Source organism: Gammaproteobacteria bacterium (genome assembly GCA_024235095.1).
Lineage (GTDB): Bacteria > Pseudomonadota > Gammaproteobacteria > Competibacterales > Competibacteraceae > UBA2383.
Window position 1 is genome coordinate 1 of the sequence record JACKNC010000002.1, and the last position, 57,671, is coordinate 57,671.

The window sequence follows — 57,671 nt, forward strand, 5'->3', positions numbered from 1 at the left end:
ATAGCGGGTTAATCCTGACGGCGGTCGCCGGTATTTTTCTCCTGCTGTTTCTAGTGATGAAGGTCAAGTTGCACGCCTTCGTCGCCTTGCTGCTGGCCAGCTTGCTGGTGGGCGTCACCGCCGGCATGCCACTGACCGGGGTCATCGAATCCATTCAAAAGGGCATGGGCGGCACGCTGGGTTTCGTCGCCGTCGTGGTCGGGCTGGGCGCGATGTTCGGCCAAATGCTGGAGGTGTCCGGTGGCGCCGAGCGGCTGGCGCAAACCCTGCTGCAACGCTTTGGCGAGGACAAGGCGCAATGGTCGCTGGGTCTGACCGGCTTTTTGGTCGCCATCCCGGTCTTTTTCGACGTCGGCTTCATCATTCTGGTGCCGCTGGTCTACGGGCTGGCGCGGAAAACCGGGCGCTCGCTGCTCTACTACGGTATCCCGCTGCTGGCCGGGTTGGCGGTGACTCACAGTTTCGTGCCGCCGACCCCCGGCCCCATCGCGGTGGCCAACCTGCTGGGCGCCGATTTGGGTTGGGTGATCCTGTTCGGCATCGTCGCCGGTTTGCCGGCCATGGCCATCGCCGGCCCCTGGTTCGGGCGCTGGATCGCCCAACGCATCCATGTCGGGGTGCCCGATTACATGCAACTGACCCCTAAAGATCCGGATCGGGAACTGCCGTCGTTCCTGACCGTGGCCGGCATCATCCTGGTGCCGCTGGCGCTGATCCTGGTCAATACCGTCACCAACGTGATGTTGCCGAAGGACGATCCGATCCGGCTGGTGCTCGGCTTCGCCGGCCATCCCTTCGTCGCCCTGCTGATCGCCACCCTGCTGGCCTTCACCCTGCTCGGCACCCGCCGCGGCTTGACCCGCGACGAGGTCCAGAACATCGCCACCAAGGCATTGGAACCGGCGGGCATCATCATCCTGGTCACCGGCGCCGGTGGCGTCTTCAAGCAGATCCTGATCGACTCCGGCGTCGGCAAGGTGCTGGGCGACATGATGGCCGGTTCGCCACTGCCGCCCATCGTGCTGGCGTTCGTGATCGCGTCCCTGGTGCGGGTGGCGCAGGGCTCGGCGACGGTGGCCATGATCACGGCGGCGGGCCTGATCACGCCCCTGGTCGCGACCTTGCACCTGCAAGGTCCGGTTCTGGGTCTGCTGGTGATCGCCATCGCCGCCGGCGCGACCATCCTGTCCCACGTCAACGACTCGGGCTTCTGGCTGGTCAACCGCTACTTCGGGCTGGACGTGAAGGACACGCTGCGGTCGTGGACGGTGATGGAGACCCTCATCGCCTTGGTCGGTTTCGCGGTGGTCTTCGCGATCGGCCTGTTCATCCACTGACGGACGGTTCCTGGAGGCGCTCATGACTCGTGAAACTACGGTGGTGATCGGCGTCGATATCGGCACCACCAGCACCAAAGCGGTAGCGTTCGACATCGGGGGGCGGGTGATCGCTCACCACGCCGTCGAGTATCCGCTGCTCACGCCGACCCCGGCGGCGGCGGAACAGGATCCGGAGGAAATTTACCGGGCCGTGTTGACCGCCATCCAGGCGGCCGTGCGCAAGGCCGGCGTTCCGCCCGGCGACGTGACGTGCGTGGCCTTCAGCGCCGCTATGCACAGCGTGATTGCGGTGGACGCGGACGGTCGGCCGCTCACGCGCAGTCTCACCTGGGCCGACAGCCGGGCGACCGACTGGGCCGAGCGCATCAAACACGATTGGGGTGGGTTGGCGATTTATCAACGCACCGGCACGCCGATCCATCCCATGTCACCGCTCGCCAAACTGGTCTGGCTGCGGCGCGAACAACCGGAGGTGTTCACCCGCGCCGCGCGCTTCATCGGCATCAAGGAGTATGTGTTCTTCCGACTGTTCAAACGCTACGTGGTGGATTATTCCATTGCCTCGGCCACCGGTTTGTTCAATCTGTCCCAACTGGACTGGGACGCCGAAGCCCTGAAAGTCGCTGGTATTACCCGCACGCAGCTTCCCGAACCCGTGCCGACCACCTTCCACCTGGCCGGACTGGAGCCGGAACTGGCGCGGGAACTCGGCCTGTTGCCCACCACCCCGTTCGTGGTGGGCGCCAACGATGGCGTGCTTTCCAATCTGGGGGTCAACGCCATGGGGCCGGGCGAGGTCGCCGTCACCATCGGCACCAGCGGCGCCATGCGCACCGTGGTGGACCGACCGGTGACCGATCCGTCCGGGCGCACCTTTTGCTATGCCCTCACCGACCGGCATTGGGTGATCGGCGGGCCGGTGAATAATGGCGGTATTGTGTTTCGCTGGGTGCGCGACGAACTGACAGCGTCCGTGGTGGAAACGGCCCGACGGCTGGGCATCGATCCCTACGAAGTGCTGACCCGGATCGCCGAGCGGGTCACGCCCGGCGCGGAGGGCTTGCTGTTTCATCCTTATCTGGCCGGCGAACGCGCGCCCCTGTGGAACGCCAACCTGCGCGGTTCCTTCTTCGGGCTGGCCATGCACCATCGCAAGGAGCATCTGATCCGCGCCGTGCTGGAAGGCGTGATTTTCAACTTGTACAGCATCTTGCCGGCGGTGGAAGCGCTGATCGGTCCCACGCAAACGATGAAGGCTACCGGTGGCTTTGCCCGGTCCGGTCTGTGGCGGCAAATGATGGCCGACATCTTCAATCGCGAGGTGGTGGTGCCGGAGAGCTTCGAAAGCTCCTGCCTGGGCGCGGCCGTGCTGGGACTCTACGCGCTGGGTCGTGTCGATTCCCTGAACGTCATTGCCGACATGGTGGGTGCGACCCATCGTCATGCACCGATCGCGGGCCACGTCGCGATTTACAGTCGGCTGCTGCCGATTTATCTCAGCATCCCGACCAAACTCGAAGCGGAGTACCAGGCCATCGCCGCTTTCCAGCGGGAACGATCCGTAACCGGAACGACGACGGGCGTCGCGTCGCCCCCTCTGACTCAGGAGCTCTGATCATGACCCTACATCCCATCGTGGCGGCGGTCACCGACCGCATTCGCCAACGTAGCACGGCGACGCGATCCGCGTATCTGACACGACTGGAACACGCTCGCGCCAACGGCCCGGTCCGCAAGCGCCTGTCCTGCACCAACCTGGCGCACACCTTTGCCGCCTCCGACGTGAACGACCAAGCCGTCTTGCGCGAGGCGCGCTGGCCGAACCTGGCCATTGTCTCCTCGTATAACGACATGCTATCCGCGCATCAACCGCTGGAGCGGTTTCCTGCCCTGATCAAGCAGGCGGCGCGGGAAGCCGGGGCGGTGGCGCAATTCGCCGGCGGCGTGCCGGCCATGTGCGACGGCGTGACCCAAGGTCAACCGGGAATGGAACTCTCGCTGTTCTCGCGTGACGTGATCGCCATGGCGACGGCGGTGGCGCTGTCACACAATGTGTTCGATGCCGTGCTCTGCCTCGGCGTGTGCGACAAGATCGTGCCGGGGTTGCTGATCGGCGCCTTGCATTTCGGCCATCTACCGGCGATCTTCGTACCCGGCGGGCCGATGCCCTCGGGCTTGCCCAACGCCGAGAAGGCGAAAATCCGCCAGCTTTACGCCCAGGGCCAGGTCGGGCGCGACGCGCTGCTGGAAGCGGAGTCGAAGGCATATCACGCACCGGGCACCTGCACGTTTTACGGCACCGCTAACTCGAACCAGATGCTGATGGAGGTGATGGGCCTGCACCTGCCCGGCGCCGCCTTCGTCCCTCCCAACACGCCGCTGCGCGACGCACTGACCCAAGCGGCGGCCCGGCGCGCGGCCCGGATTACGGCGCTGGGCGAGGAATACCTGCCGGTCGGGCGGGTGATTGACGAGCGGGCGATCGTCAACGGCATCGTCGGCCTGTTAGCGACCGGCGGCTCGACCAATCACACCCTGCACCTGGTCGCCATCGCGCGTGCCGCCGGGATTGTCATCAACTGGGACGACTTCAGCGACTTGTCGGCCGTAATCCCCCTGCTGGCTCAGATCTACCCGAACGGCCAAGCCGACGTGAATCACTTCCACGCCGGCGGCGGCATGGGGTTCCTGACCGGCGAGCTGCTCGATGCCAGACTGCTGCACGACAACGTGCTCACCGTCGTCGGCGAAGGTCTGGCGCGCTATCGTGAAGAACCGTACCTGGATCAAGGCGCGTTGAGTTGGCGTCCAGCGCCGAAGCAGAGCGGTGACGACAGCGTGCTGCGTCCCGCTGCCCAGCCATTCAGTCCCGACGGCGGACTCAAGCTATTGAGCGGCAATCTGGGCCGGGCGGTGATCAAAATTTCGGCGGTTAAGCCGGAACATCGCGTGGTGGAAGCCCCCGCTCTGGTCTTCGACCATCAGGAAGCCCTGATGGCCGCGTTCGACCGGGGCGAACTCCAGCGGGATTTTGTCGCCGTGGTGCGCTATCAAGGGCCGTGCGCCAATGGCATGCCGGAGCTGCACAAGCTGACCCCACCGCTGGGGGTGTTACAGGATCAAGGGTTTCGGGTGGCGCTGGTCACCGATGGCCGTATGTCAGGCGCGTCGGGCAAAGTCCCGGCGGCGATTCACGTCACGCCGGAATGCCTGGCGGGTGGGCCATTAGCCAAAGTACGCGACGGCGATGTCATTCGGCTCGACGGCGAGCGCGGCGTGCTCGAAGTGCGGGTCGCCGCATCGGAATGGGCCGAGCGCCAACCGGAACCGGTGGATTTGAGCGATGACCCGCACGGTCTGGGTCGCGAACTGTTCGCAGTGTTTCGCGCCAACGCGACGGGAGCCGAGCAGGGAGCGATCACGTTCGGAACGTTGGAAAACGCAACAGCGACTCCGATACCCGACGCCGCGCCCGTCCATGATCACGTTAGGTTTACCCAGGAGGAGGCACCATGAGTGAGTTAACTGTACTGGAGATCATGCGGATTGGGCCAGTCATTCCCGTCATCGTCATCGAAGATGGGGCCCACGCGGCGCCCCTGGCCCGGGCGCTGGTGGCCGGTGGGGTACGGGTGTTGGAAGTGACGTTGCGTACTCCCGTCGCACTGGCGGCGGTTCGAGCGATCGCTCATGAAGTGCCTGATGCTATCGTCGGTGTGGGCACCCTCACCCGTCCCGACGAGTTTGCCGAGGCGGTGGACGCCGGCGCCCGTTTCGGCGTGAGTCCTGGCCTGACCCCGGCGCTGATCGAAGCAGCGCGGGAGAGCGGCTTGCCGCTGTTACCCGGCGTGATGACCCCCTCGGACGTGATCGCCGCTCGACTGGCTGGTTTTCGCGAATTAAAACTGTTCCCGGCCCAGCAAGCCGGTGGCGTTGGCATGTTGAAAGCACTGGCCGGGCCGTTCCCGGATGTCACCTTTTGTCCTACCGGCGGGATTACGGCGGAAACCGCTCCGGAATTTCTGGTATTGCCCAATGTCGCTTGCGTCGGCGGATCCTGGCTGACGCCCCAGACCACGCTGGCGGCAGGCGATTGGAGCACGATTACGGCGTTGGCGAAACAATCCATCACCTTGCGATACGTTGAGTGCTGTAATGGACCGGATTGATCCCGTCGCGTTTCGGGCGACGGCGGTGTTACCGAGTTTGGCCGATGAGCAGGTCTGTATCGATGGCAAAACCCTCCGGGGCAGCCGTGAGGGGGCGAATCCGACCGTGCATCGGGTCAGTGCGTTTGCCGGACAAGCCCGCTGGGTGTTGGCCCAGCAAGCCGTCGCCGAGAAATCCAATGAGATCACTGCAATCCCCGACCTGCTCGGCTTGCTTGATCTACAGGGCGCTGTTGTCTCCACGGATGCGATGGGCTGTCAGAAAGCCATTGCACAAACCATTGTCGGCGCGGGCGCCGATTACATCCTGGCGTTGAAGGATAATCATCCAATACTGTGCCAGGATGTCCAACTCTGGCTCGACACCGAAGTGGCCCGAGGACGTCTGCCGCTCCAAGAAACCGTCGAGAAAGATCATGGTCGCGATGGTGTTTTGCAGCAGGGCGTTCATTTAGTTAAGAATCTCTATCCGTAGCATTGACTGCTAATCCATTATTACATCCATTCGTTGCGCACGGGTGGAACCCCGTTCCCGCAATTCTCCAGGCAACACCATCCGGCGCACCGGTTGTGACGGATGGGCGATTCGTTGAAGAAGCAACTCAGTTGCAACTTTTCCGATATCATAAACCGGTTGCGCAATCACAGTAATGCCCGGTCCTTGCAACTGAGTCCAGGGCGAGTCATCAAAACCCGCCAAAGCAATCTGTTCAGGAAATTGGAGTTGCACCTCCCGCAATGCTTTAATAATACCAAGTAAAATTAATCCATTACTACCAATTAGCGCATCGGGTAATATCTTCCCCTGTACCAGCTCGCTCACGATCGCATGGGTGACATTGACCGTTGCCCGCACCGGCGTAGGCACGACCTTGACCTGGATTTCCAGACCGTGAGTAGCCATCGCCGTTACATAGCCTTGATGTCGTTGCCGGCCCGTGGCGCTTGTGGCGTCATAGATAAACAGGATCCGCTGGTAGCCTTGGTCGATGAGATGCACCGTCAGACGATAGGCGGAATCCGTATTATCTAGCACCACGGCATCCGCGGCAGTCTCGCGTTCGCAACGGTCGACCAGCACCACGGGAAAGGGGTAATCACTCATCCGAAAATGAGCCAGGATCGAGAGCGATGGCGATAGAATAACGCCGCTGACCTTCTCATCCCGCATCAAATCAAGATAGAGCGCTTCCTTTTCGGGATCTTCATCGGCATTGCAGAGAATCACGCGCATTCGGTTCTGATAGGCCATATCCTCGACTGCGCGGCTGATTTCGGTGAAAAACGGGTTGCGGATATCCGAAACGATCAGGCCGATAGTATCATTCCGGTGCGAACGCAGCCGCTGCGCTGCCCGATTCGGCCGATAATCTAACGCTTGAACGGCCTTCATCACCCGCTGACGAGTTTTCTTACCGACTCCGGGACGTTCCGCCAATACTCGGGACACCGAGGCTATCGAAACCCCTGCTTCCTTGGCGACATCCTTGATGTTCGCCATCTATGTCTCTCCTCTTGCAATAAAAAATAAACTCAAAATTGATTCGGGACTGTTGAGAGAGTTCATTCTATCAGATACGGCGATCATTATATAAATTATTGTAATTTAATGTATAAATAATATTTTTGGAAGCTTCAGATACATGGAGCGACGAACCGATTGGAATCTATATCAACCAGCGTGTAAACGATTTCTATTAGCATATCATATCTATAAGTAATTAATTATAATTAGATAATAATTTTTTTAAAAAAACTATTGACAAAAAATGAGTAAACGTTTACAAATTTATTGTGAAAATTGATCTTTAATTTAATAATTCATATATAAGAAAACGATTTTCTTTTCATGCCAACCCGCGAGGACAACCCCTATGAACAAGACCGCACTTTTGACCGAGTACCGGTTCACCACCCGTGACGGTTTTTCTATCGTGACGTATCACTGCGCCAAGCATGGCGACGTCATTCCTTCCTTGCAGCAGCGACGTGTTCGTTCAGTAAATAATTAAAGGGAGCTCGTTCCATAAAAACTCCTGAAGAACGAACTAAATGTATAAAAAATTTACGTAGTAAGTTACAGGGAATGAAACCTGCCAAAACTGCACAAAATAAAAATAAAAAATTGAAGATTAAAGATTTTTCACAACCACCGCGAGGATGAAAACCATGAAAAAAACCACTCTCTCCCTGACCGTAGCCGCCGCCCTGTTCTCTGCCGCGGCCCAAGCCGCCACCACTGTCACCATCGGCACGGTGAACAACGGCGACATGATCATCATGCAACGCCTATCCAAGCAGTTCGAGGAGCAGCACCCGGACATCAAGCTGGACTGGGTGGTGCTGGAAGAAAACGTGCTGCGCCAGCGTCTGACCACCGACATCGCGACCAAGAGCGGTCAGTTCGACGTGGCGACCATCGGCGCCTACGAGGTGCCAATTTGGGCCAAGCAAGGCTGGTTAAAGCCGTTCGAGAATCTGCCGGCGGACTATGACGTGGACGACATCCTGAAGTCGGTGCGCGACGGCCTGTCCTACGAGGGCAAGCTCTACGCCCTGCCTTTCTATTCCGAGTCGTCGATGCTGTTCTACCGCACTGACTTGTTCAAGAAGGCGGGCATCGAAATGCCGGCGCAACCCACCTGGGATCAAGTCAAGGAATGGGCCGGGAAACTGACCGACAAGGATGCTGGGGTTTACGGCATCTGTTTGCGCGGCAAGCCTGGTTGGGGCGAAAACGTGGCCTTTCTATCTACCATGGTTCACAGCTACGGCGGCCAGTGGTTCGACATGAAGTGGCAACCCACCCTCGATTCGCCGGAGTGGAAGGCGGCGGTCACCGACTACGTCAACCTGTTAAACCAATACGGCCCGCCCGGTGCCGCGTCCAACGGCTTCAACGAAAATCTGTCGCTGTTCGCCAGCGGCAAGTGCGCCATGTGGATCGACGCCACAGTCGCGGCGGGCCTGCTTTTCAACCCGGACGAATCCCAGGTGGCCGACAAGGTGGGCTTTGCCCAAGCCCCCATCGGCAAGACGGAAAAAGGCTCCCACTGGATCTGGTCGTGGGCGCTGGCTATCCCGAATTCGTCCGATGCCCAGGACGCCGCCACCCAGTTCATCACCTGGGCCACCTCCAAGTCTTATGTGGAGCTAGTGGGTGAGCAGGTAGGCTGGACCAGCGTACCTCCAGGCACTCGCCAGTCCACTTATGAGAATCCCAAGTACATCGAGGCCGCGCCCTTTGCCAAGCCGGTGCTGCAGGCCATCGAGAGCGCCGATCCCACGCATCAGACTCTTAATCCCAGCCCCTACACCGGCATCCAGTACGTGGGTATTCCCGAGTTTCAGGCCATTGGCACTCAGGTCGGTCAGATGATTGCCGCCGCCCTGGCCGGCCAGATGCCCGTGGACCAGGCGCTGAAGGGCGCCCAGTCTTCGGTGTCCCGGACCATGCGTCAGGCTGGTTACGGCAAGTAAGCCTCTAATACCTCTCATCCCCTGTCCTCTCCGACGTTAGAGAGCGACAGGGAGGATGTTTCCGGCCTCCCTGGAGAGGCCAAGGTAAACCGCCACCTCAAGAGAGCTTTCCCATGACGACCCTGGCAAATACGCAAATGACTGCCAAGTCGGCCAAGAAAAGTCGGGAGATCGATACTCGCCCGCTGCTCTGGCCTTCAGTCATCGTCCTGTTCCTCTGGATGATCGTACCGCTGGCGATGACCCTGTATTTCTCGGGCATCCGCTATAACCTGCTCAATCCGATGCTAACGGGCTTCGCTGGCCTGGAGAATTACGCGTTCCTGTTCGAGGACCCGGCGCTGTGGACGTCCCTATGGAACACCCTGGTGCTGGTCGGCTCGGTGCTGATCATCACCGTGGTGTTCGGCACCCTGTTTGCGGTGCTCTACAACGCCGAGCTCTACGGCCGCGGCGTGGCCCGGCTGCTGGTGATCGCGCCGTTTTTCGTGATGCCTACAGTCAGCGCCCTGGTCTGGAAGAACATGCTGATGCATCCGGTCAATGGATTGTTCGCCTGGCTACAAAGCCTGGTGGGGATGGAGCCCACCGACTGGTTCACTAACTATCCCATGCTGTCGGTGATCGTGATCGTGTCCTGGCAATGGGTGCCCTTCGCGTTTCTGATCCTGCTCACCGCCATTCAATCCCTGGACCAGGAGCAGAAAGAAGCGGCGCGCATCGACGGCGCCGGACCGGTAGACATGTTCTTCTACATCGTCCTGCCCCACCTCAGTCGGGCCATCTCGGTGGTCATCATGATCGAAACGATCTTTTTGCTGACCATCTTCGCCGAGATCTACGTCACCACTTCCGGCGGCCCGGGTACGGCTACCACCAATCTGGCCTGGCTGATTTACTCGGTGGGTCTACTCCAGTTCGACGTGGGTTATGCCTCGGCCGGCGGCGTGATCGCGGTGATCCTGGCCAACATCGTGGCCATTTTCCTGGTGCGGACGGTGTCCCGCAATCTGCAACAAGGTTGAGGAGAATATTCCCATGCAAGCCACTCGTCAGAAAATGTGGACCACCGTGCTGGCCTGGTTCATCGCCCTGCTGGTCTTCTTTCCCATCTTCTGGATGGCCGTCACTGCCTTCAAGACCGAGGTGGACGCCATCGCCACGCCGCCGTCGCTATTCTTTACCCCCACCACGGAGAACTTCCAGGAGGTTTTCGATCGCAGCAACTACGGCCGCTACGTCTGGAACTCGATCGCCGTGTCCTTCGGCTCGACGATCCTGGCCCTGATCTTCGCCATTCCGGCGGCCTACGCCATGGCGTTCTTCCCGACCAAACGGACGCCGGGGACGTTGTTGTGGATGCTATCCACCAAGATGATGCCGCCGGTGGGCGTGCTGATCCCCATGTATCTGCTGTTCCGCGACATGGGTTTACTGGACACGGTCAGCGGACTGATGATGATTTATACCCTAATCAATCTACCCATCGTGATTTGGATGCTTTACACCTATTTCAAGGACGTGCCGAACGAAATCATGGAGGCTGGACGGGTAGACGGCGCCACGCCGATCCAGGAACTGTTCCTGCTACTCATCCCTCTAGCGGTGCCCGGCATCGCCAGCACCGGACTGCTCTCCATCATCCTGTCCTGGAATGAAGCCTTCTGGAGCCTGAATCTCACCAGTTCCAACGGCGCCCCCTTGACCGCGTTCATCGCCTCGTACTCCAGCCCCCAGGGTCTGTTCTGGGCCAAGCTGTCGGCGGCCTCGCTGATGGCCATCGCCCCCATCCTGGTCGTGGGCTGGATGAGCCAGAAGCAACTGGTCTCTGGGCTGACCTTCGGCGCTGTCAAGTAACTTCATTGCACCGTATTCGCGAGGACATTCACCATGGTTGACGTGGTATTGCAAAATGTTAAGAAGACTTTCGGCGATGTCGAAGTCATCAAGGGCGTGGACCTGCATATCGAAGACAAGGAGTTTGCCGTTTTCGTGGGTCCCTCGGGCTGTGGCAAGTCCACCCTGCTGCGCATGATCGCCGGCCTGGAAAGCATCACCGACGGGGATTTGATGATCGATGGGCAGCGGGTCAACGATTTCTCACCGGCGGAACGAGGCATCGCCATGGTCTTTCAGACCTACGCGCTGTATCCGCACATGACGGTGCGGGACAACATGGGCTTCAGTCTCAAGCTGGCCAAGCTCCCCAGGGAAGAGATCGAGCGCAAGGTCAACGAGGCGGCGCGGATTCTGAAACTGGAGCCTCTGCTGGACCGCAAGCCCAAGGCCCTGTCCGGCGGCCAGCGCCAGCGGGTGGCGATCGGCCGGGCCATCGTTCGCAACCCCAAGGTGTTTCTGTTCGACGAGCCCCTGTCCAACCTGGATGCGGCACTGCGGGTGCAGATGCGCATTGAGATCGCCCGCATGCACAGCGACTTCGACGCGACCATGATCTATGTGACCCATGATCAGGTGGAAGCCATGACGATGGCCAACAAGATCGTGGTTCTGCAAGGAGGGGTGATCGAGCAGGTGGGTTCCCCTCTGGAGTTGTATCACCACCCCCGCAACCGCTTTGTGGCCGGCTTCATCGGCTCCCCCACCATGAACTTCATCGACACCCAGGTGCAGAACGTCCAGGCCGAGTCGGTGACCGTGAGCTTGCCCGGAGGCGGTTCGGTGACGGCGCCCGTGAAGGACCGAGGGCTGAAAACCGGCGACAAGATGACCCTGGGCGTGCGCCCCGAGCATTTGCTGGAGAGCGGCGGCGATGGCCAGATTCACGGCAAGGTGCTGGTGGTGGAGCGCCTGGGAGGCGCTACTTACATCTACGTCAAGATCGAAGGCGACCAGACCCTCACCGCCGAGATCGACGGCAACAGCCCAGTTAAGGTGAACGATGCCGTCACTCTGGGACTCAGCGGGGCGACCTGTCATCTGTTCACCACCGACGGCCTGGCTCTGGAGCAGGCCGCGCGCCATCCCTTGGCTGCAATAGATCGAGGCCACTCGGTCACTCATTGACCGCCACGGCGTTGGGCAAAACGGTTTTCGTCGTTGCCCTCGCCCTTCTGTAGCCCTGGAGGTTGTTAAGCTATGACCGAAACCGTATCCATACCGTTGAACTCAGCCAACCTGAGGCAGCTTGCGCCCGCAGTGCGAACGCCGGGTTACGACCGTGCTGCAGTGGCCCAGAGCATCATTCACATCGGCGTCGGCGGCTTTTACCGCGCCCATCAAGCCGTGTATCTGGACGACCTGCTACACCAGCCCGGCAACGCCGGCTGGGGCTATTGCGGAGTCGGGTTGCTCCCTCACGACCGGGGCATGCGCGACGCCCTGCTGCCCCAGGATTGTCTTTACACGGTGGTGGAGCGCAGCGCCGCCGGCGACCAGGCCCGGGTGATCGGCTCGCTGCTGAATTATCTTTACGCCCCCGACGATCCCGAGGCGGTGCTGGAAAAAATGGCTTCCCCGGCTTGCCGGATCGTGGCCCTGACCATCACCGAGAGCGGTTATTACGTGAACGAGGGTACCGGAGAGTTCAATGCCGACCACCCGGACATCGTTCATGATCTGCAAAATCCCCACCGCCCCCGCTGCTCTTTCGGCTATCTGCTGGAGGCGCTGGATCGGCGGCGCCAGCGGGGTTTGGGGCCATTCACGATCATGTCCTGCGACAACCTGCAACACAATGGCGCCGTCGCCCGGAAAATGCTGCTGGCTTTCGCCGAGCGCCGGGAGCCGGAATTAGGTCGCTGGCTGGCCGAGCATGGCGCGTTTCCCAACAGCATGGTGGACCGCATCACCCCTGCCACCACCGATGCCCACCGGGCGCTGGTGCGGGAGCGCTTCGGCATCCAGGACGCCTGGCCGGTGGTCACCGAACCCTTCATGCAATGGGTGATCGAGGACCGCTTCCCCACCGGCCGCCCGGCCTGGGAGCGGGTCGGGGCACAGATGACCGGCGATGTCCTGCCCTACGAGAAGATGAAAATGCGGCTGCTCAACGCCAGCCATCAGGCCATGTGCTATATCGGCATGTTGTTGGGCTACTCGTTTGCCCACGAAGCCATGGACGATCCCCAGATCCGCAAGCTGGTGCAGACGATGATGGATGTGGAGGTCACGCCACTGCTGTCACCCTTGCCAGGGGTTAGTCTGGAGGACTACAAGCACACCTTGATCGAGCGCTTCTCCAATCCCACGATCTGCGACCAGTTACACCGAATCGGCACCGAGGGTTCGGCGCGGATTCCCAAGTTCGTGCTGCCTTCGATTCTGGAGGAACTGTCCCGGAACGGCCCGGTAAAATTGCTGAGCTTCACCGTGGCGGCCTGGTTCCGGTATCTGGCTGGCGGCAACGACGACCAGGGCCGGCCCTTGCCCACCGTGATTGACCCACTGACGGAACAGCTTCAGGAGCGTGCCCGGCGCGGTGGGCGAGAACCGGACGCGGTGCTGAGCCTGGCGGAGATTTTCGGCGAGACTCTGCCGCAGTCACCGGCCTTCGTGGACGAAGTGCGCCGGGCCTTGCACGGGTTTTACGACCAGGGCGCCCGCGCTACCCTGAGCGATTACGTCGGGTCCTAAAAGGCAACGGCAACGCCGAGGGGCATCAAGCAAGATGCTCCTCTCTTACCGGCTCCTTCACAGAGGTTTCTATCATGGTGCAAGCAATTTGTCTGGGCGAACTGCTCATTGATTTCGTTCCTACGGTCACCGGCACCGGTCTGACTGACGCGCCGGCGTTCATCAAGGCCCCCGGTGGCGCGCCGGGCAATGTTGCGGTTGGACTCGCCCGGCTCGGTGTGAAAAGCGCCTTCATGGGCAAGGTCGGCGACGATGCCTTCGGGCATTTCCTGGCCGACACCTTGGCCCAAGCGGGCGTCGAGGTCGGCCCGCTGTGTTTCTCCACCGAGGCGCGCACTGCGCTGGCTTTCGTCTCGCTACGGGCGGATGGGGAACGTGAATTCATGTTCTATCGCCACCCCAGCGCCGACATGCTGTTCACTCCCCGCGAAGTGGACATGGATGTGATCGGTCAGGCGAAACTCTTGCATTTCGGTTCGATCAGTCTGATCAGCGAACCCTCGCGCAGCGCCACGCTATATGCGGTCGATGCAGCCCGCGCCGTCGGAGGGCTGGTGTCCTACGATCCCAACCTGCGCCTGCCGCTGTGGCCAGACGCGGAGGCTGCGCGCCAGGGGATGTTGTTGGGCTTGCAGAAGGCGCACATCGTCAAGCTCAGCGATGACGAAAGCGAATTCCTGACCGGACTGAGCGATCTGAAAAAGGCTTGTCAGGCACTTTGGCACGATGACTTGAAATTAATGGTCGTGACCCGCGGGCGTGCAGGTTGCACCTATTTCACGCCGGGATTTTCCGGCGATGTCGCCAGTTTCACGGTCGAGGCGGTCGATGCGACGGGAGCAGGAGATGGCTTCGTTGCCGGTTTGTTACAAGGCGTGCTGGCCGATCCGACCATCGTCCGGGATGAAGCGCGTCTGCGTGAGCTGTGCCGCTTCGCCAACGCGGTCGGCGCGCTGGCGACAACTCAGCGCGGCGCAATCCCGGCTTTGCCGAATCGGGAACAGATGCAGGATTTTCTGCACAGCCATTAGGTGGCTCAATCGGTTTAAAGTGAAAGGAGCGAGACGAGATGGCAAGAGAATTGGAAGGTAAGGTTGCCGCTGTCACCGGCGGGGCGTCGGGCATTGGGCTGGCTAGCGCCGAGGCAATGCTCGCGGCCGGCGCGCGCGTGGTCCTGGTAGACCGCGACAAAGCGGCGCTAACGGCGCTCTGCGAAAAGCACGACAACGACGCAGTGATCCCGCTGCTCATCGACCTGCTCGACCCGAAGAGCTGCGCGATGCTGCTACCGCAGATCCTGGAGAAGGCCGGTCGGCTTGATATCCTGCACGCTAACGCCGGTCTCTATATTGGTGGAAACCTGGTTGACGCCAACACGGACGCGATCGACAGAATGCTGAACCTTAATGTCAACGTCGTGATGAAAAACGTCCACGATGTCCTGCCGCATATGATTGAGCGTGGCACAGGCGACATCGTGGTAACGAGTTCGTTGGCGGCCCACTTTCCCACACCGTGGGAGCCGATCTATGCGTCGTCCAAATGGGCGATCAATTGCTTCGTACAAACTGTGCGTCGCCAAGTCTTCAAGCATGGCGTCCGCGTCGGGTCGGTCTCGCCCGGTCCCGTTATTAGCGCGCTTCTTGCCGACTGGCCGGAGGAGAAATTGAAGGAGGCAAGGGAATCCGGCAGTCTGATCGAGGCAAGTGATGTAGCTGATGCAGTAATGTATATGCTGACGCGGCCACGCAGCGTGACCATTCGCGATATGATCATTCTACCCACCAATTTTGACCTCTAGCCCAGCGAGGCTCGCTGAGCCGTGCTTGAAAGGAATCAACGCAACAGAACCCAATGATGAACAACCCATCCCTGATCGATGAGATCGATCTGAACAACCTGTTCGATCACCTGCTACTTGGCCCCCTGGGCCGGATGGAACCTCTCGAACAGACCCTCTTTCGAATCCGGTTTGATTTGTACATGCCAGATGTTTTGAGGCCGCTGGCGAAGCTGTACGGCGGGCGCCCGGACTTTGCCGCGCATCTCGAAAACCTGCTTGGCATCGTGGCCCGGGCCTACGCTGGCCGGCCGGAGAAATTGCGCCGGCTCGACCTGCGGCGGGTCAACGAACCGGACTGGTTCCAACAGCCCGGTATGATCGGTTATGTCGGCTACGTGGACCGTTTTGCCGGCAACCTGGCGGGCGTCAAGGATAAGATTCCGTATCTGAAGGAACTTGGGGTCACTTACCTGCACCTGATGCCGCTGCTTAAACCGCGCCCCGGGGCCAATGACGGCGGTTATGCCGTCATGGATTACCGTCAGGTCAATCCCGCTTACGGCGCCATGGAGGATTTACGCGAACTGGCGACGGCGCTCCGCCATGAAGGCATCAGTTTGTGCATCGACCTGGTGTGCAACCACACCGCGAAGGAGCACGAGTGGGCGCGCAAGGCGGTCGCCGGTGATCCGCTTTATCAAGGCTATTACCATATGTTTCCCAACCGGGCGATGCCCGATCAGTATGAAATGACCCTGCCCGAGGTATTTCCGGATTTCGCGCCGGGCAACTTCACCTTCCAAGACCGTTGCCAACGCTGGGTATGGACGACGTTCAACGAGTACCAGTGGGACCTGAACTACACCAATCCGGCGGTTTTGGCCGAGATGCTGGATATCATGCTGTTTCTGGCCAACCAGGGAGTGGAGATCCTGCGCCTGGATGCCGTCGCCTTCATGTGGAAGCGTCTGGGAACCGACTGCCAGAATCAACCCGAGGCGCATGCGATTTTGCAGGCGTTCCGGGCGCTGACCCGGATCGCCGCCCCCGGCCTGCTGTTCAAGGCCGAAGCCATCGTCTCGCCCGATAAGTTGCTCCCCTACCTGGGGCTGGGCACAGCCACCAACAAGGAGTGCGAGATCGCCTACCACAATTCGTTCATGGTCCTGTTGTGGAGCAGCCTGGCCGAGCGCCGGGTAGTGTTGATGACGCACGCCTTGCAGAACATGCCGGATACGCCGGTCGGCTGCGCCTGGCTGGCCTACATCCGTTGCCACGACGACATCGGCTGGGCGGTGCGCGACGAGGACGCCGCGGCTGTTGGCCTGTCCGGTTTCCTGCATCGCGCCTTTCTCAGCGATTTTTACAGCGGCCGTTTTCCCGGCGCCTTCGCCCGGGGCATGACCTTCCAACATAATCCCAAGACCGGCGACCGGCGGATCAGCGGCACTCTGGCGTCCCTGGCCGGACTGGAAGCGGCGGCCGAGCAACAAAATTGGCGGGAAACCGATCTGGCGGTGCGCCGTATCCTGTTGCTGCATGCCATGATTCTTGCTTTCGATGGCATCCCCATGATCTACATGGGCGACGAACTGGGTTTGCTGAACGACCACGGCTATCTGGATGACCCGAACCTCGCGGACGACAATCGATGGACCCATCGCCCCTTCATGGATTGGTGTCAGGCTGAGCAGCGGCACGACTGGCAGACGCTCACCGCCCGGATTTTCCAGGCCACATGCAACCTGATTCAAGCCGCCAAGCGCACCCTGAATCTGCATGCCCAGGCCCGTTGTTACGCCGTCTGGACGCACAACGAGCAGGTTTTCGGGTTGATTCGCGCCAGCGCCTGGGGGCGGCTACTGGTGCTGGCCAATTTTACCGAACATGACCAGACGGTTCCCCGCTATCGAGTCCATGACATGGGATTTGCCGGAGAACTTGTCAACCGTCTGGAAGAGCAGTCGCTCGATAGCTGGTCCGATTTGAAGCTTGAACCCTACCAGGCACTCTGGTTGGAACAGGTTCCCGAGGACTGAGTCCCTCACCACCTATCAGTTCCTCATCACAGGCTCGTTGTAGCCTGGATTCCGTTTCGCTCCATCCAGGCTACGAGTTACGAGCTGCAAGCTGCGAACTATCGGATCTACTCCACAGATGAGGAACTGATAGGTAAGGCCGGAGGACTCTCATTCACGTTAGATCAAGGAAGTCCGGGTGTCCGGCCCGGACCTTGAGAGCGAACATTGGATGCATACACCACATACCGCGGCTACCAGCCACCGCGGAATTTGACGAGCCGCAATTGGTTTTCCAGCGCGCTCAGGTTGTTCACTGCCGTGCCTTGTCCCTGGAGCACATTATGCACAGCGTCCCAAAAGTAGGTCGTCACCGCCATGTAGTCTTCACCGGTCTGGGGGACGGGACGGGCCACCGCGTTCTCCACGATGGGTCGCAGCGTGGCGAAAAACGGAGTGGCCGCCAGAACCTCGGGGTCTTCATACAAACGCATGATGGTCGGCGGATAGGAACCCACGACGGCGCGCTGTTTCTGGACCGCTTCGCTGGTCAGATAGCGCACCAGATCGGCTGCTGCCGCCGGGTTCCTGGAATACTTGGAGACGGCGAGTTGCCAACCGCCCAAGGTGCTGGCGGACACGCCTTTAACCCCGCCCCGGGGCAGCGGCGCCACCTCGACCTTGCCGGCCACCGGGCTATCCTTGGCGTTGAGCAAGGCCCAGGCATAGGGCCAGTTGCGCATGAACACGGCGTTGCCGAGCTGGAACACTCGACGCGCGTCTTCCTCGTTGAAGGAAATCACGCGCGGCGGCGCGACCGTGTTGATCCAGCTTGCCGCCCGGGCGATCGCCATCACCGCCTGGGGATTGTCGATCGTGATGGCGCCATCCGCGCCGACCACCGTGCCGCCGCCATAGGCGGCGATCCACTCCAGGGCGTTGCAGGTCAAACCCTCGTAGGCCGCGCCCTGGAATACATAGCCCCACATCTCCGCCTGACCTGCCTTGCGCTCCTGGGTCTGGACATACAGCGCGACATCCATCAATTCCGACCAGTCTTGCGGCACGGACAGTCCATATTTTTCCAGCAGGTCCTTGCGGTAATACAGCAAACCCACGTCGGTGAACCAGGGCATGCCCACCAGGCGACCGTCGATCGTGTTGTTCGCCACGATCGCCGGAAAATGCCGCTGAATGTCTTCCTGGCTGATGTATTGTTTCAGATCGACGAAATGCTTGGCCAGCAGCCCTGGCCAGATGACGTCGATTTGGTATACGTCGGTGCGGCTGTCGCCCCGGCCCAGATCGATCAAATACTGAAAATAGCGTTCGTTGCTTTTTTCCGGGGGGGTGGTCACCGTGACGTGGTGGCCGGTTTCCTTGGCCCAGGCGCTGGTGGCCTGCTTGCAGAAGTCCTGCTCCTGACCGACCGCGCCGCAGGAAATGGTCAGGTTCACCGCCGAGGCGGAGAGCGAGACCGTCAGCAGCGCGCCCAAAAACAAAGCCGATAGGGTTGCGTGCATCATCATAGCGTGTCCGTGAATAGGGGTAATTGACTCGGGCGATCCACGGCCGGACCCAGCCCCGTTATTGAATGATGGGCTGAGTCTCGGCGGCGGTCCCGATCAGCCGTTTGAAAGCCCGTCCTTTCTCATTGAACAGGTGGCAGTGGTGAGTCGCCAGGCCGAGCGTGAGTCGGTCACCCATTTTGGCCAGGGCGTCGCCTTCCTGACGCACGATGACCGGATTTTCGATCCCCTGAACCTGAGTGTAGATGAATGAGGATTCGCCCAAATGCTCGATATAGGCGACCTCGGCCTGGACGGTGCTGTCGGCGCCGGTCCCGAGCGTCACATGCTCCGGGCGAATACCCAGCGTCACCGCATCACCGGGGTTGGCGGCCGTGGCATCGACCGCGGCGCGCACCGTCGAACCATCCGGCAGGTTCACGGTGGCGTTGGTGGGTTCGATCCGAGCCAGCCGGCAGTTCAGGAAATTCATCTTGGGCGAACCGATGAAGCCGGCGACGAACAGATTCACCGGATGGTGGTACAAGTCCAAGGGGGGACCAATCTGGGCGACGCTGCCGTCTTCCAGGGTCGCCTGGCCGGCGTTGAGCAGCACGATTTTGTCGGCCAGGGTCATGGCCTCCACCTGATCGTGCGTGACGTAGATCATGCTAGCGCCCAGGTCATGATGTAGCTTGGAAATCTCGATCCGGGTTTGCACCCGCAGCGCCGCGTCCAGATTGGACAGCGGCTCGTCGAACAGGAAGACGCCTGGTTTGCGCACGATGGCCCGGCCGATGGCCACCCGCTGGCGCTGACCACCGGACAGTTCCTTCGGTAAGCGGTCCAGTAGATGCTCCATTTGCAGGATCTTCGCCGCCCAGTGCACGCGGTTCTTGATTTCGTTGCTGTCCTGCTTGGCGAGTTTCAGGCCGAACGCCATGTTGTCGAAAATCGTCATGTGCGGGTACAGGGCGTAGGATTGAAACACCATGGCCACACCGCGCTGCGCGGGGGGCAAGCTGTTGACCTTCTTGCCACCGATCATGAGATCGCCGGAGGTGATATCCTCCAGCCCAGCGACCAGACGCAGCAGGGTGGACTTGCCGCAACCCGAAGGCCTGCGTATTTCACGGGATGACGGCAGGTCGTTTCACGGGATGACGGCAGGTCGTTTCACGGGATGACGGCAGGTCGTTTCACGGGATGACGGCAGGTCGTTTCACGGAAGGCGGCAGGCCATTACACGGAAGGCGGCGGGTTGTTTCGCCAATGAGCAGCGACGCAGGTTAACAACTTGTAGGCTGGTTCCTTTTTTTCCGAGGAGGAACTCATGCCGACTGAGAGGTTATCCATGCGCAAGATTCAAGAAGTGCTTCGTTTGCAGGCGGCGGGCCATAGCCAACCACAAATTGCCCGGAGTTGCGGGATCGGCCGTAGCACGGTCGGAGAGTATCTGCAACGCGCCCGACGAGCGGGCCTGGGTTGGCCCCTGCCCAAGGGCATGATGGCCGATGAATTGGAACGACGGTTGTTTCCGCCGCGCCCCGCCGCTGGGTCTGCGGATCGCGGAAAACCGGATTGGGCCACCGTCCACCAGGAATTACGCCGCCCCGGCGTCACCTTGTGGCTCTTGTGGGAAGAGTACAAAGCCACGCATCCCCAGGGCTATCAATACACCTGGTTCTGCCAGCAGTATCGGGCTTGGGTGGCGCATACCGATGTGGTGATGCGCCAGACCCATCGGGCCGGTGAGAAGGTGTTTGTGGACTACGCCGGTCCCACCGTGCCCATCGTGGACCGCATCACGGGTGAACTCCGCCAGGCCCAAGTGTTTGTTGCGGTGCTGGGCGCCAGCAATTACACCTATGTGGAGGCGACCTGGACCCAAGGACTGGATGACTGGCTCATGGCGCATGTCCGGGCCTTTGCATTTTTCGGCGGTGTCCCGGAAATTGTGGTTCCAGATAATTTGAAAACCGGCGTCCAGACGCCGCACCGCTATGAGCCCGACCTCAACCCCAGTTATCTGGAGTTAGCCGCCCATTATGGCGTCGCGGTGATCCCCGCGCGTGTCCGAAAACCGCGTGATAAAGCCAAAGCGGAAAGTGGCGTGCTCGTGGTGGAACGCTGGATTCTGGCCCGCTTGCGCCATCGGACTCTGTTCAGTCTCGACGAACTCAACACGGTCATCCGCGAACTGCGCGACGCCCTCAATCAGCGCGCCTTCAAAAAACTCCCCGGTTCCCGTCAGCATTGGTTTGCAACGCTGGAACAACCGGCGTTGCGTCCCTTACCGGCCGAACCCTACGTGTTCGCGCAATGGAAAAAAGCGCGCGTCAACATTGACTATCACATTGACATCGAGCGCCATTACTATTCGGTCCCCTACCTCCTGGTGCGCCAGGAAGTGGAGGTGCGCCTGACCGCCACCACGGTCGAGGTCTTCCATCAACGTCAGCGGGTGGCTTGTCATCGCCGCCATCCGCAGCCTGGTCGCCATACCACCGTAACCGCCCACATGCCCAAAGCCCATCGGGAGTACGCCGAATGGACGCCCGAACGGTTAGTGCGCTGGGCTCACCAGACCGGCCCCCACACGGCGACTCTAGTGGAACGTATCCTGGCCACGCGGCCCCATCCTCAGCAGGGCTACCGCTCGTGCTTGGGCATCTTGCGTCTGGGCAAAGCCTATGGCGCCGACCGCTTGGAGGCCGCCTGTCAGCGCGCGTTAGCCATTGGGGGACTGAGTTACAAGAGCATCGAGTCGATTCTCAAGCATGGCCTGGACCAGCAACGCCTCCCGGATGCGGGGACTTCGCCACCGCCCATCCCTTCGACCGCGACCCACGCGAACGTGCGCGGCGCACGCTATTACCAATAACCCAGGAGCCTCCGCCATGCTGAAACAACCCCTTCTCGATCAACTGCACACCTTGAAACTCAGCGGCATGCGTCAGGCCTTGCACGAGCAACTCCAGATGCCCGATAGCGATCAGCTCAGCTTTACGGATCGCTTGAGTCTCCTGGTTGATCGCGAACTGACCGAACGCGCGAATCGTCGCCTCCAGTACCGCTTACAGCAAGCCCGTTTGCCCCAGCAAGCCTGCCGGGAAGACCTGGATTACCAACATCCCCGGGGCCTGGATAAAACCCTCATCCAGCATCTGCTCGGTGAACGCTGGCTTGTGGAGCATCTCAACTGCCTGATTACCGGCCCCACCGGCGTGGGGAAAACATGGATTGCTTGTGCCTTGGCTCAGCATGCGTGTCGTCTGGGCTATACCGCGCGCTATGTCCGTTTGCCCCGCTTGCTCCCTGAACTGGCGTTGGCCCGCGCCGATGGCCGCTATCCCAAGCTGCTACGCGAGTACGCTAAAGCACACGTGTTGGTCATCGATGACTGGGGCTTAACACCGCTCACCAGCGAGGGCCGCCGTGATCTTCTGGAAATCCTCGATGACCGGCATCACCGTCAATCCACCCTCGTGACCAGCCAGTTGCCCGTGGCAAGCTGGCACGCCTATCTGGACGAACCCACTCTGGCTGATGCCCTCCTCGATCGGCTCGTCCATAACGCCTACACCCTCAACCTGACCGGAGAATCCTTACGAAAACGTAAAACCCCCTTGACGAACTCCATCACGGAACAGTAAACACTCATCCACTGCGTCGCTGCGCTCCGACCGAGTGAAATACGCTGCCGCCTTCGACTGAACTCGCCGGCCGTCATCCCGTGAAATGGATGGCCGGCATCAGTGAAATACGCAAAGGCCCGACGAAGACGGCAAACTCGCCTTCCTCGATGTCAAGATCGACGCGCTCGATGACCCGAACCTCCTTGAAGGACTTGTAAACATTGCGCATGCGAATATCTGCCATCGTGGATCACTCCTCAAACTGGTCAATCGTTATTGTTTGGGCGGACCGGCGAGCCGCGCCACCCATCGTTGGCGTTCGGACCAGCGCTAACCCTTGACGGCGCCCGCCGTCAGGCCGGACACGATGCGCCGCTGGAAGATCAGCACCAGGACCACCACCGGCAAGGTGACGATCACCGAAGCCGCCATGATGTTGCCCCAGGGCAGCTCGTACTGGCTGGCGCCGCTGATCAGGGCAATGGCGACCGGCACGGTGCGCTGCTCGTTGGTCAGGGTGAAGGTCAGGGCGAACAGGAACTCGTTCCAGGCGGCGATGAAGGCCAGCAATCCGGTGGTGACCAGCGCTGGCCACATCAGCGGTAGGAACACCTTGAAGATGATCTGCCAGGGATTAGCGCCGTCCATGATCGCCGCCTCCTCCAGTTCCCTGGGTAGATCGCGCATGAAGGTGGTCAGCACCCATACGGTGAACGGCAGGGTAAAGATCATGTAGGAGATCACCAGGCCCAGCAGATTGTTGTACAACCCAAAGCCTCGAATCAGTTCGAACATGCCGGACAGCACCGCCACCTGCGGGAACATCGACACGCCAAGCACGGTCAGCAGCAGCAGGCCCCGCCCGCGGAATTGCACCCGCCCCAGGGCGAACGCCGCCGTCACCCCGAAGAACAGCGACAGCACCACGACGGAAAAGGACACCAGCACCGAATTTAGCAGGTTGTATGCAAACGGCTGTTCGCGAAACACCGACACGTAGTTGTCCCAATTCCAGGTCACGGGAAAGTAATCCACGCTGAACAATTCGGAACCGGCTTTCAGCGAGGTGACGATGGCGTAGTAAAACGGAAATACCGCATACAGAATGATCGCCGCCACCAGTAGATAAAAACCGACCAGACCCAGGAACCGTTTCATCGCCTACCTCCCTTCAAAACGAACGCGGCCAAAGGTGATGTACAGTACGGTGCACAGGGCCACAGTCAGGAACAACAGCGTTGACGCCGCCGAGCCGTAGCCCACCGCCTGGAAGTCCACCAGTTGCTGGCGGGCGTAGACCGACATCGACATGGTGTCCTTGCTGTTGGAGGTCAGCACGTAGATCAGGTCGAAGATGCGCAACGCGTCCAGCAGGCGGAAGATCACCGCCACCATCAGCGCGGGCTTGATCAGCGGCAGGGTCACCTTGAAAAACACCCGGACCGGATGAATACCGTCGACCCGCGCCGCCTCGTAACAGTCGGTGGGCAGCATCTGCAAGGCGGCCAGGATCAGCAGCGCCATGAACGGGGTGGTTTTCCACACATCGACCAGGATCACCGCCGTCAGGGCCAGATCGGGGCTGGCTGTCCACGCCAAGGGGGCGGAAATCAGCCCCAGACCGAGCAGCATGTGATTGAGGATGCCGAACTGGTCGTGCATCATCCAGCCCCACATCTTGGCCGACACGATGGTCGGAATCGCCCAGGGGATCAGCACCGCCGCCCGGACCAGGCTCCGTCCCTTGAAGGAGGCGTTGAGCACCAGGGCGACGATCAGCCCCAGGATGGTTTCCAGAGTGACGGAGATCGCCGAGAACTTTAGGGTGTTCCAAACCGCGTTCCACCATTCGCCGTCGGCTAGTACGCCGTACCATTCGCCGTCGACGTAGGTGAGATAGTTTTCCAAACCGATGAAGCGGGCGCTGCCCAGATCGGACAGATTGGCGTTGGTAAAACTGAACCAGATGGTGCGGAACAGCGGCCAACCGGCCACCAGCGCCAGCAGAACCAGCATCGGCGCCAGAAATAGCCACGCCGCCCGCACGCGGCTGCGGGTGAGTTGGGACCGTTGCGGTTGGGTTAGGTTGCCGGCCATGTCCGCTGGGCAGTCGGCGATTTCGGCTTCTGCGGTAGCCATTATGACCCTCTCGTGAACCTATGAAGCGCCATCGGACAACGGCGGCAACAGTCACGCCGCGCCGCCGGGTTGTTATTGCGGTTTTGGACTCACCACCGGCCGCCGCGGCTCATCCGTTTGAGCGAGCTTTCCAGTTGCGCCAAGCTGGCGTCGGCCTTGGCCCGGCCGGACAACACCCCATGCACGGCGTTCCAGAAATCGTTGCTCACCTGGTTGTACTTGGCGCCGGTGACGGTGGACGGACGCGCCACGGCATTGACGAAGGTGTCGTACAACTCGCCCATGAACGGCGCGGCTTTCAGGATTTCTGGGTCCTTGTAGAGACTTTCGATGGTGGGATTGTAGGCGCCCTGGACGGCGCGGCGCTTCTGCTCTTCGGCGCTGGTCAAATACATGACCAGATCGGCGGCTAGTTTCTGGTTTTTCGAATACTTGGACACGGAAAGCTGCCACCCGCCGAGGGTGGCGGCGCTGCGCCCGTCCGCGCCGCCCTTGGGCAGCGCGCTCACGCCGACCTTATCCTTGATGGCGCTCTCCGACCCCTGCGCCAGCGACCAGGCATAGGGCCAGTTGCGCATGAACACGGCATTGCCGGACTGGAACACGCCGCGGGATTCTTCTTCGGTATAGTTCAGCACGCCTTCGGGCGAGATCGTCTTGACCCAGCCGGCGGCGCCGTTGATGGCGGCGACGGCCTTGGGGTTGTTGATCGTGATCTTGCCGCTTTCGTTGACGATGGCGCCGCCATTGTAGCTCGCCACCCATTCCAGGGCGTCGCAGGTCAGCCCCTCGTAGGCCCGCCCCTGCCAGACGAAACCCCACATTTTGTCGTTGCCCGCGGCTCGCTCGGCGTCCTGGATCTTCTGGGCGGTTTCGGTCAGTTCCTGCCAGGTCTGGGGCGGTTGCGCGTCATATTTGGCCAGCAAGTCCTTGCGGTAGTAGAGCAGACCGGCATCGGTGAACCAGGGCATGGCCACCAGTTTGCCGCCGACGGTGTTGTTCTTGATGATGGCGGGGAAATAGTCTTTCACGACGTCCTTGGCATAGGGGGTGAGATCGATGAAATGGTTGCCCAAAATGCCAGGCCAGACGACGTCGATCTGAAAGACATCTACATCGGAGGCGCCCGCCGCTAGCAGTTGCTGGTACAGCGCCAGGCGTTCCGTGGCCGAATTGGGCGTCGAAATAAGATTGACCTCGTTACCGGTTTTCTTCGCCCAGGCCTCGGCGCCGGTCTTGCAAAATTCCAGTTCCTGCCCGACCGCGCCGCAGGAGATTGAAAGGGTCGCGGCATGGACCTCATTGGCGCTGACCAGCGCCACGCCAAATGCTATGGAAACGAAGAGAGTGGCGGGTTTATAGGTTTTCATGGGTTGCTCCTCACAGTGGCTTATCAGGCTACAACAATGGAATTATCACTCAAGCATTTGTTTTAGCAAATTTTTTTGTCAATTAATATTATTAATTTGCAATAATTAGTTCATCACTTTCCATAATAAAATTATGGTTGCTATTTTAGATTTATCATCTGATCTTCGAAAAAAACGAACACCGTCCGCCGGAACTTAGCACAGGCGGTGGACACGCGCTTCGTAAGGCCGCAGGATAGCCGGCGGATGTCTTCCCCGGCATCCACCGGATAGTTAGCGACTAACAACTCATTCCCTTGGAAGTCGAGATCGCCAGAAGGAGCGAAGACGGGCCGTTCGGCACTGAAGTTCAGAACCACCAGCAGGCGGTCGTTCTTCCAGCTACGGGTGAAGGCGTAGACCAGTTTGTGGGTGTCCTGAGATTAGGTCATAGACGCCGTCGCCCAGAACATGTGATGCTGGGGACCGGCGCGGATAGCAGTGTCCAGACTGAGGTCGCCTTTGTCGAGCATTTAGGCGAATCTTTCTTTCTCTGGGATCGAGAACCCTGGTCACCGTGCGTTAGGAAGGCGACACGTTGGCCAGAATGGGCGATCACCTCACGCTGGGCCTGGCCACTCAGCACTGCCATTTGTTTAATGACCAGGGACGAGCGTTCAAACGGGACCAAAATCGACGAATGCTATTTCAAAGATCACATTAACACTACATCATATTGCTCACGGGTATACAGCACTTCCGCTTGAAACTTGATAGGTATATCAATAAATGCTTCCAGTTGCGCCACGCTGTGTGATTCCTGATCCAGCATCACATCCACCACATCCGGCGCGGCCAGCACCACGAACTGGCGCGGCGAGTATTGGCGGGCCTCGCGCAACAGTTCACGGAAAATTTCATAGCACACCGTCTCTGCCGTCTTAATGGAACCGCGTCCATCGCACAGCGGACATGGCTCACATAGAATCTGTCCCAGACTCTCGCGGGTGCGCTTGCGCGTCATTTCCACTAACCCCAGAGGCGAGACTTGGGAAATATGACTTTTGGCGCGATCCTTTTCCAGATGTTTTTCCAGCGCCTTCAGCACAGCCTGGCGGTGTTCTTCGCTAGCCATGTCAATGAAATCCAGAATAATAATCCCACCCAAGTTACGCAGCCGCAGCTGTCGAGCGATTGCCGCCGCGGCTTCCAAGTTGGTCTTGAAAATCGTCTCTTCCAGATTGCGATGTCCGACATAAGCGCCGGTATTTACGTCAATCGTGGTCATGGCCTCGGTTTGATCGACCACCAGATAACCACCTGACTTCAAGTGAACTTTTTTGCCAAGCGCTCGCTGAATTTCATCGTCGATGCCATACAATTCGAAAATCGGCCGTTCGCCGGGGTAATGTTCCAGGCGCGAGACCATTTCTGGAACGAATTTTTCAGCGAATTGCAACATGCGTTGACTGGTTTCGCGCGAATCGATCCGCACCTTTTCCACATTATCGCCGACAAAATCACGCAGCACCCGCAGCACCAGCGGTAGATCTTCATACAATGTCATGATACCGCTGGTTTCGCGGATCCGATCCTGAATGGAGCTCCACAAGCGTTGCAGGAATTGCATATCGGCGCGCAATGCCCAAGCCTCTATGCCTTCCGCCGCGGTGCGCACGATATAGCCGCCGCCAAACTCGGCGCGGAAGGCATTGACGACCTCCTTCAAACGTTGCCGTTCGCGTTCGCCGTCGATTTTGACGGATACGCCCGCCACGTCGGAATCAGCCAGGAATACCAGGAACCGGGATGGCAATGTGATGTGGGTAGTCAACCGCGCGCCCTTGGTGCCGATCGGGTCCTTGATCACCTGCACCACTAATTCCTGACCCTCGCGCACCAAGTCGGTAATCACCGGCATAGCCGCGCCTCCAGCAAGGTGAGGGGGAGTATCAGGAAGACAGGATTCAAACCGGCATTCGGGACGGATATCGGAGACGTGCAGAAATGCAGCCCGTTCCAGGCCGATATCCACAAACGCGGCTTCCATGCCTGGCAGCACCCGAGCGACCCGGCCCTTATAAATGTTACCGACCAAGCCGCGCCGGCCTGCTCGTTCGATTAAAATTTCCTGGAGGACGCCGTTCTCTACCACCGCAACCCGGGTTTCGCGAGGGGTGATGTTGATCAGAATTTCGTCGCCCGTGCCGCCTTCGGCGCGTGTGGTCATACCGCGGGTTCCATTTAAAATTTAAAGTTGGATGGTTTCAGAAAATCAGGTCGAATTCGCGCAGCAATTCCGCGGTTTCAAACAGTGGCAGGCCCATCACTCCAGAGTAACTGCCGCGCAGTTCCGCAATGAACATTGCCGCGCGACCCTGGATGCCATAGCCGCCAGCTTTATCGCAAGGTTCGCCGGTTTCCCAGTAGGCCACGCATTCGGCGTGGGTCAATTCGCGAAAACGGACCCGGCTCTCCTGGATTTTGACCGCGATTCGCGTTGGGGTTGCCAGGGCCACCGCGCTCAAAACCCGATGTTCGCAACCGGACAGGCGCGCCAGCATGGCCAAGCCCTCCTCCCGGTCACGCGGCTTGCCGAGAATCGTCCCGTCGCTGACTACTGATGTATCTGCACCCAGCACCGGCGCCAACTTTCTGCGTCCCAGGATTTGCGCGCCGGTTTGTGCCTTGGCCCGCGCTAGGCGAGCGACATAATCATGGGCGCATTCTTCGAGCCGCGGCATCTCGTCCACTTCGACCCGCAACAGACGATAAGCTATGCCAATCTGGCGCAACAGTTCGCGGCGACGCGGCGATGCGGAAGCAAGGTAGATGAAAGACATGGCGAGGTTTATAATGGCTTGATACTCTGGCACAAGATTAACTATCCAGATTCGTGATTGGGGAATGCACAGGAATGTGTAGCCAGGATGGGGCATAGCGGAGTCCAGGCTAGCCCGGCCAAGGAGAGGGAAAACTGTTGGTCCGGATATTACTGTGAAAAACTATAGCTTAAAGCATGGCTCATTGATTGCCGTTCGGGATACATACCCCGCAGCTTGCTGCGAGGTATCGTCTGTTAAATACCCCGTAGCTTGCTGCGGGGTCGTTTATTGGGTTTTAGACGGTCTCGACAGAATTTAACAGCCCTGCTTTCAGGGAGGGGAGGATGTCAAGAACGTACTCCTTGCAAGACTTCAACCCCAGGTCCCGGCTAGAACCGTGGCTGGTTCCGCCAGCGATTGAAAGCGCGCCAGCCGGACCGTGTTGCGCTGGCGATGCCCCAGGAGCGGCATGAGTCCCCTGGCCAGCGTCGCTTGCATCGCCCGTTCGCCCAGCAGCGCCTCGGTCGCCGGTTGCATGACCCGTTCACCTGCCTCTTCGTAGATATGCGCCGGTAGATCGTCCAATTCCAGCACATCGCCTGGACTGAAGTCCCAACCCCTTTCCACGAACGCTGCGGCAATCAGTCGCGCGCAGACGAAAGCTGGATTGCCCCACAGATAGGCCTCAGCATCGCGACCGCCGGGCATTTCCTCGAATTCGATATGTTCCAGCGCATCGGTCTTGCGACCATAGGGCAGCCGCAACAAGACTCGTGGCAAGGCCAACCCTAGCCAGGAAGCTATCTCGCAACGCCGCAGGGCCTGCCAATTCTCTTCCTGGCCAGTATCCAACGTTTCCCACTGCCCTGGGTCAGTCAGCGCCGCCGCCGAGTCTGCGCCAAGTAATTCCGGGGCGGCCTCGGCCAAAAAGGAGCCGCCGGCGTGAGCGGCCAATGAACCCAGGGCTGCCAGCAGGGCGATGTCTTCCGGGCCGGCGGCGAAGCGGTAGTCGCCGACCAGCAGCGACCAGGATGGTCCATCTGGCATCCGCGCACCCTGGTCGATCAGCAGAGTATAAAGGCTGGTGGCTTTTGGATCGCCGCCGGCGCTGCGCAGATCGGTCAGTAATTCCTGTCGGGTAACGTCAAGCAGGGAGACGCGCACTGCATCGCTGTCCAGATCAGCGATCAAGCCCTGTAAGCTGCGCCAGGTCGCTTCCAGGGCCTGGAACGCCGGTTGATGCAGGATCATGCGCAGCTGATCGCCAATCGTCGCATCCACCGCTGCGACCCAGGCGGGTTGTCGTGCGTCGGTATGGACGATGTGCGGTTGCACAATCGCTTGCACCAGGGATTGAATGGCGGCTGCGCCTGCGTCAGTAGGTCGCGCCGCCACCGGTTGCGTCGGCGCTTGTCCCAGTAACCGTTCTAGCAATTCGGCCTCGCCCTCGGTCGGCGCTGGCTCATTCTGGATGGTCCCGATGGGCGGCGAGGGGGTCAATTCGGCGACGGCCTGGGCAAAACTGGCCGGGTTCAACAACCGGGCGCGGGTTCGGCGCAACGCTTGAAACACATCCAACCGCTGGTAAAGCGCGTCGGGGTGAAAATCATCGAGTTGGTTGAACCCAATGGTCAACGCCGCGCCGTGATCGAGCGTTGGCGTCAGCCGCAGTTTCGGCGCCAACCGGGCCATCACTGCATCCAGATTGTCTACATCGACCGCCAACAGGGGGCGGTTGGCCAGATCGATCAGCGGACCGGGCGCTTCCCGATGGGCGCGGGCGCTAAAATCGGCCATGATCAGGATGTGTAATGGCGTCGCTGGATTCCGGCGGGTCGGCGAGTTTATTCTGGATTTGGGTACGTTAAACTGGAATTCCATTCGACCTGGCATGGTTTTTGTTCCCCCATCAGGAAAATACAGAACGATCAGTAAGTCTAACTGCATTTTACCCCTTTGAGGGCAACTTCCCGACCAGAATTTGCTGCTAAACTCATATTCATTCAGTTGCGCTTGGGGTGGCTCCTGGTAACCCCCTGCAATCTTGACAAGCGCTACTCCCTTTTGGAGTCTGGAACCATGTCTGCCACGCAAAAACACCGGATATTCGCGGTCAACACCCCGCTCGGCGAGGATGTTCTGCTTTTCTATCGCATGATTGCGACCGAGCAACTCGGACGGTTGTTCGAGTATGAGTTGGAGATGCTCAGCGAGCGCACCGATATTGAATTAACGGAAGTGCTCGGCAAGAACATGACGGTGCGCATGCAGTTGCCGGAAGCGCGCGGTAGCGGAACCCGCTACTTCAACGGTTTCGTCACCCGCTTTAGCTACCTGGGCATGCGGGGTATGCGCTATGGGGCGTATCGGGCCACCCTTAGCCCCTGGCTATGGTTCCTGACCCGTACTTCAGATTGTCGGATTTTCCAGGACAAGACCATTCCGCAGATCATCGAGGCGATTTTCCAGGAACAGGGCTTCACGGATTTCAAGAAGTCCCTCAGCGGTTCGTATCCGACGCTGGAATACTGCGTGCAGTATCGGGAAACGGATTTCAATTTCGTCAGCCGGTTAATGGAACAGGCTGGGATTTACTACTACTTCAAGCACGAAAACGGTAAGCATCTTATGGTGCTGGCTGATGACTACAGCGCACACGGCGCGTTTCCGAATTACGACGAGGTGCCTTACTATCCACCCGACGTCATGCAGTGGAAGGAACGCGATCATATTTATGAATGGACCATGCAAAAGCAGGTGCAACCCGGGGGATATTCCCTGAACGACTTCGACTTTACCGAACCGACCAAGCCGTTGCGCAAGGTGGTCTCCATGCCCAAGAGTCATGCGATGGCCAAGTTCGAAGTTTACGATTACCCCGGCGAGTACACCGATCCCGGCGATGGCGATAATTACACCAAGATTCGCCTGCAGGAGTTGCTGGCGCAACATGAGATTCTGCAAGGGCTGGGCGTGGCGCGCGGGGTCGCTACCGGCTATCTGTTCAGCCTGACCAACTCCGGACGCCAGGATCAGAATCGCCAGTATCTGGTGGTAAGCGCCAGTTACGAGATGCAATCCGATCCCTATGAATCCATTCCCAATCCGGAATGGGTCGGCAAGCCTTATCAGGTTCGGATTACTGCGATTGACGCTCAGCAACCCTATCGCGCGCCGCGCATTACGCCCAAGCCGGTGGTGCAGGGGCCGCAAACCGCTATCGTGGTTGGTCCCAGCGGCGAGGAGATTTATACCGACCAGTATGGGCGAGTGAAATGCCATTTCCATTGGGATCGGCATGACAGCGCCGACGAAAAAAGCTCCTGCTGGATTCGGGTCGCCCAGAGTTGGGCAGGCAAGAAGTGGGGCGCGCTGTATCTGCCGCGCATTGGCCAGGAGGTGATCGTCGATTTCCTGGAGGGTAATCCCAATTTACCGATCATCACTGGCCGGGTCTACAACGGCGCTAACCTTCCGCCGTATACCCTGCCGGACAAGAAAACCATGTCCACGCTCAAGAGCCTTTCCAGCAAGGGCGGGGACGGATTCAACGAATTCCGTTTCGAGGATGACAAGGGCAAGGAGCAAATCTTTCTGCATGGCGAGCGCGACGAGGATATTCGCATCAAGAACGATGCCCGGGAATGGATCGGCAGCGAGCGACACCTGATCGTCAAGAAAAAACAGTTTGAGCAGGTTGAAGGTGAAAAACATCTCATCGTTAAATCCGGCGATGGCGGCGCAGGAGATCAGTATGAAAAGGTGGCTGGCGAGAAACATCAACAGGTCGTTGGTAATTGCAACCAGAAGATTGATGGTACTCTGTCGCTCAAGGTGGGCATGAACCAGCAGGAGAAGGTGGGGCAGAATCATGCCCTGGATGCCGGCATGGAGATCCATCTCAAGGCCGGAATGAAGGTGGTGATCGAAGCCGGGATGCAGTTGACGATCAAAGCCGGTGCCAGTTTTATTGACCTTGGCCCAACCGGCATTACCATCAGCGGCGCGCCCATGGTGCAAATCGCGGGTAGCCCTATGGTGATGATCAACAGCGGCAGCGGTTCGGCAGGCTCCGGTTCAGGCAGTTCCCCAGATGCGCCGACCGCACCGACCGCACCGCAAGAAGCCGCGGACGATCAAGCTGGTGAAGTAACCAGCGCCGAGGCGAATCCGGTGCAAGCGCCAGCCGCTCAATCCCTGGATTCCGTTACCGTGGGCGGCTATCAGGCGCCACAAGCCAAAGTGCAAAAAAGCGCCGCCCAGTCGGGTGCGCCATTCACCCAGACCACCGAGGAAACGCAGGAACAGCAGCCCGCTCAAGAGCAGCAACACACTCAGGATCAACAGCGGACGCAGGAGCAGCAGCGGACGCAGGAACAACAACGCACCCAGGAAGAGCAGCAACGGACGCAGGAACAGCAGCGTGCTGAGGAGCAGCAGCGCACTCAGCGGTAGATTTGTAGATTTGCAGGGTGGATGAACGCAGCGAAATCCACTGTCCGAAGCACAGACCATGCCCGATGCGGTTTCCATGAATAACTTACAAGAGCATTTGTTTACTCTACCCGAGACCACGGTCTACGCCGTGCTGGATGGCGCATCAGCGCCGAACCTGCCGCAAATGCTGGATCGTTTGCGTGTTGAGTCCGTTTGTCTGTTTCCCGGTGAACTGGAGCCGGATGTAGCTCAGGTTGCTCCCTATCTGGCAGTGTTCAAGCCGGACACGCCATTTGCCGAATGGGTGCTGGAAGAAGGCTGGGGTCGTCATTGGGGGATTTTCGTGGTCAGCCGGGTCAATTTGCGCACCCTGCGCGATCATTTGCGCTCATTTCTGAAGGTCTACGGGCCGGAACTCGAACCCCTGGAATTCCGTTATTACGATCCCCGGGTGCTGCGCATCTATCTGCCAACATGTAACGCCAAGGAATTACGGACGGTGTTTGGCCCGGTATTGCGCTATCTGGTCGAGAGCGAGGAACCAGGTATTCTGTTAAGATTCTCGCTGGATGGCGAACAGCTTGGCAGCGAATCCGTCGCCTTGATGTAGTCAGAGGGAGCAGAGGAATCGAACCATGTTAATGATCCGTCAAGAGCAAATGGCGGTGTTCGAGCAGGCCGTCGTCAAGAATTTCGCCAGCCGGGTGCATGAGCATCTGCAAAAATTTTTTCCCAAACATTGCGAGATCCTGGGCGATGATGGGACGCGCGCGGTCATTCGCCTGTGTTTGGAGCGGGCCGAGCGCTATCAACTGATTTCCGAGCGCGATATTTATCTTTACGTCAGCCTGATGTTTCTGTTGGGTAGCCATTTCGATGCAGACCCCCAATTGCCCTGGGTCGAGGAGTTGCTCAAGGATCAGGCGCCGGAAACGGCGCTGGTGCGCATGGCGCCGATTTACGATCAGGCGATGACGCTGCTTGATTCGATGGTCGGTCCGGAAAATGAGTATTTGCGCCAAACCATCGGCCTGTTTCAGCAACCGCAAGTGTTCGAAAGCCTGCCGGAAGCGCCCAGCATTGGTCACCGCTTGTTGTTGCTATTGCAAGCGTTGGCGCCGCAAAAATATCAAGCGCTGGGTGACGACATCCTGCGCAATTTGGTGCGTCACGGCTATGCCACCGCTAAGCAACACGATTTGACCACCGAACGTGGCGCGATGATCTATTTGTCGCTTGTGTTCGTGCTGGGCGCTGGCTTTGATCGCGATCCCCTATACCCGTGGGCGTCCGCTACCCTGACGCATCCGGATTTGAGCGACCCAAAGCAAAAGAGTGAGGCATTGTACGCGGCGGCGCGGAAGCACTTGGCGAAATGTCCGCCGGGTTGTTCCCAACGCGCTGATTTGACTGCGGACCTGGAGATGCGATCCGCCAAACTCTACCGGCGCATTATTGAAAAAGCGGATTAGCTGTTTCGGCTCCACTCTCTCCCCCGCGCGCGAGACCTAGCGGGTCTGCAAAGGGCGGAATCAGCTCGAATAAACGTCTTTGACTATTCCGCCCTTTATGATCTCACTGATTCTGAGCAGGCAACTTATACGCACCGCAACAGATGATAAGGTCATCTACTCTCTGAATGTAGGTTGTTTTCGGCTCTTCCTGCTTGCTTACCGGATTTAGATAAGTGTAATCCACCCATCCTGATCCCTTGGTTTTTGCAAGCTCGTTGATTTCCTTGCGGAACAGTTTCCCCTTGCTATCGGTTTTGTCCAGCAGGTTTACCCCGATCAACTTGGGGTTAGGGTGGCCGACCATCACGCCATCCATGTTGTAGGCGAAAACATAGAGATCGCCCTTAACGAACAAGCCATCAGGTTTGTTGAACTCGGCTAAGGCCTGATCCTTGCCTTGCTCGTTCAGGTAAACCACGGCTTTTTCCACCATCATCTTCGCTTCTTCTGGCGTACCCCGTTCAGCTGCGTAGGCTAATCCCATCATAGCGAAAAGGATGACTAACAACGTACCTGCGACTCCCCTAAACATATCGTCCTCCTTTGGACTTTCCATTAAGTTACTAAAGTCGAAACACTGTTTAGGCATCTTGTCCCAAGGGTAAAGAACTTCCACTGTTTTATGTTTATTATAGCAAAAAACTGGCTTTTTTCTGCGGTTTTTAGCACACAGGTTGTGCGACAGAAATCTAAGTGGGGGTTATGGTCTCGCAACCTGATTAGCCCGCATTCCAAACTACCCCGGCGCTTCGCGCCATCCCTCTTTCTTGAAAAGGAGGGGAATTCTGGAATGTGAGGCTATCAGCAAACAAGGCTATAGCTTTCCCTTTACGCCGGGGCAATCAATGGTTAGATTGACCGCCATTTTCGTTCCACTCACCCGACAATGAGATCGCATGGCCCAATACATCTACACCATGAACCGCGTGGGCAAGCTCGTACCGCCCAAGCGGGAAATCCTCAAGGACATTTCGCTGTCCTTCTTCCCCGGCGCCAAAATTGGCGTTCTGGGCCTGAACGGTTCCGGTAAATCCACCCTGCTGCGGATTATGGCCGGCGTCGATACTGATATTCTCGGCGAGGCTCGCCCCCAGCCGGGCATCCACATCGGGTTTCTGCCGCAGGAGCCGCACCTGGATACTGCCAAGGATGTGCGCGGTAATGTCGAGGAAGCGGTTGCGCCCATCAAGGCCGCGCAAGCCCGGCTTGATGAAGTCTACGCTGCTTATGCGGACCCCGATGCTGACTTTGACAAGTTAGCGGCTGAACAGGCGGATCTTGAAGCCTACCTGCAAACAACGGATGGTCATAACCTGGACCGCACTCTGGACGTCGCTGCGGATGCGCTGCGCCTGCCGCCCTGGGATGCGGATGTCGCCCAACTCTCCGGTGGTGAACGACGCCGGGTCGCGTTGTGCCGATTGTTACTGTCCAAACCCGACATGTTGTTGCTGGACGAACCGACCAATCACCTTGACGCTGAATCCGTGGCTTGGCTGGAGCGTTTCCTCCAGGAATATCCTGGTACTGTAGTGGCCGTGACCCATGATCGTTATTTCCTGGACAATGTCGCCGGCTGGATTCTGGAACTGGATCGAGGTCGCGGCATTCCCTGGGAAGGCAACTACTCGTCCTGGCTGGATCAGAAGGAGAAGCGTCTGGAGATCGAGGAGAAGCAGGAAACGGCGCATATCAAGGCAATGAAAGCCGAGCTGGAATGGGTGCGCGCCAATCCCAAGGGTCGCCACGCCAAGAGTAAGGCGCGCGTCGCCCGCTTTGAGGATCTGGAGTCGCAGGAATTTCAAAAGCGCAACGAAACCCAGGAACTCTATATTCCACCGGGGCCGCGCTTGGGTGATTTGGTCATCGAGGCGACGCACTTGCGCAAGGGTTTTGGCGACCGGTTACTGATTGAGGATCTGGACTTCAATCTGCCCAAGGGCGGCATCGTCGGCGTTATCGGCCCTAACGGCGCAGGTAAAACCACCCTATTTCGGATGCTGGTTGGACAAGAGCAACCCGACAGTGGAACACTGCGGATTGGCGATACCGTGAAGCTGGCCTATGTCGATCAATCGCGGGATAGTCTGGCGCCGAATAAGACGGTCTGGCAGGAAATCTCTGATGAACTGGATGTGATTGCTATCGGTAGTTATCAGACGAATTCCCGGGCTTATGTGGGGCGTTTCAACTTCAGGGGACCCGACCAGCAAAAGTTCGTTAAGGATCTGTCGGGTGGTGAACGCAACCGGGTGCATCTGGCCAAGTTGTTGAAGAGCGGCGGTAATGTGTTGCTGTTGGACGAACCGACCAACGACCTGGATGTGGAGACGTTGCGTGCGCTCGAAGAGGCGCTATTGGCGTTTGCCGGATGCGCGGTGATTATTTCCCATGACCGATGGTTCCTGGACCGCGTGGCTACCCATATCCTGGCGTTTGAAGGCGATTCCCAGGTGGTGTGGTTTGAAGGCAACTACGCGGATTATGAAGCCGACCGCAAGCGACGGTTGGGCGTGGAAGCGGATCAACCGCACCGGATCAAGTATCGAAAGCTGGCTTAGAGAGTCCAGGTTAAATATTTCCATGAAATAAATCTGGCTATTTGGGGTCTACAGAAGAACTAAAGTTATGAGGATGGACATCGTCATGCTAAGACCACTGATTCCCCAAGGTGAGGCTTTACGCCATGCGTTTCAATGGATCGCCGAGCAGGGGCATTGCACCCTCGCCACCGTTGAACAGGCCAGTTTGCGCTTTGATCTGACGCCGTGTGATGAGGAATTTCTGTTGCAACAGTTTGTTCATCACCACGGCGCGGCTAGCGATGCCGTGGCCGGTAGTGATTCGCCGTTTCCCGCAACCCTTCTCACGCAAACGGGCGGGGGGAATGCGCAATTCTACTGACTGTAGGAACCGGCCTGCTGGCAATCATTCGTAAAATCGCCAGCAAGTCGACGCCTACAAATCACGATTCACCGTTTCCGCATGGGCGGCAAGTCCGTACAAACGCCCTCGAAGACTTCGGCGGCCATGCCCACCGACTCACCCAGCGTCGGATGAGGATGGATGGTCTTGCCGATATCGACCGGATCACAGCCCATTTCAATCGCCAGCGCCAACTCGCTAATCAGATCGCCGGCATGTGTGCCAACGATGCCGCCGCCAATAATGCGATGGGTTTCCTCATCGAAAATCAGCTTGGTAAACCCTTCGTCGCGGGTATTGGCGATGGCGCGTCCGGAGGCCGCCCAGGGGAATTTACCGACGCCAACCTTGCAGCCTTGCTGTTTGGCTTCCGCTTCGGTCAGACCGACCCAGGCCACTTCGGGATCGGTGTAGGCCACGCCAGGAATGACTCGGGCGTCGAAGAAGCTCTTCTGGCCAGCGGCAGCTTCAGCGGCGACGTGCGCCTCATGCACGGCTTTGTGGGCCAGCATCGGTTGACCAACGATGTCGCCAATGGCGAAGATGTGCGGCACATCGGTGCGCATCTGTTTGTCCACGTTGATGAAACCTCGGTCTGTGACGGCAACGCCCGCCTTATCGGCGCTAATCTTGTTGCCATTGGGCGTCCTGCCAGCCGATTGCAGAATCAGGTCATATAACTGCGGCTCGGCGGGTGCATGGTCGCCTTCAAAGGTAACGAGCAGTCCTTCGGGCTTGGCCTCGACCGCGACCGTTTTAGTTTTTAGCATAATCTTGTCAAAGCGTGCGGCATTCTTCTTCTCCCACACTTTGACCAAATCGCGATCCGGCCCTTGCATGAGTGCATCCAGCATTTCGACGACTTCGATACGCGCGCCTAGCGTCGAATAGACCGTGGCCATCTCCAGCCCGATGATGCCGCCGCCCAGCACCAGCATCCGTTTCGGAATGAAGGGCAGTTCGAGCGCGCCAGTGGAGTCGACAATGCGCGGGTCGTCGGGAATGAAGGGTAAATGCACGGCCTGGCTACCAGCGGCGATAATGCAGTTCTGAAAACGGATAATCTTTTTATCGCCGGTCTTGTCCTGACCGGCGCCGGTCGTCAGTTCAACTTCCAGGTGATGGGGGTCGAGGAAGTGACCATAACCGCGCACGGTTTCTACCTTGCGCGCCTTGGCCATGCCGGCTAAGCCGCCCGTCAATTTGCTAACAACCTTGGCTTTGTGCGCGCGCAGTTTGTCAAGATCGACGGTCGGTGCGCCAAACGACACGCCTAGATCCGCAAAATGCGCTACTTCGTCCATGACCGCCGCAACGTGCAGCAGCGCCTTGGAGGGAATGCAGCCGACGTTCAGGCACACGCCGCCCAGGCTGGGATAGCGCTCCACGAGTACAGTCTTCATGCCGAGATCGGCGGAACGGAACGCAGCGGAGTAACCCCCGGGACCCGCGCCCAGCACCAGCATTTCACATTCGAGGTCAACTTGGCCGGAGAACACGCCCGCAACGGGCGCAGGGGCTGCGGGTTTGGGAGCCGGCGTAGATGTCTCTTGTCTGGCGGGAGCGGGACTGGGAGCCGCTTCAGCGGCTTCCACCGTGATAAGTAACGAACCCTCGGACACTTTGTCGCCAATTTTGATCTTGACCTCAGCGACATTGCCGGCGACCGTGGAAGGCACCTCCATGCTGGCTTTGTCCGATTCCAGGGTAATAATTGGGTCTTCAACCTTAATGGCGTCGCCAGGCTTGACGAATATTTCGATAACCGGTACGTCCTTGAAATCGCCGATGTCGGGGACTTTTACTTCAACCAATGGGTTCATAGTCTTGATCTTGTCTCGGGCTTGAACGGGGGCCGGCAGCGGTTTGCCGGGATTTGGAAAAAGTATAGTCGCTCAGATCATCGTTCACTTCATTCTTCGCCTGTGAACGTCAACACAACCTAATCCAGCAACCTCTTCAATCGTTGCAACTCCGCCATCGCCTGTTCCGAAGTCAGCATTTCGGGATCGAGATCGGCCAGCACGGCAACGACTGGGTGAACCTCCGCGCCGAATAAGGTCAATTGCGGCTTTACTTCTGGGCGCGCGGGTAATTCCCGGCGCAGCATTTGCCGCTCCAGCAGTCGCAGGCGCTGGCGGGCCTGCTGAATCACTACGGGCGGCACACCCGCCAGGGCGGCGACTTGCAGGCCATAGCTGCGGCTGGCTGGTCCATCTTGCACCCGATGCAGAAACACGATGCTGTCGCCATGCTCCGCCGCGTCCAGATGAATGTTGGCGATGCCCGATTGTTCGTCCGGCAGGCGGGTTAGCTCGAAGTAATGGGTCGCAAACAGGGTGAAAGCGCGCACAGTGCGGGCCAGGTGTGCGGCGCAGGCCCAAGCCAGCGCCAGACCGTCGAAGGTGCTGGTGCCGCGTCCAATTTCGTCGATCAGCACCAGACTGTGCGGTGTGGCGTTGTGCAGGATGTTGGCTGCTTCGCTCATTTCCACCATAAACGTCGAGCGCCCGCCGGCCAGATCGTCGGAGGCGCCGATGCGGGTGAAAATGCGGTCGATGGGGCCGATCACCGCACGTTCGGCAGGGACGAAGCTGCCCAGATGCGTCAGCAACACGATCAGGGCGGTCTGGCGCATGAAGGTCGACTTCCCCCCCAAATTTGGACCCGTAACGATTAGCATCCGGCGTTGTTCCGGTTCCAGATACAAGTCATTAGGGACAAACGGCTCGTCTAGCACCTGTTCGACGACAGGATGCCGTCCGGTGGTGATAGCGATACCGGGTTGGTCCACCAATTCTGGAGGATGCCACTGCAAAGCGGCGGCGCGTTCCGCCAGGTTGCTCAGCACATCCAGTTCCGCTAGGGCGGCGGCGCTGGCCTGCAAACCGGCCAATTGAATCCGCAATTGTTCCAGCAACCCGTCATACAGCGCCTTTTCCCGCGCCAGCGCCCGTTCCTGGGCGTGCAGCACCTTGTGTTCGAATTCCTGCAATTCCGGGATGATGTAGCGCTCTGCGCCTTTCAGGGTCTGTCGGCGATGGTAATCTGGCGGCACCGCCTGGGCTTGGGTGCGGCTGACTTCGATATAATAGCCATGCACCCGGTTGAAACCGACCTTGAGGTTGGTGATGCCGGTGCGCTGGCGTTCGCGGGCTTCGAGATCGATCAGGTATTGATCGGCGCGCTCGCTTAGCCCACGCAGTTCGTCCAGTTCGGCATCATAACCGAGCGCGATCACGCCGCCATCGCGGATGAGTTGCGGGGGATTTTGGACAATGGCGCGGTTCAACAGATCGCAGATTTCGGGATGGGTTCCAGCGCGTTGGGCCAATTCCCGCAGCAGGGGCGCGTCGCAGACTTTCAGAAACTGTTGCAGACCCGGCAGGCGACCGAGCGCGTCGGCCAGGGTGGTCAAATCGCGGGGCCGGGCCGATTTCAGGGCGACCCGGGCTAGAATGCGTTCGACATCGCCAGTTCCCCGGAGCACGCCGCGCAGGTATTCGTAACCGCCATTGTCCAGCAGTTGCCGGAGACTGGCGTGGCGCTGGCGCAGCAGGGTCTGGTCGCGCAGGGGCCGATGTATCCAGCGCCGCAGTAGTCGCGCACCCATCGGCGTCACGCAGCGGTCAAGGATGCCGAGGAGCGTGTGTTCCGGCGTGCCGCTCAGACTGTATTCGAGTTCCAGATTACGCCGACTGGCGGCGTCGAGAATCACACTGTCTTCGTGGCGTTCGACGCGCAATCCGGTGAGGTGTGGCAGCGCCGCCCGTTGGGTGTCCTTGACGTATTGCAGCAGGCAACCAGCGGCGGCGACTGCGATCGGTTGGTCGGCGCAGCCGAAGCCATCGAGATTGTGAACGGCGAATTGGTTGCACAACATCCGAGCTGCGCTGTCCCGGTCGAAATGCCAGGGCGCTTGCTGGCGCAGGCCGGGATGGTCGCGCCAAACGCCGGGTGGGGTGAAGTCTTCGGGAATCAGTAGTTCTGCCGGTTTCAAGCGCTCTAACTCGCTGAGCAAGGCGGTTTCGCTGTGCAGTTGGGTGACGGTGAACCGTCCACCGCTCAGGTCTAGATGAGCCAGACCCCAGGTGTTTTTGACCTGATGCAGCGCAGCCAGCAGGTTGTCGCGGTGCTCGTCGAGCAGGGCTTCGTCGGTCAGGGTGCCGGGGGTGACGATGCGCGTGACTCGGCGCTCGACCGGTCCCTTGCTGGTGGCGGGATCGCCGATTTGTTCGCAGATGGCCACGGATTGGCCAAGTTTAACCAGTTTGGCGAGGTAGCTTTCCACGGCGTGGAAGGGGACGCCGGCCATGGGGATGGGCGCGCCAGCGGACTGGCCGCGGGTGGTGAGGGTGATGTTGAGTAGTTCGGCGGCGTGCTGGGCGTCGGTGTAGAACAGTTCGTAGAAGTCCCCCATGCGGTAGAACAGCAGAATGCTGGGATGCTCGGCCTTGATGCGCAGGTATTGCTGCATCATCGGAGTGTGTTGGGAGAAGTCGGGATCGGGGGCGAGTGTTGCAGGTTTTTTCATGAGTGCAACCGAGGTAAGCAGTCGGTTTTTTCAGAGGCTCTGAATTGAAGCAATCGCTGTTCAGTGCGAGCTTGGAGGACGGATCAGGCTTTCGGCGGGAATGCCCAAGGTTTGAGGCTATTTTCGGCTCATGTTGAGGGCCATTCAGGCGTGAAAGACCTCATCCAGGCTGGCGGCGTCGAGAATGCGGTCACCCCACTGTTCAAGCTGTTCCGTCGTGGCCGAGCCGATACGCGCCACTAACTCGCTCGGCAAGGGGCCGAAACGCCGCGCCAACAACCGCTGCAACAGCAGAGCCTCGCCCTTCTCGATGCCCTTCTCGATGCCCTTCTCGATGCCCTTCTCGATGCCCTTCTCGATGCCCTTCTCGATGCCTTTCTCGATACCTTTCTCGATACCCTGTTGCTCATACTCGCGGGCCCATGTTTCAAACCGGTCAGTCAGCGTCATCTTTAACTCCTGCAAATCACGCACTTTCGGCAGCACCAGGCGGTTCTGGCTATGCCGCTGCACCATTGCTCGAATCCAGATCGCAAAAATCCGCTTGAGTTCGGGATTCTCTCCCAGCCAGTCATTCAACAGATCGATCAATTCGATCAACGAAACAGCGCGGTCGGGGCGCTCAAACCGCATCGCCGCCGCGACCAGGTTTTGCATCTTCGCCAGTTCAGCGACCGGGTAGCGGTGCTCGTCAATCAGCAGATATTCCATCTGCGGCAGATACTGGGCCACTAACCCCGGAACCTTAGGGATCAGGTCAGCGATGTTGGTCTTGGCGGTCCATTTTCGATCACCGTTATACAACACGATGGGCAGCACCGGCGGCAGACGCCGCTTGGGCAACACCTGCTTTTGCCGGATCAGATCCTGATACAGCAAGCCGACGTAGGTCATGATGCGCACCGCCATCCAGGCGTCGACGGTACTCTGGAATTCGATCAGCAGGTAGAGATAAACCCATTCTCCGTCCACCTTCACCCGCCACACGATGTCATCCGCCCGATCACGCAGATCGTCGGTGATGTAGCTGCCCGAGACCCGTTCCAGGGTGCGGTAGTCCAGGCGATGCAACCAGGTGTCCGGGATGAAACCGAGAATAAGGTCGCGCACCACTTCCGGGGCGGCGAACAAGGTTTTGTACGAAGCGTCGTCTTCGTGGTTCATGGCTTATCGTAGCGCGCTTTGACGGAGTGCGCAGCCCCGGTTGGAGGCATTTGCGCAAGGAGAGGCGGTCTTGGTGCGCCTGAGGCCGGGGCCGGTTTTGTCAGAAAATTTTACAGCGCTTTTGGGCCTGATCACGGATTTAAGCGGAAAAAGGATTAGTGTAAGGATTCATGCAGAATCAGAACTATAAAAACAAGCCATTGATAATAGAGATTTATTTCCATTATCACCAAAAGGTGAACCATCGGATATTGTGATGAGGATTAAGGTGATCCTTTTTCCTCGGCAAAACAGATATTTTCAAGTAAATGATTTTTATAAAAATAATTATTTAAATTTCGTAACCCTTTATCCCCAGTTTCGATTTCGCTTAAATCCTTACACTGGCCCAAAAAGGCGTTTGAAGCAAAGGGCTATCAGAAAATTTTACAGTGGCGTTTCGTTTAATTCAGCTCTTTCCGTGCCTCGTGCAGATCCGCGAGCAGCTGAGACGACAGATAGCGCAATCCCTCCACATCCAAGGACTGGATGTAGGCATCATCAATCTGTCGGAGGTTATAATCACTCAGGCGCATGGATGGATCAAAACACGGTAACCGGGTCGGTCACGAGGCGCGAATCAGCCTTCAGTGTCCCACGGCGCTCAACCAAAAGGAAGGGGGGTCTGAATGCTTACCGACGAACTTTGATTCCGGGAAAATTTACAGGATGAGATAGGTTTTAACCTGTTCATTCAGCGTGATCATTTACTTATTACTGAGTCATGGACCAGAACATTGAGCAAAGCTCGAACGATCTACGTTTGCGCCGAATGCGGTGCGCAAGCCAGCAAATGGTCCGGTCAATGTGGCGATTGCGGGGCCTGGAACACTCTCCAGGAGACCGTGGCCACGCCGCCAACCAAGGCTGGAATGAAGCCGGTTGGTTACGCTGGTGCAACCGCGGGGGAAGTCCGTAATTTGGCTGAGGTGGACGCAGCGGCGGAAATCCGCCAGTCCTGCGGCAATGGCGAACTGGACCGGGTGCTGGGCGGCGGACTGGTGCAGGGTTCGGTAACGCTAATTGGCGGCGATCCCGGCATTGGTAAATCCACCTTGCTATTGCAGGTTCAAGCCGTACTGGCTCAACGCGATCGCACCCTCTACGTCAGCGGCGAGGAATCCCCTCAACAGATCAGTCTGCGCGCCCAGCGCCTGCAATTGTCCCGCGACCGCTTGCGTCTGTTGCCCGAGATCAATGTTGAGCGCATTCTGGCGACCGCTGAAATCGAACAACCCCAGGTCATGGTCATCGACTCGATTCAGACCGTCTATACCGAGCGCTTGCAATCCGCGCCAGGTTCGGTGGCGCAAGTGCGCGAAAGCGCAGCGCAACTGGTGCGTTTCGCCAAGGCCACCGGCACCGCCCTGTTTCTGGTCGGCCATGTCACCAAGGAAGGCGCAATTGCCGGTCCGCGGGTGCTGGAGCACATGGTCGACACCGTGCTGTATTTCGAGGGCGATCCCAGTGGCCGGTTAAGAGTACTGCGGGCGGTGAAAAACCGCTACGGTCCGGTCAACGAACTGGGCGTATTCGCCATGACCGAGGATGGACTCAAAGAGGTCAGTAATCCTTCGGCGATCTTTCTCTCCCGCCATGACACGCCGGTCGCTGGCAGCGTGATTATGGTGACCCGCGAAGGCACTCGGCCTTTGTTGGTCGAAATTCAGGCGCTGGTGGATGAGTGTCACGGTAGCCATCCGCGTCGGGTGACGCTGGGGCTGGAGCAGAACCGCCTGGCGATGTTGCTGGCCGTATTGCATCGACACGGTGGCGTGGCGATGTACGATCAGGATGTTTACGTCAATGCCGTCGGCGGCGTGCGGATCAATGAGACGGCGGCGGATTTGGCGGTGTTGCTGGCGGCGTTGTCCAGTTTTCGCGACCGGCCGTTGCCGACCGATCTGGTGGTTTTCGGTGAAGTCGGACTGGCGGGCGAAATTCGCCCGGTGCCTAATGGTGAAGAACGCTTGCGGGAAGCCGCCAAGCATGGTTTCAAACAAGCCATTGTGCCTAAAGCGAATGCGTCGCGCCGTGGCGGTAAACGGATTGATGGGCTGGAAGTACGCGGCGTGAGTCGGTTGAGTGAGGTCATGGGTGACATTTGAAAATCATCTGTCGCCTATTGCACTTTCATCTGGTCTTTTTCATATATCAATACCTGTTTATTACCGCAATTAATTGTCTTTTTAGGCGGGCCATTAATTTTAATTAATTCCTCTGCTGATATCCTGTAAATAGGATCAGCATTTTTTGGAATAATAGCAAAGTCATAAGTTGGCCTGAAAAATTTTTTTGAGGTGATCCATCTATGTTCTTCAAGGTTGCCAAAGTGTTGGGCTAATGTGATGTTAGCTTTGCTAAAAGCTTGTATGTATTTTGCATCCCAATATTGGGCAATACCGTTGTTTAGCTGTTCTTGAAATAAATAGGTATCAATACATGATATTTCATGTGGGTAGTGATTTTTACTAATTCCATTATTTTTTATTAAATCAAGAGCATTAAAGCTAAGCAGCGTGATGATAATGATGGAAACAGCGCTTCCAAGGTAGAAGAATTTATTTTTTATAATATAGGTGCTTATTACGACTCCAATAATAACTGGCCAAGAAAAAGCCGGGATAAAGTATCTAGCAGTGACTGGGAGGTTGGTAGTGAGTAAAACTATAGAGAGTGTTGTTCCAGCAGAAGATAATAAAAAAATTTTTACATAAAATATCTCTTTAGGGAAACCAAATGACTGCCCTTTTCTGATTGGAGTAAATATATATAAAAAGCAAAATAAGTAAAAAGCCGAAAAGTAAAAGGCGAAAATTGGTGATTTAATAAATAAATTTTTAATAATTTTAAATACTTCAATGAAGTTAGTTATTATTTTCTCTGTACCAATAATAATTGGATACATCGTCCGGTTTTCGATAACAAGAGAGTATGACAGTAATCCGAGTATCCCAAACACAATGGGAAATATGTAAAGGTATATATTTTCTTTTAACTCCTGTTTGATCAGTAAATTAAAAATAAAAATTGACGCAAATAGCGGAATTAAAAACTGTATCAAAAATAAACTATCGGAAGCTGTTGTAATAAATGACAGACAGCATAAATAGAAAATCATCCTGTTTTTTTGTTCAGTGTCTTTGCAATGAAAGTATCTTATTGTGATATTCAAGCTAATTATTTCGACTAGGAACGCGCCATAGTGATGTGCGCTAATGAGAATTAAAGTGTAGGGTTCTCCTGCATTTAAAGAAAGCCAAATGAATATAATAGTTGCTAAGGTGGCAGTACAGAAAATATCTTTACAAGAAAATTCTCTTGCGGTAAATAAGATTGCTATAAATGTAAGGATAACTTGAAAACATGAATAAATAGCAATTTTTTGATAGAAATTTTCACCTAAATAATAAATCATGAAAAATGCGATATAGTCTGGAAAAAAATAAGGCGCAGGTGTTAAATACCAATCATTAATATTTCCACCATTTTTAAGTATGTTTTCAAATAAAATGGGTAGATAAAGAGCATCTGCATTAAAAAGATGTGATTGAACAGGATGTCCGCTGATATAATGAATAAATAGAAGGATAACTGAGTAAGTTAGAATTATAAAAGAGATAAAGAACTTTAAATTTAAATGGCCTAGGCGACACTTAATTCTGTCGATCATATTCTGGCTGTTGGCGCTACCTCTCATGTAGTATCCACCCCCAGCGTTCGGCAATGAAAATCTCATGCGGGTTGAAGCGCGCCTTGTAGGCCATCTTGGCGCACGGTTCGACCCAATAGCCCAGGTAAACCCAGTCCAGACCCAATTGCTGTGCTTCGGCGATTTGCCATAAGACGGCGAACGTACCCAGTCCGCGTGCTTCTTCCTGTGGATCGAAGAACGTGTAAACTGCTGATAGCCCATCGTCCAATCGATCCACCACGGCCACTGCCAGCAACCTTCGGTCAGAGCGGAACTCACAGAGCCAGGTCGGGCACCAGCGCGAGGCGACGAATGACCAGTAGTTGCCGGGACTGGCTGGATCCATGCCGCCCCCAGCGTGGCGCACCCGGATATAGCGGGCGAACAAGGCAAAGTGTTCATCCTGGAATTCCGCTTCCAACACGCGGGCTTGCAAATCCTGATTGCGCATCCAGACCCGGCGTTGCGCGCGATTGGGTTGAAAGCGCGCGACAGGAACGCGCAGCGACCGGCACGCCGTGCATCCTCGACAGTGCGGCCGGTAAACATGTTCACCACTGCGTCGGAAACCGAGCGCCGCTAGTTGGGTGTAAAGTGGGTTGTCCGTGACGGCTGGATCGGCGACCAGATTGCGCGCCAGCCGGTCGGGCAGATAACTGCACGAATAATCAGTGGTCAGGAACATCCGCAGGTCGTACAGCGAGTCACGAGGATTGCTCATGAGGAGTGCGCCCGAGGAGTCGCCAGCAGATCAGTGAATAGATCAGGATCCAGTTCCCAGGGACCCTCCTGCCCCGGCAGTGGGCAGAAGCGTTCCAGCAATTCCAGAAACAGTTCCCGGGGAATGTCCGTTGCACCCATGCGCAGCAAATGATCGGTGCGTACCTGGCAATCAATGACCGCGAATTCCCAACGATGGAGCTGACGCGCCAGTGCCGCCAGCGCCACCTTTGAGGCGTTGCTGACCCGGCTGAACATGGATTCGCCGTAGAACACTCGGCCTACTGCCACGCCGTACAGTCCGCCAACCAGTTCGCCCTGAATCCAGGTTTCGACAGAGTGCGCATGACCCAGTCGGTGCAATCGGCAGTAGGCGCGCAGCATCTCCGGCGTGATCCAGGTGCCCTCGCTCGGTCCGCGCGGCGCGGCGCAGGCGGTCATAACCGCTTTAAAAGTCGTGTCGGCTGTGACGATGAATGGACCATTCCGCAAGGTCTTGCGCAGGCTGCGCGAGATTTGCAGGTATTCCGGGAGTAGCACCAGACGTGGATTCGGTGACCACCACAGAATTGGCTGACCGGATGAGTACCAGGGAAAAACCCCGTGTCGGTAGGCGCGCAGCAAGCGGCGTGGACTCAGGTTGCCGCCGGCGGCCAGCAGACCGTCGGGTTCGATCAGAGCGCGGTCGGTATGGGGAAAAGGCTGGTTGTCATCATGGGGATCCAGCCATGGCAGGGGCATCAGACGTTACCTTATCACGATAGGGCGAGTGTTGTAGCCAGTGTTGAGCATAGTCGCGTAGGGCCGGCGTTTCCCGCTTCAGGAAATCGGCGATCGCCCGGCGAAAGCCCGGATGGGCGATCCAATGGGCTGAATGAGTCAGCGTCGGCAAAAAACCCCGGTGGATTTTATGCTCACCCTGAGCGCCTGGTTCAAAACGTTGTAAACCTTGTTCAATACAATATTCCAGTCCCTGATAATAGCAGGCTTCAAAGTGCAAACTGTCATAATCCGCCCGGCAACCCCAGTGGCGGCCATACAGGGTATCGGCGCTGCGAAAACTGATGGCGCCGGCTACTTCACGACCATGAGCGAAAGCCAGCACCAGCATGATGCGCTCGCCTAGCGTCGTCGCGATGTCCTGGAAGAACGGTAAAGTAAGGGTTGGGATGCCACCGAGCCGATGGAAAGTCGATTGATAAAACGCATGGAGAGTGCGCCATTGCGCATCGTTCGCCTCGCGTCCGGACAGGATGCGCATCTCCAGTCCCGCCTCGCGCACCAGTCGGCGTTCACGGTTGATGTTCTTGCGGCGTTTGGCGGTTAGCGCGTCGAGAAAATCCTGGAAATCCCGATAGCCCCGGTTGCGCCAGTGAAACTGGCAGCCGAGCCGGGTCAGGAAGCCCTGTTTCCGCATGGGTTCCAGGTCAGTCAATGTGGGAAACAGCCAGTGGATCGAGGATAGCCCATAGCAGCGGCTTTCTTCCAGTACGAACTCGACCATGAGCCGTGCAGTGACGTCCGGTTGCGGTTGGTGCGGGGCCAACAGGAGGCGGGGGCCAGTGGCGGGAGTGTAGGGAATTGCCCCGACCAGTTTAGGGTAGTAGGACAAGCCTTGCTGCCGGTAGGCTTCCGCCCAGCCCCAGTCGAAGACGAATTCGCCATAGGAATTGTATTTGAGATACAGGGGCGCTGCGCCCAGCAAGCATTCATTATCGTCCCGGGCGGTGATATGCCAGGGCAACCACCCAGTCTGCTCGCCCACGCAACCGTGCTGTTCCAGGGCGCTTAGGAACTCGTGACTTAGAAACGGATTCTGATCGGGGACGAGCGCGTTCCACTCGGTGGCGGGGATGTGGCTCAGGCTATCGAGACGTGCAAGGCGCATATTCCAGAGTAGACGGTGTCGGGGATGGACGGGTTATTTGGAACCTGGAACGGCGGATCGGTTCACCTTGCCGGGTTAGCGCTTGTCAAGCTATGGATGGTGGGTGGTTGGCGTTTCAGAGTAAAAGGTCTAAAGTTGCCAGTCTTGGCCAGAGAGGCTATGTTACATTTTAATTCACCACCGGCAAAATCCCATGCAGCCATGAGTCAGACGACTTCACTTGATAAAAACCGGATCAAGATTCTATTGCTTGAAGGTCTTCATCCCAGCGCCGTGGAAGCGTTCCAGGCGGATGGTTATACCAATATTGATTATCGGCCTAAATCACTGCCTGAAACGCAATTGCTGGAGGCTGTCAGTGACGCCTATTTTATTGGTATCCGTTCGGCGACCGCACTGACAGCGCGCGTTTTTGAACAAGCTCCACGCTTGATTGGCGTTGGCTGCTTCTGCATCGGCACCAACCAAGTCGACCTGGATGCGGCCCAGGAGCGCGGCATCCCGGTATTTAATGCGCCTTTTTCCAACACCCGCAGCGTGGCGGAACTGGTGCTGGCGGAAATTGTATTGTTGCTGCGCGGTATTCCGCAGCGCAATGCCGCTGCGCATCGCGGCGGCTGGGTCAAGACCGCCACCGGGTCCCACGAGGCGCGTGGCAAATGCCTGGGCATCGTCGGTTATGGTCATATCGGCACCCAGGTGGGATTGTTGGCCGAGGCGCTTGGGATGCGCGTGGTGTTTTACGATATCGAGACTAAGCTGGCTCTGGGTAACGCACAGCCATTGCCATCCTTGGAAGGGGTGTTGGAAGTCGCCGATGTAGTGACCCTGCATGTTCCGGAAACACCGCAGACTTACTGGATGATCGGGGCCGAGCAATTGGCGCGAATGAAACCGGGCGCTTGCCTGATCAACGCCGCGCGGGGAACCGTGGTGGACGTTGATGCATTGACGGCAGTGCTGGAGTCAAAACGGTTGGCCGGCGCGGCCATTGATGTTTTTCCAGTGGAGCCGAAAGCAAATGAGGATGAGTTTGTCTCCCCATTGCGCGTATTTGATAATGTACTTCTCACTCCTCACGTCGGCGGCAGCACCGAGGAAGCGCAGCAGAATATTGGTCTGGAAGTGGCCGGTAAATTACTCAAGTATAGCAATAATGGTTCGACCCTGAGCGCGGTCAATTTTCCGGAAGTGTCGTTGCCTGAGCATCCCAGCAAGCATCGGTTGTTGCATATTCACCGCAACCAGCCGGGTGTATTGTCGCAAATCAACGCCATTTTCTCCGAAGAGCAGATTAATATCGCTGGCCAATACCTGCAAACCAACACCCAGATCGGTTATGTGGTGATTGACATCGATGCCCACGGACGCGCGGAAACCCAGCAGTTGCGGAAACGGCTGGAGGCAGTCGCCGGCACGCTGCGGACCCGGATTTTGTATTAATGGAATAGGGAATTAGGGTTTTCTGATCTTGAGGGTGCGTCATGTCGCTACGGGATGAATTGCTGAAAGCGGGACTGGTGTCGGCGGACAAGGCGAAAAAACAGGCTTCCGATACGCGCAAACAGGATCATCAGCGTAAGAAGAATAAAGCTCTAGCTGAGGAGGAAGCAGCGCGCCAGGCCGAGGTGCGTCGTCAGGCCGAGGCCGAGGTGACGCTTAAGCGTGAGCATGACCGGCAGTTGAATCTGGAGCGAGAGGCTGGGAAACAGCGCCGGGAGCGGGTAGCCCGAATCCGGCAATTGATTGATACCCATCGGTTGAATGAGCCAGATGCCGAGATTCAGTATAATTTTCTCGATAGTGACGGCTACTGGATTCGCGCCATTCGGGTGACTCCCGCCCAACGCAAGGGTTTGGCTATGGGACGGTTGGCGATTGTTCGCGGTGATCGTCATGAATTTGATTTTGCATTGGCGTCACGGGAAACCGCCATCAAACTGCAAGAGTTTGCCCCGGAACGGCTGCTAACACTGCACTCTGAAAGTGAGAATTTGGAAGAGACGAACAACGCTGATGGCCATGAAACCGTATAACAAATCAATCTTGCTTGTGGGGTTTAACTTGATGATATGGAATCTCTAATGGGTAACTCATCTGGAATCAACGGGGATCCGAGTTCAGTGCATCCTGATGTGGATCCCACCACGTCCCGTCGCCGTCATAATCGTGCGCTTCCTCGTGATTACGGCTCCCGATCCCATTCTTGGAGTCGGCGTAGTAGATTGTTATTGTTGATAATTATTGTATTGGTTGTGATCGATTTCTTCACGGCGTTGCTGCTGGGAACTCATGTTTATCGTTTGAACCATGAGAATTTGGCATTACGCGCTAACTTGGCGCGAGCCGAGAATGAATTGCACAAAGTTGCGCCTGAATTGGAGCAGTTACGGATCGATCTGGAAAAACTGATCCGCGGCAAACTACCCCGCCTGCGTGAGCTAAAATATGATCGGGTTTTGCCGCTGGATGAGGCTTATTTAAAGAACATTACCTTTACCGAGATCATTAACCGGGACAGCCGGGCGCATGAATATAAGTTAGTGGTGCAAAATAATACTTCAGCGCCGCTTTGGCCAGAAATTCAATTGTTGGTCTTTAACGAACTCGGTATTCAAGTGGGAAAAGCTGAGATTGGCACGTCGGATCCGAATGCGCTTAAGGCAGGTAGTCTGGGCGTTGGCGAAGTGCGTTCCTATTCGGCAGTCATTCAATTCCTGGATAAAAATGCCATACCCGCCTATTTCATGTTGCGTATTTCAGAATGGACAAAAAACCCGGTTCAATCTCTTGAGTTAGAAACTAAAGGGAAATAATAATTTATAATTTCTTATATCATCATCTAACTACTTAGTCTCCTCAATAAAAGTTACCCTTCCATAACAACCCTCTCTCCATCATAGAGAGAGGGAGCATCCATATCTAATGCCTGAGTTCATCAGGCCGTATTCGCTACCATGGCAAAGACCATAACCGTCCACGGCTCCATCTGGAAATCGTCATTTTTATCCAGCAGGAACTCACTAGGCGTCAGCTGTGGCCGCGAGGTGTCAATCAGGCAGCGCCATTGAACAGCGCCACGCACTGTCGGCATGCGAAATGGAATGACCGTATGACTGGCATTTAGAATAACCAACAGGTTATCATCGGTTTCCGGGTAACCATCCGGCGTAAAATACTCACCGGCGTCACCCGCCAGAAGCATACCTAGACAGCGCGCCTTGGGTTCCTGCCAATGATAGTCGCTCATCGCGCCACCGCCCGGACTGATCCATTCGATATCCCGTAACTCGCTGGTTTTTGAAACCTGCAAGCCATGCAGAAAGCGCGTGCGGCGCAGTACAGGACGTTCCTGGCGCAAATTGATCAATCGGCGAACGAAATCCAGAAATTCCTGTTCCTCGTCCGAGATATTTTTCCAGTCCAGCCAGTTAATCTCATTATCCTGGCAATAGGCATTATTGTTGCCGCCCTGACTGCGGCCGAATTCATCGCCGGCCAGCAGCATCGGGGTCCCCTGGGCCAGCAGCACGGAAGCCAGCATATTACGCCGTTGGCGCAAGCGCATTTGCCGGATATCCGGATTATCCGTCGGCCCCTCGATTCCATGATTATAACTGAAATTGGAAGGATGTCCGTCGCGGTTGTCCTCGCCATTAGCTTCATTATGCCGATCGTTATAGCTGACCAAATCCACCAAGGGGAAGCCGTCATGACTAGCAATATAATTCACCGAGGCCCAGGGACGGCGGCAGTCGTGCTCAAACAAATCGCTGGAAGCCAGCAGGTTAGACGCCAACAGTCCTAACATGCCATCGTGTCCGCACCAGAACCGGCGCACAGTATCCCGGAAGCGGTCGTTCCATTCCGCCGTGCCTGCCGGAAAGCCGCCTAATTGATAGCCGCCGGGTCCGATATCCCAAGGTTCGGCAATGATTTTAACGTGGGACATGGCCGGATCTTGGCGAATGGCGTCGAAAAAGCCGCCTCCCCGGTCATAGCCGTGGGTCTCCCGTCCCAAAGTCACCGCCAGATCAAAACGAAAACCATCCACATGCATCTCATTGACCCAGTAGCGCAGGCTGTCCATGACCATTTGCAGTACGCGAGGGTGAATCAAATTTAGCGTATTGCCACAACCAGTGTCGTTGATGTAGTGGCGACGATCGTCGGGCAGCAGTCGGTAATAAGAGGCGTTGTCAATTCCCCGGAAACTCAAGGTAGGGCCGAATTCATTGCCTTCGGAGGTATGATTGTAAACCACATCCAGCAGCACTTCGATGCCGGCGTCATGCAGGCGCTTGACCATAGTCTTGAATTCCGCCAAGTCGCCGCCGCTCAGGTAGCGCGGTTCCGGAGCGAAAAAGCACAGGGTGTTGTAACCCCAATAGTTGCGCAAACCCCGGTCGGTGAGAAACCGGTCGTCAACAAAGGAGTGAACCGGCATCATCTCTACAGCAGTCACCCCCAGTGATTGAAGGTACTTGATGATTTCCGGATGCGCCATTCCTGCAAAGGTGCCACGCAGGTGATGAGGGATACCCTCATGCTGGATTGTAAAACCGCGCACATGGGTTTCATAGATGATGCTTCGTGACCAGGGGATTTCTGGTAAATGGTCGCCTTCCCAGTTAAAGCTGGTATCGACGACGACGCATTTCAGCATATCCCGGGCGTTGTCGCGCGTATCGAACGACATGTCCCCATTATGATGACCTACCTGGTAACCGCAGTGCTCATCACGCAAATGCAACGAGCCATAAAACTGTTTTGCATAGGGATCTAGCAACAACTTGTGATGATTGAAACGATGGCCTAACTGCGGCTCGTAGGGTCCCGAGACACGGTAGCCATACAAGGCACCAGGCCATAATCCTGGCACATAGCCATGCCAGACCTGGTCGGTATGTTCGGGAAGCACTAATCGCTCGATTTCGCGCTGACCAGAAGAATCGAACAAGCACAATTCAATTTTTTCGGCATGGGCAGAGAACAGCGCGAAATTGACACCTTTACCGTCCCAAGTCGCGCCAAGTGGATAGGATTTGCCTGGCCATACGCGAGCGCGCGATGACATGATAGAACCTCCAGTGGCTTAAATGAATGATTAATATAATCAGATAATTAATCTTAATCTTGAGTGTTGTCTTGCAGAAGCTTTAAGGGAAGCCTCTCTAAATTCTATGACATTTTACAGGTTGTGACCGTCTGATATCAGTCTTAACTCATTACTTCATATTTTTATACCATCTTTTGAGCAAAAGAACGATAGCGATGGACGCGGATTGATGGCAAAAAGGGCGCATCTTCGATTCGCACATCGGTGCGCCGTAGCCTGGGCGTATCCACGGGTTCTGGCGTTATCGGTACAAAATCCGGCAGACGTTCGCCAAGTTGCAAGGGAACCAGAACCGGCAAGGGAGTTTGCATCAACCGCCGCTGCACGCCTGAACCTTTTGGATTAGCAAAGACGATATTAGCCCGCAGGTGCGGACAGACACTGCGAACCCGGGCCAACATTTCGTCATCCGGAATTTCCGCGAGTCGTTGCAGTTCCAGGCGGGTTTGAGGCGTTTCGGCCCGCTGTTCCAACAAGCATCGGGCAGCGGCAGTGCTGGTGCGTTGGATGACGCGACCTTGCCTGGACCAGGTGAAGCCGATTTTCAAAGGACGCTCATCGAGCAGAGGAATATGTCGATAGGCTTGTTTAAGATTCAGGCGCGCGGCACCCATACGCCGCATCGCTGCCGCCACAGATTCTTGGCGGCGACGAAGATCAGCCAAGGCCGCTGCCGCCTCGGAACGTTTCAGAGTTTTCAACGCCAGCACAGCAGCCTTGAAAGCGTCTTTGGCGGTATTACACAGATGGGCAGCCTGCAAGGTGTCCGGTCCAGCGCCGACAATGCCTGCGCAAGTGAGCGTTTCTCGACCGTCCTGATCATCCTCATACCAAAGTGCGCGATACAATTGAATAGCTTTGCCGCGCATATCGAGATTTTCCAGCAGTTCTGCTTCGCTGCAAGAGACCCATACAGGCAATGTAGTATCACGGCGCACCATAGTGCAGAATGCATCGAGACAGACAAGCAATTCCTTGAAGCTCTCCATAAGGGTGATGCGCAGGATTGATGCAGAGTCAGACATTAATATCCTCTTTTTATACCATCTTATCTTTTCTATAAACCCACTCTCATCGAACCGGCAGCTCCACGCCAGCAAAAAACTCATCAATCTCCTCAAGAGTCTGCATATTCTCCACTACGCAAATCCGCTCACGAGTTAAATGAGAGGAAAACAGTTCAATAAAATCATACATATAACAGCGAAGAAAAGTGCCACGCCTAAAACCAATTCGGGTCGTATTCATCGAAAACAAACGCCCGGCGTCTAACCGCACCAGATCTCGGTCCACAGAAGGATCATAAGCCATATAGGCCAAAATCCCCACGCCCATACCCAAACGCACATAAGTCTTGATTACATCCGCATCCGTTGCAGTAAACACTACCTGCGGTTTCAACTGCGCAACACGGAAAGCTTCATCCAACTGAGAACGACCTGTAAACCCAAATACATAGGTCACCAATGGATACCGGGCAACATCTTGCAAGGTTAGATGATCAACCAATGCTAAAGGATGACCTTGAGGAACCAACACACAGCGCCGCCAGACATAACAGGGCATCATGAGCAAATCTTCAAAAAGCTCCATCGACTCCGTCGCAATAGCAAAATCAACTTGACCTGTCCGAACCAAATCAGCTATTTGCGCAGGCGAACCCTGATGGATCTGTAATGTCACTGATGGATAGCGTTCTCGGAACCCCTTAATCACTAGAGGCAATGCATATCGCGCCTGAGTGTGCGTAGTCGCAATCGACAAACCACCACACCGATCATCACGATATTCCTCCGCCAGAATCTGAATATTATTTACTTCCTGCAATATCTTTTCAGCCTTAGCAATAATCTGCATGCCCACCGGCGTAATCCCAGACAAATGCTTACCATTACGACTGAACAACTCAACACCCAACTCTTCTTCCAACAAACGCAACTGCTTGCTGATACCCGGTTGAGAGGTATACAAACTCTCGGCAGCCATAGAAATATTCAGATAATTACGAACAATAGCTATCAAATAGCGCAACTGCTGTAACTTCATCCAATCCCCCAATCCCTCACCATTCAACTCTTATTAAGAATCATCCAACAGACAGGGAGTCAACACCAGCCCCGCCAACGGCGGCAGATCAACCAGTAACGAAAAAGATTGCCCCATATGCGGAACCAGGCACGCCTGCATTTCACCATTAGCGCTTCCACCACCCGCATAACACACTGCATCCGAGTTCAAGGACTCCCGATATAACCCGGGAAAAGGTACGCCAACCCGATAACCAAGCCGCGCAACTGCTGCAAAATTAAGAACTACAATCGCCACTCGACCTACTACACCACCATGCCGAAGATAGACTACAACAGAATACGCACTATCATGGCAATCTAGCCACTCAAAACCCTCCTGGACAAACTCCCGATCATGCAAATCCGGAAGCAATCGATAAAGATGATTCAAATCACGGATCAAACATTGAAGGCCCCGATGCTCTGGAAAAACCAATAGCGACCAATCCAAGGCACCTGCATGGTCCCATTCCTGCTCCTGTCCAAACTCATTACCCATGAACAAAAACTTTTTACCTGGGTAGGTCCACATATACAGATAAAGTAACCGAAGATTAGCAAAACGCTGACGACGATCACCCGCCATCCGCGCCATCAGCGACCCTTTGCCATGCACCACTTCATCATGAGACAAGGGAAGCATGAAATTTTCGGTAAACACATACAACAATCCAAAAGTGAGCAGCTCATGATGATTGCGCCGTAAAGCAGGATCGAGTGAAAGAT

At 57.2% G+C, this 57,671-nt stretch carries 45 protein-coding genes and 2 pseudogenes (1 of these 47 running past the window's edge); 25 read left to right on the forward strand and 22 right to left on the reverse strand.

What is annotated here, in order from left to right:
- Positions 1 to 11: 11 nt before the first annotated feature.
- From H6973_13195 to H6973_13215, 5 genes and pseudogenes are all read left to right on the forward strand, one after another.
- Positions 12 to 1,337, forward strand: a complete 1,326-nt coding sequence (locus tag H6973_13195) for a gluconate transporter (protein ID MCP5126545.1) — start codon at positions 12 to 14, stop codon at positions 1,335 to 1,337.
- Positions 1,338 to 1,359: 22 nt separating this feature from the next.
- Complete coding sequence (gene gntK, locus H6973_13200; protein MCP5126546.1) at positions 1,360 to 2,955, forward strand: gluconokinase; 1,596 nt, start codon at positions 1,360 to 1,362, stop codon at positions 2,953 to 2,955.
- Between the two features lie 2 nt (positions 2,956 to 2,957).
- Complete coding sequence (locus H6973_13205; protein MCP5126547.1) at positions 2,958 to 4,856, forward strand: phosphogluconate dehydratase; 1,899 nt, start codon at positions 2,958 to 2,960, stop codon at positions 4,854 to 4,856.
- A 23-nt stretch (positions 4,857 to 4,879) separates the two neighbouring features.
- Positions 4,880 to 5,509: a bifunctional 4-hydroxy-2-oxoglutarate aldolase/2-dehydro-3-deoxy-phosphogluconate aldolase gene (gene eda, locus H6973_13210; GenBank protein ID MCP5126548.1), complete on the forward strand. Its 630-nt coding sequence runs from the start codon at positions 4,880 to 4,882 to the stop codon at positions 5,507 to 5,509.
- Positions 5,466 to 5,933: pseudogene (locus H6973_13215) on the forward strand (ISAs1 family transposase). Before eda ends, H6973_13215 begins: the two are co-directional and overlap by 44 nt.
- Positions 5,934 to 5,993: 60 nt before the next feature.
- Here H6973_13215 and H6973_13220 read toward each other — a convergent pair.
- Entirely contained in the window at positions 5,994 to 7,010 is a 1,017-nt protein-coding gene (locus H6973_13220) for a LacI family DNA-binding transcriptional regulator (protein MCP5126549.1), read from the reverse strand.
- Between the two features lie 373 nt (positions 7,011 to 7,383).
- Here H6973_13220 and H6973_13225 point away from each other — a divergent pair, with 373 nt between their 5' ends.
- From H6973_13225 to H6973_13265, 9 genes are all read left to right on the forward strand, one after another.
- A complete protein-coding gene (locus tag H6973_13225; GenBank protein ID MCP5126550.1) occupies positions 7,384 to 7,521 on the forward strand; it encodes a hypothetical protein in 138 nt (45 codons plus the stop codon).
- A gap of 148 nt (positions 7,522 to 7,669) precedes the next feature.
- Positions 7,670 to 8,989, forward strand: a complete 1,320-nt coding sequence (locus H6973_13230; protein ID MCP5126551.1) for a sugar ABC transporter substrate-binding protein — start codon at positions 7,670 to 7,672, stop codon at positions 8,987 to 8,989.
- A gap of 113 nt (positions 8,990 to 9,102) precedes the next feature.
- Positions 9,103 to 10,014, forward strand: a complete 912-nt coding sequence (locus H6973_13235) for a sugar ABC transporter permease (protein MCP5126552.1) — start codon at positions 9,103 to 9,105, stop codon at positions 10,012 to 10,014.
- Positions 10,015 to 10,027: 13 nt separating this feature from the next.
- A complete protein-coding gene (locus H6973_13240; protein MCP5126553.1) occupies positions 10,028 to 10,846 on the forward strand; it encodes a carbohydrate ABC transporter permease in 819 nt (272 codons plus the stop codon).
- 33 nt (positions 10,847 to 10,879) lie between these two features.
- Complete coding sequence (gene ugpC / locus H6973_13245; GenBank protein ID MCP5126554.1) at positions 10,880 to 12,013, forward strand: sn-glycerol-3-phosphate ABC transporter ATP-binding protein UgpC; 1,134 nt, start codon at positions 10,880 to 10,882, stop codon at positions 12,011 to 12,013.
- 72 nt (positions 12,014 to 12,085) lie between these two features.
- The gene (locus H6973_13250) at positions 12,086 to 13,582 is read left to right on the forward strand and encodes a mannitol dehydrogenase family protein (protein MCP5126555.1); all 1,497 of its coding nucleotides are present in this window, start codon (positions 12,086 to 12,088) and stop codon (positions 13,580 to 13,582) included.
- A 71-nt stretch (positions 13,583 to 13,653) separates the two neighbouring features.
- The gene (locus tag H6973_13255) at positions 13,654 to 14,613 is read left to right on the forward strand and encodes a fructokinase (protein ID MCP5126556.1); all 960 of its coding nucleotides are present in this window, start codon (positions 13,654 to 13,656) and stop codon (positions 14,611 to 14,613) included.
- A 38-nt stretch (positions 14,614 to 14,651) separates the two neighbouring features.
- Positions 14,652 to 15,383, forward strand: a complete 732-nt coding sequence (locus H6973_13260) for an SDR family oxidoreductase (GenBank protein MCP5126557.1) — start codon at positions 14,652 to 14,654, stop codon at positions 15,381 to 15,383.
- Between the two features lie 134 nt (positions 15,384 to 15,517).
- Positions 15,518 to 17,404 carry an alpha-amylase gene (locus tag H6973_13265; GenBank protein ID MCP5126558.1) on the forward strand — a complete coding sequence of 629 codons (1,887 nt, stop codon included), beginning with the start codon at positions 15,518 to 15,520 and terminating at the stop codon, positions 17,402 to 17,404.
- A gap of 233 nt (positions 17,405 to 17,637) precedes the next feature.
- Here H6973_13265 and H6973_13270 read toward each other — a convergent pair whose 3' ends face one another.
- Both H6973_13270 and H6973_13275 read right to left on the reverse strand, forming a co-directional pair.
- Entirely contained in the window at positions 17,638 to 18,912 is a 1,275-nt protein-coding gene (locus H6973_13270; GenBank protein MCP5126559.1) for an ABC transporter substrate-binding protein, read from the reverse strand.
- A gap of 58 nt (positions 18,913 to 18,970) precedes the next feature.
- Positions 18,971 to 20,011: pseudogene (locus tag H6973_13275) on the reverse strand (ATP-binding cassette domain-containing protein).
- 234 nt (positions 20,012 to 20,245) lie between these two features.
- Here H6973_13275 and H6973_13280 point away from each other — a divergent pair.
- Positions 20,246 to 21,775, forward strand: a complete 1,530-nt coding sequence (locus H6973_13280; protein MCP5126560.1) for an IS21 family transposase — start codon at positions 20,246 to 20,248, stop codon at positions 21,773 to 21,775.
- Between the two features lie 16 nt (positions 21,776 to 21,791).
- On the forward strand, positions 21,792 to 22,547 hold the full coding sequence (locus H6973_13285; GenBank protein ID MCP5126561.1) for an ATP-binding protein: 756 nt from the start codon (positions 21,792 to 21,794) through the stop codon (positions 22,545 to 22,547).
- 73 nt (positions 22,548 to 22,620) lie between these two features.
- Here the strand turns inward: H6973_13285 and H6973_13290 are convergent, their stop codons facing one another.
- The 7 genes from H6973_13290 to H6973_13320 form a co-directional block, all read right to left on the reverse strand.
- Positions 22,621 to 22,773 (reverse strand): hypothetical protein, encoded by a 153-nt coding sequence (locus tag H6973_13290; protein ID MCP5126562.1) that lies wholly within the window; start codon positions 22,771 to 22,773, stop codon positions 22,621 to 22,623.
- Between the two features lie 86 nt (positions 22,774 to 22,859).
- On the reverse strand, positions 22,860 to 23,687 hold the full coding sequence (locus H6973_13295; GenBank protein ID MCP5126563.1) for a carbohydrate ABC transporter permease: 828 nt from the start codon (positions 23,685 to 23,687) through the stop codon (positions 22,860 to 22,862).
- Positions 23,688 to 23,690: 3 nt separating this feature from the next.
- The gene (locus H6973_13300) at positions 23,691 to 24,668 is read right to left on the reverse strand and encodes a sugar ABC transporter permease (protein MCP5126564.1); all 978 of its coding nucleotides are present in this window, start codon (positions 24,666 to 24,668) and stop codon (positions 23,691 to 23,693) included.
- 89 nt (positions 24,669 to 24,757) lie between these two features.
- Positions 24,758 to 26,038, reverse strand: a complete 1,281-nt coding sequence (locus H6973_13305) for an ABC transporter substrate-binding protein (GenBank protein MCP5126565.1) — start codon at positions 26,036 to 26,038, stop codon at positions 24,758 to 24,760.
- Positions 26,039 to 26,732: 694 nt separating this feature from the next.
- The gene (gene rng, locus H6973_13310) at positions 26,733 to 28,247 is read right to left on the reverse strand and encodes a ribonuclease G (GenBank protein ID MCP5126566.1); all 1,515 of its coding nucleotides are present in this window, start codon (positions 28,245 to 28,247) and stop codon (positions 26,733 to 26,735) included.
- A 37-nt stretch (positions 28,248 to 28,284) separates the two neighbouring features.
- Positions 28,285 to 28,860: a septum formation inhibitor Maf gene (maf, locus tag H6973_13315; GenBank protein ID MCP5126567.1), complete on the reverse strand. Its 576-nt coding sequence runs from the start codon at positions 28,858 to 28,860 to the stop codon at positions 28,285 to 28,287.
- Positions 28,861 to 29,214: 354 nt separating this feature from the next.
- Positions 29,215 to 30,735 (reverse strand): type VI secretion system contractile sheath large subunit, encoded by a 1,521-nt coding sequence (locus H6973_13320; GenBank protein MCP5126568.1) that lies wholly within the window; start codon positions 30,733 to 30,735, stop codon positions 29,215 to 29,217.
- A gap of 186 nt (positions 30,736 to 30,921) precedes the next feature.
- Here H6973_13320 and H6973_13325 point away from each other — a divergent pair, with 186 nt between their 5' ends.
- The 3 genes from H6973_13325 (at position 30,922) to H6973_13335 (ending at position 34,751) form a co-directional block, all read left to right on the forward strand.
- Positions 30,922 to 33,297, forward strand: a complete 2,376-nt coding sequence (locus H6973_13325; GenBank protein ID MCP5126569.1) for a type VI secretion system tip protein VgrG — start codon at positions 30,922 to 30,924, stop codon at positions 33,295 to 33,297.
- A 76-nt stretch (positions 33,298 to 33,373) separates the two neighbouring features.
- Positions 33,374 to 33,889, forward strand: a complete 516-nt coding sequence (locus H6973_13330; GenBank protein ID MCP5126570.1) for a DUF4123 domain-containing protein — start codon at positions 33,374 to 33,376, stop codon at positions 33,887 to 33,889.
- Between the two features lie 25 nt (positions 33,890 to 33,914).
- A complete protein-coding gene (locus H6973_13335) occupies positions 33,915 to 34,751 on the forward strand; it encodes a hypothetical protein (GenBank protein MCP5126571.1) in 837 nt (278 codons plus the stop codon).
- 103 nt (positions 34,752 to 34,854) lie between these two features.
- Here H6973_13335 and H6973_13340 read toward each other — a convergent pair whose 3' ends face one another.
- Positions 34,855 to 35,325 carry a cache domain-containing protein gene (locus H6973_13340; protein ID MCP5126572.1) on the reverse strand — a complete coding sequence of 157 codons (471 nt, stop codon included), beginning with the start codon at positions 35,323 to 35,325 and terminating at the stop codon, positions 34,855 to 34,857.
- Positions 35,326 to 35,689: 364 nt separating this feature from the next.
- On the opposite strand from H6973_13340, the gene ettA reads away from it, so the two are divergent.
- Together ettA and H6973_13350 are read left to right on the forward strand one after the other, a co-directional pair.
- A complete protein-coding gene (gene ettA, locus H6973_13345) occupies positions 35,690 to 37,354 on the forward strand; it encodes an energy-dependent translational throttle protein EttA (protein ID MCP5126573.1) in 1,665 nt (554 codons plus the stop codon).
- 85 nt (positions 37,355 to 37,439) lie between these two features.
- A complete protein-coding gene (locus H6973_13350; GenBank protein ID MCP5126574.1) occupies positions 37,440 to 37,697 on the forward strand; it encodes a hypothetical protein in 258 nt (85 codons plus the stop codon).
- A 68-nt stretch (positions 37,698 to 37,765) separates the two neighbouring features.
- Here H6973_13350 and lpdA read toward each other — a convergent pair whose 3' ends face one another.
- The 3 genes from lpdA to H6973_13365 form a co-directional block, all read right to left on the reverse strand.
- Positions 37,766 to 39,541, reverse strand: a complete 1,776-nt coding sequence (gene lpdA / locus H6973_13355; protein ID MCP5126575.1) for a dihydrolipoyl dehydrogenase — start codon at positions 39,539 to 39,541, stop codon at positions 37,766 to 37,768.
- A gap of 119 nt (positions 39,542 to 39,660) precedes the next feature.
- A complete protein-coding gene (mutS, locus tag H6973_13360; protein ID MCP5126576.1) occupies positions 39,661 to 42,252 on the reverse strand; it encodes a DNA mismatch repair protein MutS in 2,592 nt (863 codons plus the stop codon).
- A 144-nt stretch (positions 42,253 to 42,396) separates the two neighbouring features.
- Complete coding sequence (locus tag H6973_13365) at positions 42,397 to 43,416, reverse strand: Rpn family recombination-promoting nuclease/putative transposase (GenBank protein MCP5126577.1); 1,020 nt, start codon at positions 43,414 to 43,416, stop codon at positions 42,397 to 42,399.
- A 776-nt stretch (positions 43,417 to 44,192) separates the two neighbouring features.
- On the opposite strand from H6973_13365, the gene radA reads away from it, so the two are divergent.
- Entirely contained in the window at positions 44,193 to 45,563 is a 1,371-nt protein-coding gene (gene radA / locus H6973_13370; GenBank protein ID MCP5126578.1) for a DNA repair protein RadA, read from the forward strand.
- A 14-nt stretch (positions 45,564 to 45,577) separates the two neighbouring features.
- Here radA and H6973_13375 read toward each other — a convergent pair whose 3' ends face one another.
- From H6973_13375 to H6973_13390, 4 genes are read right to left on the reverse strand one after another with little or no spacing between them, the layout of a single operon-like run.
- On the reverse strand, positions 45,578 to 47,128 hold the full coding sequence (locus tag H6973_13375; protein MCP5126579.1) for a hypothetical protein: 1,551 nt from the start codon (positions 47,126 to 47,128) through the stop codon (positions 45,578 to 45,580).
- Positions 47,129 to 47,144: 16 nt separating this feature from the next.
- Entirely contained in the window at positions 47,145 to 47,870 is a 726-nt protein-coding gene (locus H6973_13380; protein ID MCP5126580.1) for an arginyltransferase, read from the reverse strand.
- Positions 47,867 to 48,610 (reverse strand): leucyl/phenylalanyl-tRNA--protein transferase, encoded by a 744-nt coding sequence (locus H6973_13385; protein MCP5126581.1) that lies wholly within the window; start codon positions 48,608 to 48,610, stop codon positions 47,867 to 47,869. Before H6973_13385 ends, H6973_13380 begins: the two co-directional genes overlap by 4 nt.
- Positions 48,582 to 49,757 carry an N-acetyltransferase gene (locus tag H6973_13390; GenBank protein MCP5126582.1) on the reverse strand — a complete coding sequence of 392 codons (1,176 nt, stop codon included), beginning with the start codon at positions 49,755 to 49,757 and terminating at the stop codon, positions 48,582 to 48,584. Before H6973_13390 ends, H6973_13385 begins: the two co-directional genes overlap by 29 nt.
- 201 nt (positions 49,758 to 49,958) lie before the next feature.
- Here H6973_13390 and serA point away from each other — a divergent pair, with 201 nt between their 5' ends.
- From serA to H6973_13405, 3 genes are all read left to right on the forward strand, one after another.
- Entirely contained in the window at positions 49,959 to 51,200 is a 1,242-nt protein-coding gene (gene serA / locus H6973_13395; GenBank protein MCP5126583.1) for a phosphoglycerate dehydrogenase, read from the forward strand.
- 41 nt (positions 51,201 to 51,241) lie between these two features.
- Positions 51,242 to 51,793 (forward strand): DUF2058 family protein, encoded by a 552-nt coding sequence (locus H6973_13400; GenBank protein MCP5126584.1) that lies wholly within the window; start codon positions 51,242 to 51,244, stop codon positions 51,791 to 51,793.
- Positions 51,794 to 51,988: 195 nt separating this feature from the next.
- Positions 51,989 to 52,573, forward strand: a complete 585-nt coding sequence (locus H6973_13405) for a hypothetical protein (GenBank protein ID MCP5126585.1) — start codon at positions 51,989 to 51,991, stop codon at positions 52,571 to 52,573.
- A 122-nt stretch (positions 52,574 to 52,695) separates the two neighbouring features.
- Here H6973_13405 and glgX read toward each other — a convergent pair whose 3' ends face one another.
- The 4 genes from glgX to glgB all read right to left on the reverse strand — a co-directional run.
- Complete coding sequence (gene glgX, locus H6973_13410; GenBank protein ID MCP5126586.1) at positions 52,696 to 54,834, reverse strand: glycogen debranching protein GlgX; 2,139 nt, start codon at positions 54,832 to 54,834, stop codon at positions 52,696 to 52,698.
- 164 nt (positions 54,835 to 54,998) lie between these two features.
- Positions 54,999 to 55,901 (reverse strand): DNA replication terminus site-binding protein, encoded by a 903-nt coding sequence (locus H6973_13415; protein MCP5126587.1) that lies wholly within the window; start codon positions 55,899 to 55,901, stop codon positions 54,999 to 55,001.
- A 46-nt stretch (positions 55,902 to 55,947) separates the two neighbouring features.
- The gene (cysB, locus tag H6973_13420; protein MCP5126588.1) at positions 55,948 to 56,922 is read right to left on the reverse strand and encodes an HTH-type transcriptional regulator CysB; all 975 of its coding nucleotides are present in this window, start codon (positions 56,920 to 56,922) and stop codon (positions 55,948 to 55,950) included.
- Positions 56,923 to 56,955: 33 nt separating this feature from the next.
- Positions 56,956 to 57,671: the final stretch of a 1,4-alpha-glucan branching protein GlgB gene (gene glgB / locus H6973_13425; GenBank protein MCP5126589.1), read on the reverse strand. 1,507 nt of this gene lie beyond the right edge of the window; 716 of the gene's 2,223 nt are visible here — the last part of the coding sequence; the start codon falls outside the window, past its right edge; its stop codon occupies positions 56,956 to 56,958.

Bases quoted from the DNA above. Each gene is read 5' to 3' on its own strand.
- gntK (MCP5126546.1), top strand. From the start codon at position 1,360: ATGACTCGTGAAACTACGGTGGTGATCGGCGTCGATATCGGCACCACC.
- H6973_13205 (MCP5126547.1), top strand. From the start codon at position 2,958: ATGACCCTACATCCCATCGTGGCGGCGGTCACCGACCGCATTCGCCAA.
- eda (MCP5126548.1), top strand. From the start codon at position 4,880: ATGCGGATTGGGCCAGTCATTCCCGTCATCGTCATCGAAGATGGGGCC.
- H6973_13220 (MCP5126549.1), bottom strand. From the start codon at position 7,010: ATGGCGAACATCAAGGATGTCGCCAAGGAAGCAGGGGTTTCGATAGCC.
- H6973_13225 (MCP5126550.1), top strand. From the start codon at position 7,384: ATGAACAAGACCGCACTTTTGACCGAGTACCGGTTCACCACCCGTGAC.
- H6973_13230 (MCP5126551.1), top strand. From the start codon at position 7,670: ATGAAAACCATGAAAAAAACCACTCTCTCCCTGACCGTAGCCGCCGCC.
- H6973_13235 (MCP5126552.1), top strand. From the start codon at position 9,103: ATGACGACCCTGGCAAATACGCAAATGACTGCCAAGTCGGCCAAGAAA.
- H6973_13240 (MCP5126553.1), top strand. From the start codon at position 10,028: ATGCAAGCCACTCGTCAGAAAATGTGGACCACCGTGCTGGCCTGGTTC.
- ugpC (MCP5126554.1), top strand. From the start codon at position 10,880: ATGGTTGACGTGGTATTGCAAAATGTTAAGAAGACTTTCGGCGATGTC.
- H6973_13250 (MCP5126555.1), top strand. From the start codon at position 12,086: ATGACCGAAACCGTATCCATACCGTTGAACTCAGCCAACCTGAGGCAG.
- H6973_13260 (MCP5126557.1), top strand. From the start codon at position 14,652: ATGGCAAGAGAATTGGAAGGTAAGGTTGCCGCTGTCACCGGCGGGGCG.
- H6973_13265 (MCP5126558.1), top strand. From the start codon at position 15,518: ATGGAACCTCTCGAACAGACCCTCTTTCGAATCCGGTTTGATTTGTAC.
- H6973_13270 (MCP5126559.1), bottom strand. From the start codon at position 18,912: ATGATGATGCACGCAACCCTATCGGCTTTGTTTTTGGGCGCGCTGCTG.
- H6973_13280 (MCP5126560.1), top strand. From the start codon at position 20,246: ATGCGCAAGATTCAAGAAGTGCTTCGTTTGCAGGCGGCGGGCCATAGC.
- H6973_13285 (MCP5126561.1), top strand. From the start codon at position 21,792: ATGCTGAAACAACCCCTTCTCGATCAACTGCACACCTTGAAACTCAGC.
- H6973_13290 (MCP5126562.1), bottom strand. From the start codon at position 22,773: ATGGCAGATATTCGCATGCGCAATGTTTACAAGTCCTTCAAGGAGGTT.
- H6973_13295 (MCP5126563.1), bottom strand. From the start codon at position 23,687: ATGAAACGGTTCCTGGGTCTGGTCGGTTTTTATCTACTGGTGGCGGCG.
- H6973_13300 (MCP5126564.1), bottom strand. From the start codon at position 24,668: ATGGCTACCGCAGAAGCCGAAATCGCCGACTGCCCAGCGGACATGGCC.
- H6973_13305 (MCP5126565.1), bottom strand. From the start codon at position 26,038: ATGAAAACCTATAAACCCGCCACTCTCTTCGTTTCCATAGCATTTGGC.
- rng (MCP5126566.1), bottom strand. From the start codon at position 28,247: ATGACCACACGCGCCGAAGGCGGCACGGGCGACGAAATTCTGATCAAC.
- maf (MCP5126567.1), bottom strand. From the start codon at position 28,860: ATGTCTTTCATCTACCTTGCTTCCGCATCGCCGCGTCGCCGCGAACTG.
- H6973_13320 (MCP5126568.1), bottom strand. From the start codon at position 30,735: ATGCCAGGTCGAATGGAATTCCAGTTTAACGTACCCAAATCCAGAATA.
- H6973_13325 (MCP5126569.1), top strand. From the start codon at position 30,922: ATGTCTGCCACGCAAAAACACCGGATATTCGCGGTCAACACCCCGCTC.
- H6973_13330 (MCP5126570.1), top strand. From the start codon at position 33,374: ATGAATAACTTACAAGAGCATTTGTTTACTCTACCCGAGACCACGGTC.
- H6973_13335 (MCP5126571.1), top strand. From the start codon at position 33,915: ATGTTAATGATCCGTCAAGAGCAAATGGCGGTGTTCGAGCAGGCCGTC.
- H6973_13340 (MCP5126572.1), bottom strand. From the start codon at position 35,325: ATGTTTAGGGGAGTCGCAGGTACGTTGTTAGTCATCCTTTTCGCTATG.
- ettA (MCP5126573.1), top strand. From the start codon at position 35,690: ATGGCCCAATACATCTACACCATGAACCGCGTGGGCAAGCTCGTACCG.
- H6973_13350 (MCP5126574.1), top strand. From the start codon at position 37,440: ATGCTAAGACCACTGATTCCCCAAGGTGAGGCTTTACGCCATGCGTTT.
- lpdA (MCP5126575.1), bottom strand. From the start codon at position 39,541: ATGAACCCATTGGTTGAAGTAAAAGTCCCCGACATCGGCGATTTCAAG.
- mutS (MCP5126576.1), bottom strand. From the start codon at position 42,252: ATGAAAAAACCTGCAACACTCGCCCCCGATCCCGACTTCTCCCAACAC.
- H6973_13365 (MCP5126577.1), bottom strand. From the start codon at position 43,416: ATGAACCACGAAGACGACGCTTCGTACAAAACCTTGTTCGCCGCCCCG.
- H6973_13375 (MCP5126579.1), bottom strand. From the start codon at position 47,128: ATGATCGACAGAATTAAGTGTCGCCTAGGCCATTTAAATTTAAAGTTC.
- H6973_13380 (MCP5126580.1), bottom strand. From the start codon at position 47,870: ATGAGCAATCCTCGTGACTCGCTGTACGACCTGCGGATGTTCCTGACC.
- H6973_13385 (MCP5126581.1), bottom strand. From the start codon at position 48,610: ATGCCCCTGCCATGGCTGGATCCCCATGATGACAACCAGCCTTTTCCC.
- H6973_13390 (MCP5126582.1), bottom strand. From the start codon at position 49,757: ATGCGCCTTGCACGTCTCGATAGCCTGAGCCACATCCCCGCCACCGAG.
- serA (MCP5126583.1), top strand. From the start codon at position 49,959: ATGAGTCAGACGACTTCACTTGATAAAAACCGGATCAAGATTCTATTG.
- H6973_13400 (MCP5126584.1), top strand. From the start codon at position 51,242: ATGTCGCTACGGGATGAATTGCTGAAAGCGGGACTGGTGTCGGCGGAC.
- glgX (MCP5126586.1), bottom strand. From the start codon at position 54,834: ATGTCATCGCGCGCTCGCGTATGGCCAGGCAAATCCTATCCACTTGGC.
- H6973_13415 (MCP5126587.1), bottom strand. From the start codon at position 55,901: ATGTCTGACTCTGCATCAATCCTGCGCATCACCCTTATGGAGAGCTTC.
- cysB (MCP5126588.1), bottom strand. From the start codon at position 56,922: ATGAAGTTACAGCAGTTGCGCTATTTGATAGCTATTGTTCGTAATTAT.